The following is a 56,727-nucleotide window of genomic DNA, read 5'->3' as shown; positions in this document are numbered from 1 at the left end:
GCGAGCGCCGCGGCGGTGGAGAGAAGCGTTCTGCGATACATGGGATACCCCCCTTGGTGTTGCGTCCGTGCCGCCGGGGCGGCGGGTGCGGGCCTAGCCCGAGGCGTGGAAACTCCGGCCCAGCGCGGCGGGCGCGCCCTGAAGCCCGCGGGCCGAGATGATCACGAGCACCAGGATCGTTACCAGATAGGGCGCAGCCGACAAGAGCGCGACGGGCACCGCGGCGCCCGCGGCCTGCAGGTTGAGCTGCAGCACGGTGACGCCGCCGAAAAGGTAGGCGCCCACCAGCACCCAGCCCGCGCGCCAGGAGGCGAAGACCACGATGGCGAGCGCGATCCAGCCCGCGCCGGCGGTCATGCCTTCGGTCCATTGCGGCACGCGCACGAGGCTGATGTAGGCGCCGCCGAGCCCCGCGAGCGCGCCGCCGAAGAGGATGGCGAGCACGCGCACCCGCACCACGTCGTAGCCGAGCGCATGGGCGGCTTCGGCGCTCTCGCCGACGGCGCGCAGGATCAGCCCCGCGCGGGTGAAACGCAGGACGGCCCAGACCGCCGCCACCAGCGCGAGGCTCGCGTAGACCATGACGTCGTGGGAAAAGAGCACCCGGCCGAGAAACGGGATCTCCGCGAGCGGGCCGAGGTCGAGCTTCGGCAGGGTGGGCGCCTTCATGCCCTCGTAGGGCTTGCCGACGAGCGCCGAGAGCCCGAGCCCCGCGAGCGTCAGCGCGAGGCCGGTGGCCACGTGGTTCGACAGGAGGAACTGCGTCAGCACCGCGAAGGCGAGCGAGAGCGCCGCGCCCGCCGCCGCCGCGCCGAGGAAGCCGAGGGCCGGGCTGCCCGAGTTGATCGCGACGGCGAAGCCCGACACCGCGCCGGTGATCATCATCCCCTCGACCCCGAGGTTCAGCACGCCGGCGCGCTCGACCACCATCTCGCCCAGCGCGGCGAGCAGGATCGGCGTCGAGGAGACCATGAGCGAGGCGATCAGGATCGCGGGCTGGATCGTGGCGAGGTCCATGTCAGGCGGCCTCCCGGCGCCGCGGCCTGAGGCGGTAGTTCACGAGCACGTCGGTGGCGAGCAGGAAGAAGAGGAGCATCCCCTGGAAGAGCTGGATCGCCGCCGCCGGCAGGCCGAGCGTCAGCTGCGCGAGCTCCCCGCCGATGTAGGTGAGCGCCATCAGCAGCCCGGCGAGCAGGATGCCCACCGGGTGCAGCCGGCCGAGGAAGGCGACGATGATCGCGGTGAAGCCGTAGAAGGAGCCGAAGTCGATGCTGATCTGCCCGGCCGGCCCGGCGACCTCGAAGAAGCCCGCCATGCCGGCGAGCGCGCCGGAGATCGCGAAGCAGGTGAGCGCCACGCGCCCCGGCGTGACGCCTGCGAAGCGCGCCGCGCGCGGCGCCGCGCCCGAGAGGCGCAGCTGGAAGCCGAGGATGTGCCGGCTCATCAGGATGTAGGCGGCGATCACCGCGACGAAGGCGGCGCCGACGCCCCAGTGCATGCCCGTGCCCGCGACGAGCTCGCGGTTGGCGACCGCGTCCCACTGGGCGAGGTTGCGCGAGCCCGGAAAGCCCATGCCGTCGGGGTTCTGGAGGAGGCCGGAACTGACCGAGGCGAGGACGGATTCGGCGACGTAGACCAGCATCAGCGAGACGAGGATCTCGTTGGTGCCGAAGCGCACCTTCAGGAGCGCGGGGATCATCGCCCAGGCGAGGCCCCCCGCCGCGCCGGCCAGCACGGCGAGCGGGAAGATCGCGCGCGTCTCGGCCGGGTAGAAGGCGAGCGCGGCGGCGGCGCCGCAGATCGCGCCCATGATGTACTGCCCCTCGGCGCCGATGTTCCAGACGCCTGAGCGGAAGCCGATGGCGAGGCCCACCGCGATCAGGATGAGCGGCCCGGCCTTCACCAGAAGCTGCGGGCGCGCGTAGGCGGCGAAGCTCGGGTCGAAGAGCGGATCCCAGAAGATCACGCGGATCGCGGCGACCGGATCGGCGCCGAGCGCGGCGAACATCGCGCCGCCGGCGAGCATCGTGAGCGCGACGGCGACGAGCGGCGTCGCCGCGCGCCAGAGGCGCGAGGGCTCGGGGCGTTTCTCGAGCGCGATCATGCGCGGCCCCCCGCGTCGCGCGGCGCGCTCATCGGTCCCGCATGGTCCCTCTTCGCGCGGCACCCGGACCCCGACCGGGCCGCCTGCGCCGCCGTCGTGGCCGAGCCGTCAGCCCACATGCGCCACCTCCATGTCGTGCGCGCCGCCCATCATCAGGCCGATGCGTTCGAGGCTCAGGTCGTGCATCGGGCGGATCTCGCTCAGCCGCCCGCCGACGAGCGCGCCGAAGCGGTCGGCCACCTCGAAGAGCTCGTCGAGATCCTGGCTGATGACGAGGATCGCCGTCCCGGCCGCGGCCATGTCGAGGAGCGCCTGCCGGATCGCCGCGGCCGCCGCCGCGTCCACGCCCCAGGTCGGCTGGTTGACGACGAGGACGCGCGGCGCCTGCGCGATCTCGCGGCCGATCACGAACTTCTGCAGGTTGCCGCCCGAGAGCGCGCGCGCCGCCGCCTCGGGCCCCGGCGTGCGCACGTCGAAGCGGTCGATCACCGCCTCGGCGAAGCGGCGCGCGGCGGCCCAGTCGATGAAGCCCTGCCGGAGGAGGCCCTTGCGGCGCGCGGCCGTCAGGAGCGCGTTCTCGGTCAGGCTCATCTCGGGCGCGGCGGCGTGGCCGAGGCGCTCCTCCGGCGCGGTGGCGAGCCCGCGCGCGCGCCGCGCCTGCGGGCCGAGCCGGCCGACGTCGGCGCCGTCGAGAAAGAGCATGCCGCGGGGCAGGGCGCGTTCGCCGGCGAGCACGGCGAGCAATTCGTCCTGCCCGTTGCCGGCCACCCCGCCGAGGCCGAGCACCTCGCCCGCGCGCAGCGTGAACGACAGGTCATGCAGCGGCGTGCCGAAGGCGCCGGGCGCCGGCGCGGCGAGGCCCCGCGCCTCGAGCGCGACGCCGCCCGTCTCGCGTGCGGCCGCGGCGACGGGCGCGAAGCTCGCGCCCACCATGAGCTCCGCCATCTCGCGCGCGGTGGTCTCGGCCGGGGTGCAGGTGCCCACCACCTCGCCCCGGCGCAGGATCGTCGCCGTGTCGCAGAGCGCGCGGATCTCCTCGAGCTTGTGGGAGATGTAGAGGATCGCCGTGCCCTCCGCGGCGAGCTTCCTCAGCGTCTCGAAGAGGATCTCCGCCTCCTGCGGGGTGAGCACGCTCGTCGGCTCGTCCATGATGAGCACGCGCGGCCCCTGAAGCAGGCAGCGCACGATCTCGACGCGCTGCCGCTCACCGGCCGAGAGGGTGCCCACGGTGCGCCGCGGGTCGAGCGGCAGGCCGTAGAGCTCCGAGACCTCGCGGATGCGCGCGGCGAGGCGGCGGGGCGGCGGCGCGTCCTCCATGCCGAGCGCGATGTTCTCGGCCACGGTGAGCGCGTCGAAGAGCGAGAAGTGCTGAAAGACCATCGCCACGCCCGCGCGGCGCGCGGCGTTCGGGTCTGGCGGCGCGAAGGGCTGCCCGTCGAGTCGCATCTCGCCCGCGTCCGGGGTGACGAGGCCGTAGATCATCTTGACCAGCGTGGACTTGCCCGCGCCGTTCTCGCCGAGAAGCGCGTGGATCTCGCCGCGCCGCATGTCGAGGGAAATGGCGTCGCAGGCGCGCACGCCGGGATAGGACTTGCCGAGCCCCTCGAGGCTCAGAACCGTCTCGCCGCCTCGCTGCATTGCGTCATGGCCCCCCGTCGCGCCCGTCTCGCCTTAGCCGAAAGGGACGGCGGGGCGCAATCTCCGCCGTGGACGGGGGCCGCGCGCGCGGCGCGGGTGCCTCATCGGCAGGCAGCCGCGGGCGCGACCCGGCGTCGGCGATTGCCGGGCCGGGGCGGGGCGGATAGGGTTCGCGCATGTCCGATCCGCGCTTCGTCCACCTCCGCCTGCACACCGAATACTCGCTCCTGAAGGGGGCCGTCCGCCTCAAGAAGCTCCCCGGGCTCTGCCGGCAGGCGGGCATGCCGGCGGTGGCCGTGACCGACACGGCCAACATGTTCTGCGCGCTCGAGTTTTCCGTCGCGGCGATGGGCGCGGGGGTGCAGCCGATCGTGGGCTGCGAGGTGCCCGTGGCGCTGCCGCGCGCCGAGCGCCCGGGCCAGCGCCAGCGCCTCGAGCGGCCGGGCGCGGTCGTCCTGCTCGCGCAGTCCGAGGCGGGCTACATGAACCTGATGAAGCTCAACTCCTGCCTTTACCTGCGCGGCGACGGCGAGGAGCCGCACGTCACCCCCGAGGAGCTGGAGCGCCACGCCGAGGGGCTGATCTGCCTGACCGGTGGGCCGGACGGGCCGGCGGGGCGGCTCCTGCAGGAGGGCAAGCGCGGCGAGGCCGAGGCGCTGATCCGCCGCCTCGCCGCCGCCTATCCGACGCGTCTTTACGTCGAGTTGCAGCGCCATCCGGTCGAGGGCGGCCTCTGGGCGCCGGAACAGGCGACCGAGCGCGGCTTCGTCGAGATGGCCTATGCCATGGACCTGCCGCTGGTGGCGACGAACGACGTGCATTTCGTCGAGGAAGAGCACTACGAGGCGCACGACGCGCTCCTCTGCATCGCCGAGGGGGCCTACGTCGATCAGGCCGCGCCGCGCCCGCAGCTCACGCCGCAGCACCGGTTCAAGACGCCGCAGGAGATGGCGGCGCTCTTCGCCGATCTGCCCGAGGCGATCGAGAACACGGTCGAGATCGCGCGCCGCTGCGCCTACGCCGCCGAGAAGCGCGACCCGATCCTGCCGCGCTTCGCCGAGGACGAGGTGGAAGAACTCCGCCGGCAGGCGAAGGAGGGGCTTCAGGCCCGCCTCGCCGTGATTCCGCACGCCGCGCCGGTGGAGGAGTACGAGAGGCGCCTCGACTACGAGCTCGGCATCATCGAGGGGATGGGCTTTCCGGGGTATTTCCTGATCGTCGCCGACTTCATCAAGTGGGCCAAGGAAAAGGACATCCCCGTCGGCCCCGGCCGCGGCTCCGGCGCGGGCTCGCTCGTGGCCTACGCGCTGACGATCACCGACCTCGACCCGCTGCGCTATTCGCTGCTCTTCGAGCGGTTCCTGAACCCCGAGCGGGTCTCGATGCCGGACTTCGACATCGACTTCTGCATGGACCGCCGCGAGGAGGTGATCGACTACGTTCAGGAGACATACGGCCGCGACAAGGTCGCGCAGATCATCACCTTCGGCGCGCTCCTGTCGAAGGCCGCGGTGCGCGACGTGGGCCGCGTGCTGCAGATGCCCTACGGGCAGGTGGACAAGCTCTCGAAGCTGGTGCCGGTGGAGGGGGTGAAACCCGTCTCGATCGAGCAGGCGCTCCGCGACGAGCCGCGGCTCGCCGAGGCGGCGAAGGCCGAGGAGGTCGTGGACCGCCTCCTGAAATACGGCATGCAGCTCGAGGGGCTCCTGCGCAACGCCTCCACCCACGCCGCGGGCGTGGTGATCGGGGACAGGCCGCTCGACGAGCTGGTGCCGCTCTACCAGGACCCGCGCTCCGAGATGCCGGCGACGCAGTTCAACATGAAGTGGGTCGAGGCGGCGGGGCTGGTGAAGTTCGACTTCCTCGGCCTCAAGACGCTGACGGTGGTGCAGAACGCCGTCGATCTCATCCATGCGGCGGGACGCGACCTGCACGTGGCCGCCGACGGCACGACGATCTACGAGCCCTTCGAGGGGGCGGAGAACGACATCGGGCAGATCCCGCTCGACGACGAAAAGACCTACGAGCTCTACGCCGCCGCGCGCACGGTCGCCGTGTTCCAGGTGGAAAGCTCAGGGATGATGGATGCGCTCAAGCGCATGAAGCCCACCTGCATCGAGGACATCGTGGCCCTCGTGGCGCTCTACCGCCCCGGCCCGATGGAGAACATCCCCAAGTACTGCGAGGTCAAGAACGGGCTCAGGGAGCGCGAGTCGATCCACCCTTCCATCGACCACATCCTCGACGAGACGCAGGGCATCATCGTCTATCAGGAACAGGTGATGCAGATCGCGCAGGAGATGGCCGGCTACTCGCTCGGCGAAGCCGACCTCCTGCGTCGCGCCATGGGCAAGAAGATCCAGGCCGAGATGGACAAGCAGCGCCCGCTCTTCCTCGAGGGCGCGAAGAAGAACGGCGTGGACGAGGACAAGGCGGTCGAAGTCTGGAACCTGCTCGACAAGTTCGCCAACTACGGCTTCAACAAGTCCCACGCCGCCGCCTACGCCGTCGTCAGCTACCAGACCGCCTGGCTCAAGGCGAACCACCCGGTGGAGTTCATGGCCGGCGTCATGAACTGCGACATCCACCTGACCGACAAGCTCGCCGTCTACTTCGAGGAGGTGCGCAAGGGCCTCAAGCTGCCGTGGGACCCGCCCTGCGTGAACCGCTCCGAGGCGAGCTTCACCGTGCGCGAGGGGCGGCTGGTCTATGCGCTGGGCGCGCTCAAGAACGTCGGGCTCGACGCCATGCGCCTGATCGTGGAGGGGCGGGGCGGGACGCCCTTCGCTTCGCTCTTCGATGTCGCGCGGCGGGTGGAGCTCAAGCGCATCGGCAAGCGCCCGCTGGAGATGCTGGCGCGCGCCGGGGCCTTCGACGCGCTCGACCCGAACCGCCGCCGCGTGCTCGAAAGCCTCGACGCGCTCATGGCCTATTCCGCCGCGGTGATCGAGCAGCGCGAGTCGGCGCAGGTCTCGCTCTTCGGCGAGGCGGGCGACGACCTGCCGGAGCCGCGGCTGGCGAACGTGCCCGACTGGCTGCCCGCCGAGCGGCTCGCGGAGGAGTTCGCGGCGGTGGGCTTCTACCTGTCGGGGCACCCGCTCGACGACGACATGTTGGCGCTGCGCCGGCGCGACGTGCTGACCCTCGAGGAGGTTCACGAGCGCGTGCGGCGCGGGCCGGCGGTGGTCAAGATGGCCGGCGTCGTCGCCGGCCGGCAGGAGCGCAAGTCGGCGCGCGGCAACCGCTTCGCCTTCGCGCAGCTCTCCGATCCGACCGGCGCCTACGAGGTCACGCTCTTCTCCGAGGCGCTGGAGGCCTCGCGCGAGCTGCTGGAGGCGGGCACGAAGGTCGTCGTGCGCGTCGAGGCGACGCTCGAGGCCGATCAGCTGAAGCTTCTCGGCCGCTCCGTCGCCCCCGCCGAGGGCGAGGTGGCGCAGGCCGGCGCCACGGGCCTGCGCATCTTCGTCGAGGCGCCGGAGGCGATCACCGCCGTCGCGGGCCTCGTCGAGGAGCCGGTCGCGCGCCGCACGGGCCACCGGCCGGGGCCGCTCCGGCTGTGCCTGATGGACGACGGCCTGCCGGGCGAGGTGGAGGTCGACATCGGCGCCGAGGTGCCCGCCACCGCCGAAATGCGCCGCGCGCTCAAGAGCTTGCCGGGCGTTCTCGACGTGCAGGAGTTGTGATCCCGCGCTCCGGCTGTCCGCGGGGTCGGCGAAACGCTTCCCGGTCAGGGGCTTACAGGGTGCTCTTGAATTGTGCGCGGTCTTGCGGTCAGGCGCGGCGGCTGTTCATGCCGTGCCTCGAGTTCCGCGGAAACTCCCTCCCCATCAGGGGCTTGACGGGCGCTCTTGATGTTCGCGGTGTGCCCACGCGGCGCGGCCCGGGTGCGCCGGATGCCGTCCGCCCGCGCCGCCCATCCGTGCGCGGGAGCGGCGGCGCCCGCGCGCGGCTCCGGGCCTACCAGTGCGGCGGGCGGCGGTCCGCGAAGACGGCGGCGCCGCCGTCGGCCTCCCGCTCCGCCTCGCGCTCCATCAGGAACGCGACCCGCTTGCCCAGCCGGTCGAGCGTCGCCTCCTGCCGCGCGACGGTTTCGGAGAGATCCTCCACCATGCGGGCGAGTTCGGCCAGGTGGCTTTCGATGCGCTCCTGCCGTGCGTCGTCATCCATCGGGTCGCCTCCGGTAGTGGTCGAGCACGAAGACCCGGATCGCCGAGGCGAGCCCCGCGTCGGTACCCCGCGCCGTGTCGATCTCGGCGGCGAGGGCGTTGATCGTCAGCCCCCGCTCGGCCGCGATCTCGCGGAAGGCCTGCCAGAACGGCTCCTCCAGCGAGACCGAGGTGCGGTGGCCCCGCAGCGTCAGCGAGCGCTTGACCGGCCGCGCGCTCATTCCTCGCGCTTCAGCCCCTCGATCGCGCGGGCGATGCGGTCGGCCTCGGCGCGCGCCTGCGCCGTCTCGGCCTTGCTGCGGCCGAAGCGTACCGCGTTCGCGTCGGCCGCGCGTTTCGCCTGGATCCGCGCGCGGGCCTTGCGCGCGCGGTTCAGGTTGACGGGCTGATCGGCCATGCGGCGCCTCCCTCTCAGGCGGGCTTCGGCCCGATCATCGTCTCGGGCCGGACCACGCGCTCGAAGGTCTCCTCGTCCACGAAGCCGAGGCGCACGGCCTCTTCCTTCAGCGTGGTGCCGTTCTTGTGCGCCGTCTTGGCTACCGTCGTCGCGTTGTCGTAGCCGATCTCGGGGGCGAGCGCGGTGACCAGCATCAGGCTCTCGCGCATGAGTTTCTCGATGCGCTCCTCGTCGGCGCGCAGCCCGGCCACGAGATTGTCGGTGAAGGCCGAACAGGCGTCGCCGATCAACTGCATGGACTGCAGCACGTTGTAGGCCATCATCGGTTTCATGACGTTCAGTTCGAAATGCCCCTGGCTGCCGGCGAAGCCGACGGCGGCGTCGTTGCCCATGACATGCGCGCAGACCTGCGTCAGCGCCTCGCACTGCGTGGGGTTCACCTTGCCCGGCATGATCGAGCTGCCCGGCTCGTTTTCCGGCAGGATGAGCTCGCCCAGCCCGCAGCGCGGGCCGCTGCCGAGGAAGCGGATGTCGTTGGCGATCTTGTAGAGGCTCGCCGCGGCGGTCTTGAGCGCGCCCGACATCTGCACCATCGCGTCGTGCGCCGCGAGCGCCTCGAACTTGTTGGGCGCGGTCACGAGGGGCAGGCCGGTGATCCCGGCCATGTTCGCCGCGGCTTCCTCGGCCCAGCCTTCGGTCGTGTTCAGCCCCGTGCCCACGGCGGTGCCGCCCTGCGCGAGCTCGTGGACGTGGCAGAGCGCGCCCTCCACCCGCTGGATCGCCATCGCCACCTGGTGCGCGTAGCCGGAGAACTCCTGTCCCAGCGTGAGCGGCGTCGCGTCCTGCGTGTGCGTGCGCCCGATCTTGATGACGTGCTCGAAGGCCGCGATCTTCTCCTCGAGCGCGGCGTGGAGCTTCCTGAGCCCCGGCAGCGTCACGTCGCGCGCGGTCATCGCCGTGGCGATGTGCATCGCGGTGGGGAAGGTGTCGTTCGACGACTGCCCCATGTTGCAGTGGTCGTTGGGGTGGACCGGATCCTTCGAGCCCATCTCGCCGCCGAGGATCTCGATCGCGCGGTTCGCGATCACCTCGTTGGCGTTCATGTTCGACTGCGTGCCGGACCCCGTCTGCCAGACCACCAGCGGGAAGTGGTCGTCGAGCTTGCCGTCCACGACCTCCTGCGCGGCCTGCTGGATCGCCTCGCCCAGCTTCGGGTCGAGCTTGCCCATGCGCGTGTTGGCCATCGCGCAGGCCTTCTTGATCGCGCCGAGCGCGCGGATCACGGCGACGGGCTGCCGCTCCCAGCCGATGGGGAAGTTCAGGATCGAGCGCTGCGTCTGCGCGCCCCAGTAGCGATCCGCCGGCACCTCGAGCGGGCCGAAGCTGTCGGTTTCCGTCCGGGTTCCGGTCATGCGCTCCTCCTTCGCGTATGCAGCCGCATGCGGTCTAGCGCGCGGCCCGCGCGAGGGCAACGCTCACTTACGGAAGCGGTCGAGGCTGACGACGTCGGCGTCCTTGCGCGGGGGCTCCGCGTCGTCGCCCTCCGGCGCGGCCTCGGCGGCGGCGTCCTCCGCGGGCTCCGGCGCCTCCGCCGCGTCGTCCGCGGCCTCCGGGCTCTCGAAGCGCAGGCCGAACTCCACCGAAGGATCGACGAAGGTGCGCAGCGCGTCGAAGGGCACCACGAGGCGCTCCGGCTGATTGCCGAAGCTGAGCGTGACGGCGAAGCCCTCGTCGTCCACCTCGAGCGCGTCGAACCAGTGCTGCATGACGATGGTCATCTCGTCCGGGTAGCGCTCGCGCAGCCAGGGCGCGATGTCGACGCCGGGGTGCTGCGTGTCGAAGGTGATGAAGAAGTGATGCTCGCCCGGCAGCCCCTCCTCCGCGACGTCGGACAGCACGTCGCGGATGAGCCCGCGCATCGCGCCGTGCATGAGCCTGCCGTAGTCGATGCCGTCCGCCATGATCGCTCCGCGTGGTTCGGGGCAAGAATAGGGGATTCGGGCCGGGATGAAAGGGGGCGCGTCGCCGCCGGGCACATCGGAGCGAGGGGGGGGGAAGTGCAGGCTTCTGTTGCCAGGTGCCTGCGAACCCCGCCTGACCTTGCTAGAGGTCAGGGCTTCGAGATTTCGGTCTCGTTACCGCTTACGCGGCAACGGCGACCGGAGCATGATTGTCGTTGGCAATTATGCTTTGACGGACCGATAACGGTGGTACCTCACCGGAACAAAGCCACACCTTTACACGTTCGTCGATCCTGTTTCGGCCCCATGGTCCCGCCAACGCCGGGATATTGGTGGAGCCGCCGGGTACCGCCCCCGGGTCCGATCCGCTTATTACGTGCGCGTTTATGCCCATAGCCCCTTACGGGACACCGGGAATATCGGTCAGCCGCGCCCGGATTTCAAGGGGCCGGGCGGTGGACAAGGGCGGCGAAGACCGCGACAGTCCGCGCGGAGGAGGCGCCCGGGGGCTGCGCATCGCCGGCGAGGGAACGCCACCCGCGCGGGTGACGTATAGGCGGGCTGGCCCCATCGGCGCGCCGCCGGGCGGCCCGCAGGCCCCGGCGACAACGGCGACATTCCGGGCGCGCCGCGCGCCCGCGACGGAGCGAGAGGAGAGACGATGTTCAACGCGCTGGTGGTCGAGAAGGACGCGGAAAGCGGCAGGACGCACGCCGCCGTGCAACAGATCGGCGAAGCGGACCTGCCCGAGGCGGAGGTCACGGTCGCCGTCGAGTACTCGACGCTCAACTACAAGGACGGTCTCTGCATCGGGCCGGGCGGCGGGCTCGTGCGGCACTACCCGCATGTGCCGGGCATCGATTTCGCGGGCACGGTCGAGGCCTCGGATGACGACCGCTGGACGCCGGGCGACAAGGTGATCCTCACCGGCTGGCGCGTCGGCGAGGCGCATTGGGGCGGCCACGCGCAGAAGGCGCGCGTCAAGCCCGAGTGGCTCGTGCCGCTGCCCGAGGGCATGACGACGCGCCAGGCGATGGCGGTGGGCACCGCCGGCCTGACCGCGATGCTGGCGGTGCAGGCGCTGGAGGATCAGGGGCTTTCCGAGCATCACGGCCCCGTCCTCGTCACCGGCGCCGCGGGCGGCGTCGGCTCGGTGGCCACGGCGCTTCTCGCGCAGGCCGGCCGCGAGGTGGCCGCGGTGACTGGGCGGCCGGAGCAGGCCGACTACCTGAAGGGCCTCGGCGCGACGGAGATCGTGCCGCGCGACGAGCTCGCGGAGGTGACGAAGAAGCCGCTCGAGTCCGAGCGCTGGGCGGGCTGCGTGGACGCGGTGGCGGGCGCGATGCTCGGCCGCGTGCTCAAGCAGATGAAATACGGCGCCTCGGTCGCGGCCGTGGGCCTCGCCGGGGGCGCGGCGATCGAGGGGGCGCTGATCACGCCCTTCATCTTGCGCGGCGTGAACCTCCTCGGCATCGATTCGGTGATGCAGCCCTACGCGGCCCGCGTCCGCGCCTGGGAGCGCATCGCGCGCGACCTGCCGATGGAGACGCTCGAGGCGATGGTCGAACCCGCGACGCTCTCGGACCTGCCGCGCCTCGGGGCCGATATCCTGAAGGGGCAGGTGCGCGGGCGCGTGGTGGTGGACGTGAACGCCTGAGCCGGAGGGCCCCCGGCTGCGCGCGCACTGCCCGAGCGGGTAGGTGCGATCACTTTCGTTGCATCGCGCCGGGAGATAGGGCTAACATCGCCCGACAACCGAGGCGCCGCGGCCCGCGCGGCGCGTCCCGGTTCGGTCCCACGGGTCCGTTCGCGCGGCGTGCCGCCGGAGGCCCCGAGCGGCGCCGCGAGACAGGAGGGACGTGCGTGTTCAAGAAAATCATGACGCCGGTGGATCTGGCCCACGTGGAGACGCTGCAGAAGACCCTGCAGTGCGCGGCCGATCTGTCGGGCCACTACGGGGCGCCGGTGGTCTACGTCGCCGTGACGGCGCCGCAGCCGAGCAAGATCGCCCATACGCCGCAGGAGTTCGCGCAGAAGCTCGAGGCCTTCGCGAAGGAGCAGGGTGACAAGCACGGCATCGCGGCCGAATCGCACGCGATCACGAGCCGTGATCCCACCATCGACCTCGACGACCGGCTGATGAAGGCCGTCGAGGAGACGGGCTCCGACCTCGTGGTCATGGCGACGCATCCGCCCAACTTCAGCGACTACATCTGGCCGTCGAACGGCGGCTACCTGGCGGAGCACTCGAAGGCCTCCGTCTTCCTCGTCCGCTAGAGGCGCCACGGCCGCCCGCGCGGCCGCGAGAGATCAAGACGAAACCAAACCAGGGAGGCCGCATATGGCCGACGAGACAAGCCCGGGTATCCCCGCCCCCGAGGGGGACGCGGATATCATCGAGACCGATTACGAGATCGGTCAGGACAACATCGAGGGGCGCGTGGGGCCCTTCGGCTTCGACATTCACAACCCGGTCTTCGTGATCTCGGGGCTGGCGGCGGTGGCCTTCGTGGCCTACGCGCTGACGGCGCCGCAGCAGGCGAGCGACTTCTTCGGCTGGCTGCGCCCGACGCTGACCTCGAGCTTCGACTGGTTCTTCCTCCTGTCGGCGAACGTCTTCGTGCTGTTCTGCCTGCTGCTGATCGTGCTGCCGGTGGGGTCGGTCCGCCTCGGCGGCGCGGAGGCGACGCCGGATTACGGCTACGCCGGCTGGTTCGCCATGCTCTTCGCCGCCGGCATGGGCATCGGGCTGATGTTCTTCGGGGTGCTGGAGCCGGCCTATTACTTCGCCACGCCGTGGGGCGACGCGCCGCTCGGCACCGTGCGGCCCTTCACCGAGGAGGGCGCGCTGATCGAGGGCAACGTCGAGGAGGCGCGGCGCATGGCGCTCGCGGCGACCTCCTATCACTGGGCGCTGCACCCCTGGGCGATCTACTCGGTCGTCGCGCTGGCGCTCGCGCTCTTCAGCTACAACAAGGGCCTGCCGCTCTCGATCCGCTCGGCCTTCTACCCGCTCCTGGGCGAGCGCGTCTGGGGCTGGTGGGGCCACGTGATCGACACGGTCGCCGTCTTCGCCACGCTCTTCGGCCTCGCGACCTCGCTCGGCTTCGGCGCGCAGCAGGCCAACGCGGGGATGAACTACGTCTACGGCATCCCGAACAACGTCACGGTGCAGGTGATCCTGATCATCGGCATCACGGCGATCGCGCTCGTGTCGGTGCTGCGCGGTCTCGACGGCGGCGTGAAGGTGCTGTCCGAGATCAACATGACGCTGGCCTTCGCGCTCATGCTCTTCGTGCTGCTCACCGCCGGGGCCGTCGGCATCCTGAGCGAGTTCGGCAACGGGCTCGTCGCCTACGCCCGCGAGGTGGTGCCGCTCTCGAACCCCTTCGGGCGCGAGGACACGGGCTACATGCAGGGCTGGACGGCCTTCTACTGGGCCTGGTGGATCAGCTGGTCGCCCTTCGTCGGCATGTTCATCGCGCGCGTCTCGCGCGGGCGCACCGTGCGCGAGTTCGTGACCTGCGTGCTGATCATCCCGTCGCTCGTCTGCATCCTCTGGATGGCGATCTTCGGCGGCTCGGCGATCAACGACATGATCGCGAACCCCGAGACTTCGGCGGTGAAGGCGAACGTGATCGACAATTACGCGCCGGAGCTGTCGCTCTTCGCGATGCTCGAGAGCCTGCCGCTCGCGGCGATCACCTCGACGCTGGGCGTGATCCTCGTGATCGTCTTCTTCGTCACCTCGTCCGACTCCGGCTCGCTCGTGATCGACACGATCACCGCCGGCGGCAAGGTGGACGCGCCGGTCACGCAGCGCGTCTTCTGGTGCACCTTCGAGGGGCTGGTGGCGATCGCGCTGCTGATCGGCGGCGGCCTCGGGGCGCTGCAGGCGATGGTGATCTCGACCGGTCTGCCCTTCACGGTGATCCTGCTGATCATCTGCTGGGCGATCTACAAGGGTCTGAGCGACGAACGGCGCAAGACCTGACGCCCCGCGCCGCGGGGAAGCCCCGCGGAACTGGGTGACGTCGCGGCGCGGGCCCATCGGTCCGCGCCGTCGCGTTTGACGGGGCGGCTTTCGTGCTATGTCACTTCGCGACGCGTGCCCCAGCCCCGGTATCCCGTGACACAGACCGCTCCGATCCTTCTCTGGTTCCGCCGCGACCTGCGGCTCTCGGACCATCCCGCGCTCTCGGCCGCCGCGGAGAGCGGGCGCCCGGTGATCCCGGTCTTTCTGCGCGACCCGCTCGTGGGCGCCCTCGGCGCGGCGCCGCGGTTCCGGCTCGGGCTGGGGCTCGAGCAGTTCGCGGCGTCGCTGGCCGGGGCGAACAGCCGCCTGACCCTGCGCTCGGGCCCGGCGCTCGAGACCCTGCGCGCGCTGGTGCGCGAGACCGGGGCCGGCGCGGTCTGGTGGACGCGGGCCTACGACCCCGAGAGCGTCGCGCGCGACACCGAGGTGAAGGCGGCGCTCAAGGCCGACGGCCTCGACGCGCGGAGCTTCGGCGGGCACCTGATGTTCGAGCCCTGGACCGTCGAGACGAAGGACGGCGGCTTCTACAAGGTCTACACGCCCTTCTGGCGCGCCGTGCGCGGGCGCGCGGTGGAGGCGCCGCGCCCGGCGCCCGGCCGGCTGCCCGCCCCCGACGCCTGGCCCGGGAGCGAGCGCCTCGCGGACTGGCGCCTCGGCGCGGCGATGGACCGCGGCGCGGAGATCGTGGCGCGCTACGCGCAGGTCGGCGAGCGCGCGGCGCAGGGGCGGCTCGGGCATTTCATGGCGCATGTCGTGGCCGGCTACGGCGAGAGCCGCGACCGCCTGGCCGAGGACGGCACCTCCTGTCTCAGCGAGAACCTGAGCCTCGGCGAGATCAGCCCGCACCAGTGCTGGCACGCCGGCCTCCGCGCGATGGAGGAGGGCAAGGCGGGGGCCGAGACCTTCCTGCAGGAGCTCGTCTGGCGCGAGTTCGCCTATCACCTGATGCACCACACGCCGCGGCTGACCTCGGGCAACTGGCGGCCGGAGTGGGACGCCTTCCCGTGGTCCGAGGACGCGGGCGCCGCGAAGGTCCGGGCCTGGCAGCAGGGGCGAACCGGCATCGAGATGGTCGATGCCGGGATGCGCGAGATGTATGTCACCGGGCGGATGCACAACCGCGCGCGGATGATCGTGGCGAGCTACCTCACCAAGCACCTGATGACGCACTGGAAGATCGGGCTGAAATGGTTCGAGGACCACCTGATCGACTGGGACCCGGCCTCCAACGCGCTCGGCTGGCAGTGGTCGGCGGGCTCCGGCCCGGACGCGACGCCCTATTTCCGTGTGTTCAACCCGGTTACGCAGGCCAAACGCTTCGACCCGGACGCCGCCTACCGCCGCCGCTGGATCGCGGAGGGGCAGCGCACCCCGCCCGAGCCCGCGCGCGCCTGCTTCGAGGCGATCCCGCGGCGCTGGGGCCTCGCGCCGGGGGACGCGTATCCCGCGCCGGTCGTCGAGCCGGCCGAGGGGCGGAAGATCGCGCTCGAGGCCTACGAGAACAGGGACTTCTGAGGGGCAACCGGGCCGCGGTCTTGCCGCCGGCGCCGCTTTCGGCGTAGCTAACGTGAAAGAGACGATGGAAAGACCCGCATGATCCTGACCACGACGCACGGCCAGTCCGGTCTGCCGCGCTATTTCGCGCGCATCTTCGACATGGCCTCGCGCATGCAGGCGGGGCGCGTGGATTTCGTGCTCGACGACGGCCGACGCTTCCGCGCCGAGGGCGCCGCGCCGGGCCCGGTGGCCGAGATGCACATCCACGACGGTGACGTTTTCGCGCGCCTCCTGCGCGACGGCGACGTTGGCTTCGCCGAGGCCTACATGGACGGCGACTGGAGCACGCCGGACCTGCAGGCCTTCATGGACCTTCTGCACGCGGGCAACGACGAGATCTACGAGGGCTTTCCCGGCATCTCGGTGGTGCGCGCGCTCGAGCGGGTGCGTTTCTGGCTGCAGTCGAACACGAAGCGGCAGGCGAAGCGGAACATCGCCGCGCATTACGACCTCGGCAACGATTTCTATCGCCTCTGGCTCGACGACACGATGACCTATTCCTCGGCGCTCTTCGAAACCGGGCAGGAGAGCACCGAGAAGGCGCAGGAGGCGAAATACGCCGCGCTGGCCGACAAGCTCGATGTGAAGCCGGGCGACCACGTCCTCGAGATCGGCTGCGGCTGGGGCGGCTTCGCCGAATACGCCGCGCGCGAGCGGGGGCTGCGGGTCACCGGCCTGACGATCAGCCGGGCGCAATACGACTACGCGCAGGCGCGCATCGCGGAGGCCGGCCTGTCCGACCGGGTGGATTTCAAGCTGCAGGACTACCGCGACGAGCGGGGGCAATACGACGCGGTCGCCTCCATCGAGATGTTCGAGGCGGTGGGCGAGCGCTACTGGCCGGTGTTCTTCGGCGCGCTGCGCGACCGGCTCAAGCCCGGCGCCCGCGCCGCGCTTCAGGTCATCACCGTCGAGGACAAGCGGTGGGAGAGCTACCGCCGCAACGTCGATTTCATCCAGAAATACATCTTCCCCGGCGGCATGCTGCCGAGCCCCTCGGTCCTTCGCCGCGAGAGCGAGCGCGCGGGCCTTTCCGTCGCAGGCAGCCACGAGTTCGGCGAAAGCTACAGCCAGACGCTGCGGCGCTGGCACGTGAGCTTCGCGGAGGCCTGGCCCAAGGCCGAGGCGATGGGTTTCGACGACCGCTTCCGCCGGATGTGGGACTATTACCTGACGTCCTGCGCCTCGCTCTTTCAGAGCGGCATGTGCGACGTGACGCAGATCACCGTGCGCCGGCCCGCCTGATGCCGACGGCGGCTCACCTCGTGGCCGCGCTGATCCTCGCGGCGGTCGGGTGGTTCGCCTCCGAACTCGTCAAGCCGGTGATCGAGGCCGCGACCGGCCGGAGCGCGTTTCCGCGCCTCGCGATCGTCAACCTCGTGATCGGCGCGCTCGCGGGCTGGGTCGTGATCGGCAAGCGCGCGGGGCGCGGGGTCTCGGCCGCGATCGGCAATGGCATCACGGGCGTCGCCACGCTCGTCTTCTGGGCGCTCTTCGTGCAGGCGGCGGCGGAGATGGTGAACCGCGCGCTCGCGCGGCGCTACGACGGGCCGATGGAGGCGATCGCGGGGGTCTTCGAGCTTTTCGTGGACTATGCCGCCTTCCTCGGCGACGGGCAGGTGCTGACCGCGCTCGCCGCCGGCGCGCTGGTCGCCGGGCTCGGCGCGGAATTCGCCGCGCGCCGCTGGCGCTGAGGGGCGGGCATGGCGCAGGTTTTTCTCTATGGCACGCTGCGGCACGCGCCGCTTCTGGAGCGGGTCCTGGGCGCGCGCCCCGCTGCGGTGCGGCCCGCCCGCCTCGACGGGCACGCGGTGCGCGCCGTGGCCGATGGCGCCTATCCCGCGCTCGTGGCGGAGGCCGGCGGGGTGGCCGAGGGAGAGGTGATCGCCCTCGACGACCCGGCCGGCTGGGAGCGGCTCTGTCATTACGAGGCGGTCTTCGGCTACGCGCCGCAGCCCTGCACCGTCGAGACGCCCGAGGGCGCGGTCGCGGCGCAGGTCTTCCGCCCCGACACGCCCCCTGCGACGGAGGGCGCCTGGTCGCTCGACGCCTGGGCCGGGCGATGGGCCGCGCAGAGCCTCGAGGCGGCGGCGGAGGTGATGGGGCAGATGGGGCGGATGAGCCCCCGCGCGCTCGCCGCGATCCATCCGATGATCCGCGCGCGGGCGCATTCCCGCGTGCTCGCCGCCGCGCCGCGGCCGCGGGCGCCGGTGCTCGCCCCGATGAGCCGGGACGACGTGGAGCTTCGCGCCCATCGCCGCCCCTATGCGGACTATTATTCCTACGACGAGCAGGACCTGCGCTTTCCGCGCTTCGGCGGCGGGCTGAGCGAGCCCGTCACGCGCGCCGCGCTGGTGGCGACCGACGCGGCGCTGGTGCTGCCCTACGACCCGCGGCGCGACGAGGTGCTTCTGCTGGAGCAGTTCCGCCCCGGCCCCTACATGCGCGGCGACCTGCGGCCCTGGTGCCTGGAGCCCGTGGCGGGGCGCGTCGATCCCGGCGAGGACCCGGAGGCCACCGCGCGCCGCGAAACCGAGGAGGAGGCGGGCCTCACGCTCGAGCGCCTCGAGTTGATCTCGCGGAGCTACCCCTCGCCGGGGTGCCTGACGGAGTTCTTCCACATTTACCTCGGGCGCGTGGACCTCGCACGCCGGCCGGCGGAGACCGGCGGCCTCGAGGCGGAGGCGGAGGACATCCGGCGCCACGTCCTGCCCTTCGACACGGTGCTGGGCTGGGCCGACGCGGGGCAGATCGACGTCTCGCCGCTCGCGCTCGCGGTCTACTGGCTCGCGCGGCACCGCTCACGCCTGCGCGACGCGGGTTGAAGCGCGCCGGGCCGATCCATAGACAGGACGGACATCGACGAAAGAGGCCCCCCATGCGCGTCGCCAAGGACCTTGCCGAGGCGGTCGGCAACACCCCCCTCATCCGGCTCCACGGCCCGAGCGAGGCCACCGGATGCGAGATCTGGGGCAAGGCCGAGTTCATGAACCCCGGCCAGTCCGTGAAGGACCGCGCCGCGCTCTGGATCATCCGCGACGCGGTGGCGCGCGGCGCGCTCGGCCCCGGCGGCACCATCGTCGAGGGCACCGCCGGCAACACCGGCATCGGGCTCGCGCTCGTCGGCGCGTCGATGGGCTTCCGCACGGTGATCGTGATCCCCGAGACGCAGAGCCTGGAAAAGAAGGACATGATCCGCCTCGCGGGCGCCGAGCTCGTGGAGGTGCCCGCGGCGCCCTACCGCAACCCCAACAACTACGTCCGCTACTCCGGCCGCCTCGCCGAGCGGCTCGCGCAGTCGGAGCCGCAGGGCGCGATCTGGGCCAACCAGTTCGACAACGTCGCCAACCGGCAGGCCCATGTCGAGAGCACCGGGCCGGAGGTCTGGGCGCAGACCGAGGGCAGGGTCGACGGCTTCATCTGCGCCGTGGGCTCGGGCGGCACGCTCGCCGGCGTGGCCGAGGCGCTGCAGCCGAAAGGCGTGAAGATGGGCCTCGCCGATCCGATGGGCGCGGCGCTCTACAGCTACTACACCACCGGCGAGTTCAAATCCGAGGGAAGCTCGATCACCGAGGGCATCGGGCAGGGGCGGATCACCGCCAACCTCGAGGGCTTCACGCCCGACTTCTGCTGTCAGGTCCCCGACGAGGAGGCGCTGCCGGTGACCTTCGACCTGCTTGAGCGCGAGGGGCTCTGCCTCGGCGGCTCCTCCGGCGTGAACGTCGCGGGCGCCATGCGCATGGCGCGCGAGATGGGGCCGGGGCACACCATCGTCACCATCCTCTGCGACTACGGCACGCGCTATCAGTCCAAGCTCTACAACCCCGCCTTCCTGCGCGAGAAGGGCCTGCCCGTGCCCCGCTGGATGGAGCGGGACGCGGTGGACATGCCGGACGTCACGGTGGCCCCGGAATGAGCGGGCTGCGTCGCGCGCTCACCGTCGCATCCGCGCTTCTTCTCGGTCTCTGGCTCGCGCTCGGCACCGCCGCGGCGCAGGAGGCGCCGGACTACGCCGCCTGGGACCGCCTCGCGCAGCGGGCCGAGACGGTCGTGGACCGCGGGCAGGCCTCGGACGCGGCGCTCGAGAGCCTGCGCGCCGAGATCGCGGGCTGGCGCGACCGCTTCCTCGCAACGCAGGACATCAACGCCCCCCGGATCGAGACGCTGCGCTCGCAGCTCGATGCGCTGGGGCCCCCGCCGGAGGCGGGCGCGAGCGAGGCCGACGACGTCGCCGCGCGGCGCGCCGAGTTGCGCGCCCGCCTGACCGAGGCCCGCGCGCCCTTGGTCCGCGCGGACGAGGCCTTCACCCGCGCCAACGGGCTCATCGCCGAGATCGACGCGCTGATCCGCGCGCGCCAGCTCGACGACCTGCGCGCGCTCGGGCCGACGCCGCTCAACCCGGCGCACTGGCCCGCCGCGCTGGCCGATCTGCGCGAGGCTGTCCTCGCGCTTCAGCGCGAGACCGCGCGCGCGCTCACCTCCGAGACGCAGCTCGCGGAGGCGCGCAACCGGCTGCCGGCGACGGGCTTGCTGCTCGCCGTGGGGCTCCTGCTGCTCGCGCGGGGGCACCGCTGGGTCGAGCGGCTCGGCGAGCGGATGCGCGGCGTCTCGCGGCGCGGGACCGGGGTCTGGTCGCTCCTGATCTCGATCGGCCACATCGTCCTGCCGTTTCTCGGGTTCTGGGCGATCGTGCAGGGGGTCCTGCTGACGGGGCTCGCCGGGCAGGATCTGACGCAGCTTCTGGAGTTCCTGCCCTGGGCGGTGGCGCTGCTGCTCGCCTTCCGCTGGCTCGGCCGGCGCCTCTTCGACGCGCGCGACGCGGATGCCATCGTGCTCCTGGAAAGCGGCTGGCGCGCCGAGGCGCGGTGGTACGCGACGCTGCTGGCCTTCCTCGTCGTGCTTCAGATCGTCGCCGCGCAGGTCGTCACGCTGGAGGAGCTTCCGCCCGCGACCGAGGCGGTGCTGCAGTTCCCGCTCATCGTGGCGATCGGGCTGGTGCTCCTGCGCCTCGGGCAGATCCTGGCGAGCTACCGGCGCGGGTCCGAGCCGGAGGCGGGCATCGGCTTCGAGTTACGCGCGATCCGGGTGCTCGGCGCGCTCTCCGTGGCGGTGGGCGCGCTCGCGCCGCTGCTCGCCGCCGTGGGCTACCTGAACGCCGCGCTCCTGGTGCAGCCCTGGGTCGCCTCGCTCGCGCTCGGCGGGCTCGTGCTGATCCTGCAGCGCTTCGTGCAGGACCTCGACCATCTGGTGACCGGGCGCGACACGGCGAGCGAGGGGCTCTTCCCGGTGCTCGCGGGGATGGCGCTGACCATCGCGACGCTGCCGGTGCTCGCGCTCCTCTGGGGCGCGCGCACCTCCGAGCTCACCGACCTCTGGACGCGGCTGCGCGACGGGTTCCAGCTCGGCGAGACGCGCGTCTCGCTCATGGACTTCATCGCCCTCGTGGTGGTCTTCGCTCTCGGCTACCTCGCCACGCGCGCGCTGCAGGGCGGGCTCCGGAACTCGATCCTGCCGCGCACGCGCCTCGACAAGGGGGCGCAGACGGCGCTCGTCTCGGGGACGGGCTACATCGGCATCGTGCTCGCCGCGCTCATCGCGGTCTCGGCCACCGGCCTCGACCTCTCTTCGCTCGCCATCGTCGCCGGTGCGCTCTCGGTCGGCATCGGCTTCGGTCTGCAGAACATCGTGTCGAACTTCGTCTCCGGCATCATCCTGCTGATCGAGCGCCCGGTCTCGGAGGGCGACTGGATCGAGGTCGGCGGCAACATGGGCTACGTGCGCAAGATCTCGGTCCGGTCCACGCGGATCGAGACCTTCGACCGCACCGACGTGGTGATCCCGAACGCCGATCTCGTCTCGGGCGTGGTCACCAACTGGACCCGCGGCAACACCATCGGCCGGGTGATCGTACCGGTGGGCGTGGCCTACGGCACCGACACGCGCAAGGTCGAGCGCATCCTGCAGGAGGTGGCCGAGGATCACCCGATGGTGCTGCTCGATCCGGCGCCCTATGTCCTCTTCCGGGGCTTCGGGGCGGATTCGCTCGACTTCGAGATTCGCGCGATCCTGCGCGACGTGAACTGGGTGATGAACGCGCATTCCGACATGAACCACGCCATCGCGCGCCGCTTCGCCGAGGAGGGGATCGAGGTGCCCTTCGCGCAGCGCGACGTCTGGCTGCGCAATCCCGAGGCGCTGAGCGGCGGCGCGCGCCCTGCGCCGCGGGCCGAGGGCGCGGCGCCGGCGCAGCGCCCCGCCGGCGTGCCGGAAACCGGCGAGGGGGAGGGCGACGGACAATGACCACGCCGCTCTACCGCGAGGACGCCTACGCCCGCACCGCGCCGGGCCGCGTCGTGCGCCTGACGCCCGAGGGCGGCGTCGTGCTGGAGGCGAGCCTCTTCTACCCCAACGGCGGCGGTCAGCCCGGCGATACCGGGCATCTCGCCTGGCCGGGCGGGCGCATGGCGGTGGCGACCACCGTGAAGGGCGAGGCGGGCGAGATCGTGCTCGTCCCCGCCGAGGGCGAGACGCCGCCGCCCGCGGGGGCGGAGGTGACGCAGACGCTCGACTGGGATCGGCGCTTCGCCCACATGCGGGTGCACACGGCGCTGCATCTCCTTTCCGTGGTGCTGCCGCGGCCGGTCACCGGCGGCGCCATCGGGACGGAGAAGGGCCGCCTCGACTTCGACATGCCGAAGGCGCCGGAGGACAAGGCCGCGCTCGAGGCCGAGCTGAACGCGCTCGTCGTCCGCGACCTGCCCGTGACCGAGGACTGGATCACCGACGCCGAGCTCGCCGCCGACCTCGGCCTCGTCAAGACGATGTCCGTCGCGCCGCCCACCGGCGCGGGGCACGTCCGCCTGATCCGGATCGGGGAGGGCGGCGACCAGGTCGATCTTCAGCCCTGCGGCGGCACGCATGTCCGCCGCACCGGAGAAATCGGGCGCCTGCGCCTCGGCAAGATCGAGAAGAAGGGCCGCCAGAACCGCCGCGTGAGCCTGCACCTGGAGGACTGAGCGCCAGCGGGGCGGGGGCTTGCCCGTTCGGATCGCGCGGCCGCCTGCCGCCCGCACTCCGGCCGCGACGCAGCGTCGGCGCGACGCCCAACCCGGGCCGGCGCGCCCGTCGCCTCAGTGGTGCAGCACCAGCATCTGGAAGGCCATCATCACCGCGAAGGCGAGCGCCACGCCGGTCGCGGCGGATTCGCTCGACATCTTCTCCTGCGCGTCTGGGAAAAGCTCGGCGAAGACCATCCAGATCATCGCCCCCGCCGCGAGGCCGAGGCCCACGGGCAGGAAGGGCCGGAAGGTCTCGACGAAGAGATAGGCGGGCGCGGCCATGAGGGGCTGCGGCAGGCTCGTGAAGATCGCCCAGAGCGCGGCCTTCCAGACGGCGGTGCCGCGTGGGATCAGCACCAGCGCGATGGCGAGCCCCTCGGGGACGTTGTGAAAGGCGATCGCGGTGGTGATGAAGGCGCCGAGCCCCTCGGAGCCCGCGAAGGAAACGCCGACGCCCACCCCTTCGGCGAAGGAATGCGCCGTCATGATCCCGAGGATCAAGAGCGCCTTGGCCGCGTTGGCGCCGGTCAGGTCAGCCACGTCCACGTCGCCCGCGCCGGTGAGCGCGCGGTTGGCGAGCACGATCGCCCCGAGCCCGGCGAGCACGCCGACGAGGGTGAGCGAAACGTCGAGGGTCACGCCCTCGGCGATCAGGCTGTGGCTCGCCGCGAGCATCAGCCCCGCGGCGACCGCGTTCGAGAGGCCCATCGTCCGGTCGCCGAGGCGGCGGACGACGAGAAAGGGCAGGGCGCCCACGCCGGTCATGATCGCGGTGACGAAGGCCGCCGCGACGACGATCCACAAGGCTGTCTCCACGTGTCCCTCCTGCGGCGCGACGCTCAGTCGGCCGCGGCGTCGCCCGTGCTGTCCGTCTCCGACGCGGCCCAGGCGTCTGATACGGCGTCCCACGCGTCGGCGAAACCGGATTTCAGCTCGCCCCAGGCGCTGCGGGTGCCGGCTTCGAGCGCGCCGTAGCGCTCGCCGAGCCGGTTGCGCGCCGCGCGCAGGTCGGCGAGCCGCTCGCGCGCCGTGTCCCGCGCGGCGTCCGACATATCGGCCCAACTCTCGCGCATCGCCTGCTCGCGCCGCGCGATCGCGGCGTCGAGCCGGTCGAGGCCTTCGCGCGCGCGCTCGAGCGCGGCGTCGCGCTCCTCGGCCGAGTAGTCCGCGACGGCGTCCATCGCCTCCGCGATCTCCGCGCGGACCTCGGCGGCGGGGGGCGCCTGCTCACCCGTGTCCTGCGCCGGCGCCGGGGCGCCGGACAGGACGAGCGCCCCGAGCGCCACACCGAGCGCGGGGCCTGCGGCGCGGCGGCTCATTTGAACCGCGCCCGCGCGGTGTCGAAGGCGCTGGCGATCTGGTCCCAGGCGCGGTCGAAGCCGGCCTTCATGTCGTCCCAGGCCGCGTCGCTCGCCTCGCGCATCTTGTCGAGCTGCTTCTGCGCGGCGTCGCGCTGGGCGCGCAGCTCCTCGAGCTGGTTTTGATAGTCCTTCCGCGCCTCGGCCTCGGCGCTCTGCATCTTCTGCTGAAGCTCCTCGATCTGCGCGTTCCAGCGGTCGAGCTGCGCCTTGGCCTCTTCCACGTATTTGTCCCGATTCGACATTTCTGCACTCCCTTTTTCACTGCGACGCGGCACGCGCCCGTTCCGCGGCGCGCGCCGCGAGATGCGCCGCCCCCGCCGCGGAGATGGTTGTCCGGCGCGGCGGTGCGGCGCTATGATCTCTGACAACGCGACGGGCCGGCCGGAGGATCCCGATGAACAGAAGCTTTCTTTTCGGCGCCGCGGCGGCGGCGGGCGCGCTGATGCTGGTGCCGGGGGTGGCCGGCGCGCTGGGCCGGGCCGGGCGGCCGATCGTGCGCGCAGGGATGCGCACCGGGGCCACCGCCTACGACGAGTTCCGCAAGGCTGGCGCCGAGGCCTATGAGCACATGGAGGACATCGTCGCCGAGGTGCGCGAGGAGATGGCCGCCGACGGCGATGACGCCGACGCGGAGACCGAGGCGCCCGACGACGGCGGCGCGGGGCTCGAGGACGATGTCCGCCCCGGCTGAGGCGGTTCCCGTCCACTGCGCGCAGGTGCTCGCCCGCCGCGCGCGGCTGCGGCCCGTGCAGGCGCTGGAGCGCGCGGCGCTGGTGGAGCTCGCCGACCGGCTCTCGGCCGTGGCGGGCGTCGACCGGGTGCTCGCCCGGCCGGCGACCGGCAGCCTCATCGTCGAGACGCACCACGACGCGGGCGAGGTGCTCGACGCGATGGAAGAGGCGGCGCTGATCGTCACGCGCCGCACGCCCAAGCCCCCGCCCGTGGGGCAGATGGTGAAGCTCGGGCTGTTTCAGGCCGACATGGGCGTGAAATCGCGCACTGAGGGCGCGCTCGACCTGCGCACGGGGCTCGCGCTGCTGCTGATCGCCGGCGCGCTGGTGCAACTCGCCCGCGGCCGCGTGGCGGGGCCGGCCACGACGCTCGCCATGGCGGCTTTCTCGCTCATCGACCGGGACGGCGCTTCGGGCTGAGGCCGGCCGGTCCGGTGTGGATCGGTCCACGGTTCGGGGGACCAGCGGCGGGCGCGCCGGGGTCGCGCAGGGGCTTGCTGCGGGAAAGGCGGCACGCACGCCCGGACCGGCAAGCCGCCCTCCGGACGATCCGCCGGAGGCACGGGCGCGACGGCGTGCGCCGCGCCGGGGCTCCCGGACCGCGCGTCGCCCCTCGGAGCGCCGCCGCTGCCGCGCGCGGGTCTGCGTCACGCGCGGCAGCCTCCCAGAACTCTGTCACGCGCGCCGGACTCCCGGCCCCGCGGTCACGTCCGGCGCCGGACCGCGCGTCACGCGAGCCGCGCGGCGAGGTCCCCGACGTCCTCCCACGGCGGGGCGAGGTCGTCGCGGCCCATGTGCCCGTAGCGCGCGAGGTCGCGGTAGAAGCGCCCGCCGCGCGCGCCCGGCAGGGCCCAGAGCCCCATCCGCTCGGCGATGGCGCCCACGCGGAAGTCGCAGACCTCGCGTAGCCGGCGCGACAGCGTCTCGTCCCCGGCGCGCCCGCTGCCGTAGGTGTCCACCTCGACCGTCGCCGGGGCCTCGTCGCCCACGATGTAGGACAGCTGCGCCTCGCATTCCTCGGCGAGGCCTGCGGCGATCACCGCGCGCGCCGCCTGCCGCGCGGCGTAGGCGGCGATCCGGTCGATGCGCGAGGGGTCCTTGCCGCTGAGCGCCGGGCCGCTGCGGCGGATGAAGGCGCCGTAGGCGTCGTCGGCCGACTTCCGGCCCGTGAGCCCCGAATGCGCCTGCGGCCCCGCGCGACCGTGGGCGGGAAAGAGGATCACCCGCGTCGCGGCGTCGGGCTCTACCGCGAGCCCGGCGAGCGCGGGGCGCACGGCTTCGCGCATCAGCTCGGCGCGCGCGGCCTCCTCGCCGGGCATGTCCTCGTGCCCGAAGCTCAGCGCCACGGCGCCGAGCGCCACGGCCCGGCGCTCGCGGAAGGTGACGGCGACCTGCGCCTGCGCGTCGGGCGCGAGCCAGGGCAGCCGCCCCGCGCGCCGCGCCGCGTCGAGCGCGGCGGCGATCCGGTGCGCGGCCTCGATGGGGTAGGGCATCGCGGTGGGGCTTCCGGCGCAGGCGTAGCCGAAGGCGCTGACCATGTGCCGGGCGTGCGCGCGGGCGCGCGCGGCGGTCCCGAGCTCTGGCGCGCGCGCGAGGTCGAGCATCACCGTCGGCGCGTCGCCGGTCCCGGACGGGTAGCCCGCCTCGGCCATCACCCGGCGCGTCAGCGCGGCGAGGTCCACCGGCGCCTCCGCGCCCGCGCGCACCGAGAGGAAGGTGACGCCCGTGGCGATGGCGCATTCCGCGTTCACGCCCGCCTGCACGCCCGTGGCGAGATAGGCGTCCACCACCGCGTCGCTGATCTGGTCGCAGAGCTTGTCCGGGTGGCCCTCGGTCACCGATTCGGACGTCATCACGAAGTTTCGCATGGCCGCACCTCCACCGTCTCGGGCCGGAGCGTCACCCCCCGCCGCGCGAGCACGATCCCCGCCGGCGCCGCCGCCCCGGCGAGCCCCACCGTCATCGCGCCGGCGTCGAGCGGCGCGATCTTCAGAAGCCGGCGCAGCGCCGGCACGAAATAGGGCAGCACGGCGAGCCCGCCCGAGGCGATCAGCGCGCCGTTCAGGTTCGGGTTGTCCAGAAGGCGCCGCACCCGCAGGTGCGCCGGGTCGCTCCTCTGACAGGTCAGCGCATAGGCGAGCTGACCCAGCGAGAGCGAGAGGAAGGTCATCCCCCGCGTCTCGGGCCCCGGCCCGAAGCGGGCGAGCCCCACGAAATGCGACACCAGCGAGGCGGCGGCGATGGTGCCCGCGTCGATCGACATGCGCCGGAAGTGCTCCGGCGGGATCACCGCCTCGTCGGCCGCGCGCGGCGGGCGGGTCATCGCGTCGGGGTCCGGATCGGCGAGCGCGAGGCCGAGGCCCGGCGCCACGTCGCTCACGAGGTTGATCCAGAGAAGCTCCATCGGTGATTCGAGTTCCCCGGGCCCGTGCGCCGCCTCCACGAGGCCCACGAGGATCTCCGAGAGGTTCGTGGCGATCAGGAATTCCAGCGCGCGGCGGATGTTGCGATAGACCGCGCGGCCCTGCGCCACGGCCTCCACCAGCGTCTCCAGTTCATCGTCGCGGATCACCACGTTGGCCACGTCGCGGGCGAGATCGGTGCCCGAGGCGCCCATGGCGATGCCGACGTCGGCGGCCTTGAGCGCGGGGCCGTCGTTCACCCCGTCGCCGGTCATGCCGACCACTGCGCCCGAGCGTTGCAGCGCCTGCACCACGGCGAGCTTCTGCGTCGCGCTCACCCGCGAAAAGACATGCGCCCGCGCCGCCACGCCGCCCAGGAGCTCGGGGTCCATCGACGCGATCTCGGGCGAATCGACGATCCGCAGCGGCCCGCCCTGCGCGAGATCGAGATCGCGGGCGATCGCCTCGGCGGTCGCGGACTGATCGCCGGTGATCATGATGGTGCGCACCCCCGCCCGGTGCATCGCGCGGATGAAATCGCGCGCGCCGGGGCGGATCGGATCGACCATCGCCATCAGCCCGAGCCAGCGCATGTCGCGCGGCACGCCGTCCTCGGGCGCCGTGTCGCCGGCGGCGAAGGCGAGCACGCGCGCCGGCCGCGCCGCGAGCCGGTCGTTCGCCGCGAGGATGCGCGCGCGCAGCTCCGCGTCGAGCGGCGTGCCGTCCCAGAGCGCCGCGCACTGCTCGAGCACCGTCTCGGGCGCGCCCTTGACCACGACGCGCGGGCCCTCGCCCTCGTGCAGCGTGACCATGTAGGGCCGCTCGGGCCGGCGCTCGTGCATATCCTCCATCGGCCGCGCGGCGCGGAGATCGGCCACCTCCACGCCCTCCGCGCGCGCCCGCTCGAGGAGCGCGCGCTCGGTCGCCGAGGAGCCCTCCGCGCCTGCCTCGCCCGGCTCGGCGGCGTTGTTGAGCGCCGCCGCCTCCATCAGCATGGCGCGCGCGCCGGCTACCTCGGGGTCGTCGGGGTGGGGGCCCGCCACCGTCTCCACCACCTCGAGGCGGTTGCGCGTGAGCGTGCCGGTCTTGTCGAGGCAGAGGATCTGCAGCGCGCCGAGGCTTTCGACGGTGTCCACCCGGCGCACGAGGACGCCGCGGCGCTCCATCCGGCGCAGGCCGAGCGACATCGTCGTCGTCGCCACCACCGGCAGCCCCTCGGGCACCGCCGCGACGGCGAGCGCGAGCGCGTCCTTCAGCATCGCGGCGAGCGACATGCCGCGCATCCAGCCGACCCCGATGAAGACCCCGCAGGCGCCGAAGGCGAGCTTGGCGAGCAGGCCGCCCATGCGGTCGAGCTCCGCCTCGACGGGCGCGCGCGGGCGCACCGCGCTCTCCGATACCTGCGCGATCCGGGCCGCGACGGTCTCCGCCCCCGTCGCCACGACCACCGCGCGCCCCTCGCCCTCGGCCACCAGCGTGCCGGAGTGCAGCATCGTCGGCCGCCCGCCGAGCGGGGCGTCGGGCGCGACCGCGGCCCCGGCGCGCTTCTCGACCGGCTGCGTTTCGCCGGTGAGCGCCGATTCGTCCACGCGCAGGCGGTCCTCGGCGAGGACGCGCGCGTCGGCCGCCATGACCCGGCCCGCGCGCACCGTGATCAGGTCGCCGGGCACCAGCTCCCGCGCGGCGATCTCGCGCGGGGTGCCGTCGCGCACCACCGTCACCGCCTCGTTCGAGCTGTCCATCAGCTTGCCGATGGAGGCCTCGGCCTGCCCCTCGGTGACGTAGCCGAGCGCGGCGTTGACGAGCACCACGGCGATCGTCGCCGCCGCGTCGGCCACGCCGCCCGTCGCCACCGAGACCGCCGCGGAGCCGAGCAGCATCGCCACCGGCAGGCTCTTGAACTGCTCGGCCACGAGCGCCCCCTGCGAGCGCTGCGCCGCCGTGGGCAGCCGGTTCGCGCCGTGCCGCGCGCGGCGGGTGGCGGCCTCTTCGTCCGAGAGCCCCTCCGTGGCGTCGCCCGCCACGCGGGCGAGCGTCTCGCCGACGGCGAACGCGTGCCACGCCGGCCCCGCCTCCGGGGCGCGCGTCGCGGCGGTGCGCGTCTCGGGCGGGGCGGCGAGGGCGGCCTCGACGGCATCCACCACCTCGGCGTCGGAGAGGCCTCCGCCACGCGCCCGGGCGTCGAGATGCAGGATTACGCTGCCGCTCGCCGCGCGCGCCGTGGCCGCCCGCACGCCCGGCGCGTCCGACAGGCGCGCCTCGACCGTCGCGGCGCGCTCGGGCCGGCCGCGCAGCGCCGGCACGCGCAGGCGGACACGCCCGCCCGGCGTCCGGTGGACGAGCGTGACGGAGGCGGCGGTCTGCGGCACGGCGTGGGCTCCGGTCCGGGGCGTCGCGCTCACCGTGCCATCTCGCCCGGCGGCGTCAACGCGGCGCGGGGGCTTGGCCTTCCCGCCCGGCTCTGCCATCCCGCTCCGCATGATCCGCCCCGCCATCCTCCGCCGCCCCCGCGCGGCCCGCCGCGCATGACGCCGGCCGCCCGCGTGCAGGCGGCCGCGGAGCTTCTCGACGCGATCCGCGCGGGCCAGCGCGCCGAGGCCGCGCTCACCGCCTGGGGCCGGCGCGCGCGCTACGCGGGCTCGGGCGACCGCGCCGCCGTGCGCGATCTCGTCTACGACGCGCTCCGCCGGCGCCGCAGCTACGCCGCCCGGGGCGGGGGTGAGAGCGGCCGGGCGCTGATGCTGGGCCGCCTGCGCGCGCGCGGCGAGGCGCCGGAGGCCGTCTTTACCGGCGCGCGCCACGCGCCCGCGGCCCTCACCGAGGCCGAGCGCGCCGCCGGCCGCGCGCCCGCGGGGGCGGAGGCGCTCGACCTGCCCGACTGGCTGGCGGCGGCCTTCCGCGAGAGCTTCGGGCCGGAGGAGGCCGAGGCCGCCGCGCTGGCGCTGCGCGACCGCGCGCCCGTCCACCTGCGCGCGAATCTGCTCAGGACCGACCGCGCGGGCGCGGCCGAGGCGCTCGCCGCCGAGGGGATCGCCACGCGCCCCGTCGCCACCGCCGCGACCGCGCTCGAGGTGACCGAGGGCGCACGCCGCGTCGCGCGCAGCCGCGCCTTCGCCGAGGGGTTGGTCGAGCTTCAGGACGCCGCGAGCCAGGCGGTCGTCGCCGCGCTGCCCCTCGCGCCGGGCGCGCGCGTGCTGGATTTCTGTGCCGGGGGCGGGGGCAAGACGCTGGCGCTCGCCGCGCGGCTCGGGCGGCCGGTCGCCGCGCATGACGCGCTGCCCCGGCGCCTCGCCGATCTGCCCGCCCGCGCAGCACGCGCGGGGGCGGAGGTCGAGATCCTCCCGGAGCCCGAGGCCGCCGCGCCCTTCGACCTCGTGCTCTGCGACGCGCCCTGTTCGGGGAGCGGATCGTGGCGGCGCGACCCCGAGGCGAAGTGGCGGCTGAGCCCCGCGCGCCTCGACGAGCTCGCCGCGACGCAGGACGCCATCCTCGACCGCGCCGCCGCCCTCGTCGCGCCGGGCGGGCATCTCGCCTATGCGACCTGCTCGCTGCTCGGCCCCGAGAACGACGCGCGGATCGCGGCCTTCCGCGCGCGCGGGCCGGGGTGGCGCGTGGTGGAGACCCGCCGCTGGCGGCCGGGTCCGGAGGGGGATGGATTCTATCTCTGCGTGCTGAAAGGCGCTTTAAGGGCGATTAAAGCAACCCAGGGTTGTTTTTCAGCTTAAGGGCCGCTTAAACTTCGTCAGGTCTACTGCCGCTCGTGCGAATCGAACGAGGGGGGCGCCCGTGTCTTTCATGGCCCTGACGCCGGAACACGACTCGCGGGTCCCGTGGTCGGCGGCAGCCCGGCGGCGGGCGGTCGCCGCGCTCGGCGTCGGGCTCCTCGCGCTCGGGGCGCTGGCGCCCTCCGGCGCGGCCGCCGCCGGGGCGCTCGCGGGCGGCGGTACCATGCTCGCCGTCGCGCTGCTGCTCTGGGCGGGCGATGCCCTCGCCGCGTGGCGTCGCGCGCGGCACCTCGCCGCCATCGGCGATTTCGTGGCCGGGGACGCCGTGCCCTGCCTCGTGACCGATCCCGCCGGCGCGCTCGTGCGGCGTAATGCGGCGGCCGAGCGGCTCTTCGGCATCGGCGCCGAGGAGACGCTGGCCGCGCAGCTGCGCAGCACGCTCGCGGAGCCGACCGCCGTCGTCGCCCGCCTGCGCGAGCGCGCGCTCGCCGGCGGGTCCGCGCGCGAGGATATCGTGACCCGGCGCGGCCACCTCCGGATGACGGCGCGCGCGATCGGCGGCGGCGCGCTGCTCTGGCGGATCGAGCCCTTCTCGGACCGTGACGCCGCGCCCGGCGGCGAAAGCCACGGCGTGCCGCGTCTGACCGCGGGCCGCGGGGGCGCGATCCTGTTCATGAACGACGCCGCGCGCCGGCTCGTGGGCGGGCGGGCGCGCCGGCTCGACGCGATCTTCCCCGCGCCGCCTGTCTCCGGCGCGCTGACCACGGTGAGCGGGGCGGACGGGCCGCTCGAATGCCTCGTCGCGCGCGTCCCGGGCGGCGCGGGCCGGGACGAGATCTATCTCTTCCCGGGCGAGGCCGGGGCGGCGCCCCCGAAGGACGAGGTCGAGCGCCTGCCGGTGGCGCTCGTCAAGCTCGCCGCCGACGGGCGGCTCATCATGGCCAACGCCTGCGCGCGCCGCCTCCTGCATCTCGAACACGGCGAGCGGGCGACGCTCGGCGACCTCACGGAGGGGCTGGGCCGGCCCATCGGCGGATGGCTGGAGGAGGCGCTGCGCGGCGAGGGCGGCGGGCGGTCCGAGTTCCTGCGCCTGCGCCGGCGCGAGGAGGACGTCTTCGTCCAGGTCACGCTATCGCGCGTCGAGGAGGCGGGGGATCGGGCGCTGCTCGCCGTGCTCAACGACGCGACCGAGCTCAAGACGCTCGAGGGGCAGTTCGCGCAGAGCCAGAAGATGCAGGCCATCGGTCAGCTCGCCGGCGGAATCGCGCATGATTTCAACAACCTGCTGACGGCGATCTCGGGGCACTGCGACCTGCTTCTGCAGCGCCGGGACGAGGGCGATCCCGATTACGCCGACCTGATCCAGATCAGCCAGAACACCGACAGGGCGGGGGCGCTCGTGTCGCAGCTTCTGGCCTTTTCGCGCAAGCAGACGCTCCGGCTGGAACGCCTCGACCTGCGCGACACGCTGTCCGACATCACGCATCTTCTCAATCGCCTCGTCGGCGAGCGGGTGACGCTGCGGTTCAGCCATGACCCGGATCTTCCCGGCCTGCGCCTCGATCGCCGCCAGCTCGAGCAGGTGATGGTGAACCTCGTCGTCAATGCGCGCGACGCGATGCCCGACGGCGGCGAGATCCGCATCGAGACCGAGCACCTCACGCTCGGCGAGCCTCTGGTGCGCGGCCGGGCCCGGGTGCCGCCCGGCGACTACGCCCGCATCCGCGTGCACGACGAGGGCCCGGGCATCCCCCCCGAGACCGCCGAAAAGGTCTTCGAGCCCTTCTTCACCACCAAGCCCGTGGGCGAGGGCACGGGGCTCGGGCTCTCCACGGTGTACGGCATCGTCAAGCAGTTCGGCGGCTTCGTTTTCGTCGACAGCGCGCCCGGGGCCGGGACGAGCTTCTCCATCTACCTGCCGATTCCCGCCGACGAAGCGGCAGCCGCACCGACACCGCCCGCCGCCCCGCCCGCGCCCGAGGGCGCCCGGCGCGACGGGATCGTCCTGCTCGTGGAGGACGAGACGCCGGTGCGCGCCTTCGCCGCGCGCGCGCTGCGCCTCTCCGGCCACACCGTTCTCGAAGCGCGCAACGCCGAAGAGGCGCTCGCACTCCTTCGGGAAAACGAGCGGTCCGTCGATGTCTTCGTCACGGACGTCGTCATGCCCGGGATGGACGGGCCGAGCTGGGTCCGCGAGGCGCTGGCGGCGCAGCCCGACGCGCGGGTGGTCTTCGTCTCCGGTTACCCGAGGGCCAGCTTCGAGCCGGACGAGATCGAGGTGCCGAATGCGGCGTTCCTGTCCAAGCCCTTCTCGCTCGAGGATCTGACGCGCACCGTGCAGCGTCAGCTGCTGCATTGACCGACCCTTGCCTCAGCGTGCCGCGTTCTCCCAGAGCGCGAAATCCGCGGCGCAGCGCTCCCGCAGCGTCGCCTCGGTGTCCGACGTCAGCTCGAGCGGCGCCTCCGGCGAGACGTTGGCGCGCTCCGGCACGACCTCCACCCCGAGCCGCGCGTGCAGAAACGCCCGGAGCGCCTCGGGCGCCTCATAACGGAACAGCCGGTCTACCCGCGCGCCGTTCGGCCGCGGCGCGAGGAAAGCCGCCTGGCTGCCGACCTGCGCCCAGGGCGGCGGCGACTCCTCGAGATATCCGCGTACGAAGGTGTCGAAATCCAGACCCTGCGTGGAGGTCGGCCGGCCGGCGAGGAAGGGCCGCTTGCGGTAGCGGAACCAGCTGCCGAGCCAGCTCACCGGCTCGCGCACGAACGCCACGATCTCGATGGGGCCGTCGCAGAACTTCTCGAACATCGGCCGGAAGAAGCGATTGTAGCGGTAGAGCGGCGCGTGCTTCAGCTCGGGCGGATCGCGCACGACGAGGCTCGCCCGGTCGCCGAGCGCGGCCTGCCAAGCCGTCGTGCCCGTCTTGGGCACCGACAGCAGAACGAGCCTCTCCCGCGCGAAAAACAGCATTCCGCCTCCCTGCCACCTTCCCTGTAAACTACCCGTTAACCCTGCCGGGCGAAACTGACCGCGACGCGAGACTTGAAATGTTCACGGTTTTCCCTCATCACTGGGCGTGAACACTTCGCGAACATATGCGTTGCCGCGGCGCGCGCGGTATGGGATAAGGGCGGAAAGTCACATGGGCACGGCAGATCTTCTCTCAATGGACAGCAGCAAGAAAAGCGCGGACAAGCAGAAAGCCCTCGACAGCGCGCTGGCGCAGATCGAGCGGCAGTTCGGCAAGGGCTCCATCATGAAGCTCGGCGGCGACAATCCGGTCAAGGATATCGCCGCCACCTCCACCGGCTCGCTCGGCCTCGACATCGCGCTCGGGATCGGCGGCGTGCCGAAGGGCCGCATCATCGAGATCTATGGCCCCGAAAGCTCGGGCAAGACCACGCTGACGCTGCACTGCGTCGCGGAGGAGCAGAAACAGGGCGGCGTCTGCGCCTTCGTCGACGCCGAGCATGCGCTCGATCCGCAATACGCGAAGAAGCTCGGCGTCGATCTCGACGAGCTTCTGATCAGCCAGCCGGACGCGGGCGAGCAGGCGCTCGAGATCACGGACACGCTGGTGCGCTCCGGCGCGGTGAGCATGGTCGTGGTCGATTCGGTCGCCGCGCTCACGCCCAAGAGCGAGCTCGAGGGCGACATGGGCGATTCGAGCGTCGGCGTGCAGGCCCGGCTGATGAGCCAGGCGATGCGCAAGCTCACGGGCTCGATCTCGCGCTCGAACTGCACGGTGATCTTCATCAACCAGATCCGCATGAAGATCGGCGTCATGTTCGGCTCGCCCGAGACGACGACGGGCGGCAACGCGCTGAAGTTCTATTCCTCCGTCCGCCTCGACATCCGCCGCATCGGCGCCGTCAAGGACCGCGACGAGGTGGTGGGCAACGCCACCCGCGTGAAGGTCGTCAAGAACAAGGTCGCGCCGCCCTTCAAGGAGGTCGAGTTCGACATCATGTACGGCGAGGGCATCTCCAAGACGGGCGAGCTCATCGATCTCGGCGTCAAGGCCGGCGTGGTCGAGAAATCCGGCAGCTGGTACAGCTACGGCGACGAGCGTATCGGGCAGGGGCGCGAGAACGCCAAGACCTTCCTGAAGGAGAACCCCGCCGTCGCGCAGGAGATCGAGACCCGGGTGCGCGCGTCGCACGGGCTCACGACCGAGGGCTCGGAGGACGACGCCGGCGTCGTGGAGGGCTGAGCGCCGCGGCAGGGCGGCGGCGCGGGCGCGGCCACGGCGACGACGGCGTCGCGACCGTCTGACCGCGACCCGGGCGACCGCGCGGGCATGGACACCGCACCCCCGCGCGGCTAAAGCTGCGCCACCCGGCCGGGCCCCGGCCGGGGCACGCCCATCCACGCCTGCCGCGAAAGACAGACCGCCCGATGACGAGCCTCGCCGACATCCGCAAGACGTTCCTCGATTTCTTCGCGCGCAACGGCCACGAGGTCGTGCCGTCGAGCCCGCTCGTGCCGCGCAACGACCCCACCCTGATGTTCGCCAACTCGGGGATGGTCCAGTTCAAGAACCTCTTCACCGGGGTCGAGCATCGCGACTACACGCGCGCGGCCACCGCGCAGAAATGCGTGCGCGCCGGCGGCAAGCACAACGACCTCGATAACGTCGGCTACACCGCCCGGCATCACACCTTCTTCGAGATGCTCGGCAACTTCAGCTTCGGCGACTACTTCAAGGAAACGGCGATCCCGCTCGCATGGGAGCTCATCACCAAGGAGCTCGACATCCCGAAGGACCGCCTCCTGGTCACCGTCTACCACACGGACGACGCGGCGGCCGATCTCTGGAAGAAGGTCGCGGGCCTTCCCGACGACCGCATCCTGCGCATCGCGACGGACGACAACTTCTGGATGATGGGGCCGACCGGGCCCTGCGGCCCCTGTTCGGAGATCTTCTTCGACCACGGCGAGGAGTACTGGGGCGGCCCGCCGGGCACCCCGGAGGAGGACGGCGACCGCTTCGTCGAGATCTGGAACCTCGTCTTCATGCAGTACGAGCAGTTCGAGGACGGCACGCGGCGCGAGCTCGACGCGCAGTCCATCGACACCGGCATGGGGATCGAGCGGGTCGCGGCGCTCCTGCAGGGGACGAACGACAACTACGCGACCGACCTGATGCGCCGGCTGATCGAGGCCTCGGCGCAGGCCTCCGGCAGCGATCCCGACGGGCCGGGACGGACGCATCACCGCGTCATCGCCGATCACCTGCGCTCCACGAGCTTCCTGATCGCGGACGGGGTGATGCCCTCGAACGACGGGCGCGGCTACGTGCTGCGCCGGATCATGCGCCGCGCGATGCGCCATGCGCACAAGCTCGGCGTGGACGCGCCGCTCATGCACCGCCTCGTCGGCGCGCTCGTCGCCGAGATGGGCGCGGCCTACCCGGAGCTTCCGCGCGCGCAGGCGCTCATCGAAGAGACGCTCAAGCTCGAGGAGACGCGCTTCCGCCAGACGCTCGACCGCGGGCTGCGCCTTCTCGACGAGGAGCTGCGCGAGCTGCCCGAGGCGGCGCCGCTGCCGGGCCGCGCGGCCTTCAAGCTCTACGACACCTACGGTTTCCCGCTCGACCTGACGCAGGACGCGCTACGCGAGGCCGGGCGCGACGTCGATCTCGAGGGCTTCGAGGCCGCGATGGCCGAGCAGAAGGCGCAGGCGCGCGCAGCCTGGTCCGGCTCGGGCGAAGCGGCGGACGCCGCGATCTGGTTCGACCTCGCCGAGACGCACGGCGCGACCGATTTCCTCGGCTACGACACCGAGACGGCGGAGGGGCAGATCCTCGCCCTCGTGCAGGACGGCGGCGCGGTGGCGCAGGTCCACCCGGGCCAGACCGCGCAGGTCGTCCTCAACCAGACGCCCTTCTACGCCGAGGCGGGCGGGCAGGTGGGCGACACCGGCACCATCCGCACCGAGGCGGCGACCGCGCGCGTCACCGACACGCAGAAGGTCGCCGGCGTGACGATCCATTTCGTCGAGGTGGAGGAGGGCGTGCTCGCCCCCGACGCGCCGGCGCGGCTCGAGGTCGATCACGCCCGCCGCACCGCGATCCGCGCCAACCACTCGGCCACGCACCTCCTGCACGAGGCGCTGCGCGAGGCGCTCGGCCCCCATGTCGCGCAGCGCGGCAGCCTCAACGCCCCCGACCGCCTGCGCTTCGATTTCAGCCACGCCAAGCCGCTTTCGCCGGAGGAGAGCGAGCGCGTCGAGGCCGAGGTGAACGCCTACATCCGCGCCAACGCGCCCGTCGAGACGCGCATCATGACCCCGGACGAGGCGCGCGAACTCGGCGCGCAGGCGCTCTTCGGCGAGAAATACGGCGACGAGGTGCGCGTCGTCTCCATGGGCCGGCAACCGGGCTCGGGCCGCGGGCCGGAGGGCGACACCTATTCGATCGAGCTCTGCGGCGGCACCCATGTCGCGCGCACCGGCGAGATCGGGGAATTCGTGCTGCTGAGCGACAGCGCCTCCTCGGCGGGCGTCCGCCGGATCGAGGCGCTCACCGGGGAGGCCGCGCGCGCCCATGTGGCGCGCCTGCGCCGGCTCGTCGCCGACGCGGCGGCCGAGGCGCGCGTGCAACCCGACGACCTGCCGGCGCGCCTGCGCGCCGATCAGGCGCGGCTCCGCGAGCTCGAGGGCGAGGTGGCGCGCCTCCGGCGCGAGCTCGCCATGGCCGGCGGCGGCGGGACCGAGGGCGCGCCCGCCCCGCGCGACGTGGGCGGCACGCCCTTCGTGGCGCAGGTCATCTCGGGCGTGACGGGCAAGGACCTGCCGCCGCTCCTCGACGAGATGAAGGCGCGCCTCGGCTCCGGTGCGGCGCTCCTGATCGCCGACGCGGACGGCAAGGCCGCGGTCGCCGCGGGGGTGACCGACGACCTGACCGCGCGCCTCTCGGCGGTGGACATCGTGAAGGCCGCCGTGCACGAGCTCGGCGGCAAGGGCGGCGGCGGCCGCGCCGACATGGCGCAGGGCGGCGGCAAGGCGCCCGAGAACGCCGAGGCCGCGATCCGCGCGGCCGAGGCCGTGATCGCCGCCACGGCGGCCGACGCAAGCTGAGGGAGGCGGCGATGCCGGCACTCTGGATCGCGCATGTCACGGTGACCGACGCGGAGGCCTACGGGCGATACGCCGAGCGCGCGGGCCCCGCCATCGCCCGCCACGGCGGCCATTTCATCGCGCGCGCCGGCCGTTACGTGCAGCTCGAGGGCACGGACCGGCCGCGCAACGTGGTCGCGAAGTTCCCCTCGGTCGAGGCGGCGGAGGCCTGTTACCACTCGCCGGAATACCAGGAGGCGCTCGCGCACGCGCGCGGCGCCGCCGAGCGCGAGCTCGTGATCGTCGAGACGACGGAGTAGGGCGTGTCGTCCGGGTCGGTTTGCGCCGTGAGCGCACGGGCGGGGCGCGTCCCGCGATTCTTCGGACCCTGAGAAGGTGGTCACCGCCCCTTGGCAGCAGACGCATTGGGGGTCAGCGACGCTCCGCAACCGGCCAAGCCATCACCCCGCACGCGCGACCGCCCCTGCCGTCGCCCCGTGGGGTCAGGCCCCGCCGCCTCTGCCCCAAGGCGACGGCCCGGCCGCTCAGACCGCCGCCTTCGCCGCGCGCTTGCGCTCGTGCGGGTCGAGGTGGCGCTTCCGGAGCCGCAGGGCGTTCGGCGTCACCTCCACCAGTTCGTCGTCGTCGACGTAGGCGATCGCGTCCTCGAGGCTCAGCCGCGAGGGCGGGGTCAGCCGCACCGCGTCGTCCGAGCCGGAGGCGCGCACGTTCGTCAGCTTCTTGCCCTTGAGCGGATTGACCTCGAGATCGTTCTCCCGGGAGTGCTCGCCGATGATCATGCCCTGATAGACGCGCTCCTGCGCGCCGATGAAGAGGCGCCCGCGCTCCTCGAGGTTCCAGAGCGCGAAGGCCACCGCCTCGCCGTCCTCCATGGAGATCAGCACGCCCGCGCGGCGCCCGGCGATCGGCCCCCTGTGCTCGGTCCAGCCGTGAAAGACGCGGTGCATCACGCCGCTGCCGCGCGTGTCGGTCAGGAACTCGCCGTGATAGCCGATGAGCCCGCGTGCCGGCACATGCGCGACGATCCGCGTCTTGCCCGCGTCGGCGGGCCGCATCTCGACGAGCTCGCCCTTGCGCGGGCCGGTGAGCTTCTCGATCACCGCGCCGGCGTGGTCGTCGTCCACGTCGATGGTGACCTCCTCGACCGGCTCGAGGGTGCGGCCCTCCTCCTCGCGCAAAAGCACCCGCGGCCGCGCGATCGAAAGCTCGAAGCCCTCGCGGCGCATGTTCTCGATCAGAACGCCCATCTGCAGCTCGCCGCGGCCGGCGACGTCGAAGGCTTCGCCGCCCGGCGTGTCGGTCACGCGGATGGCGACGTTGGCCTCGGCCTCCTTCATCAGGCGCTCGCGGATCACGCGGCTCTGCACCTTCTTGCCGTCGCGGCCCGCGAGCGGGCTGTCGTTGATCCCGAAGGTGACGGAGATGGTCGGCGGATCGATCGGCTGCGCGGGCAGCGGCGTGTCCACGGCCTGTGCGCAGATCGTGTCCGAGACGGTGGCACGGCTCATCCCGGCGAGGGTGACGATGTCGCCGGCCGCCGCCTCCTCGATCTCGGTGTGCGCGAGCCCGCGGAAGGCCATGATCTTGGAGACGCGGAACTGCTCGACCTTCTCGCCGGTGCGCGACAGCGCCTGCACCGTCGCGCCCGCCCTGAGCCGGCCCGATTCGACGCGGCCGGTGAGAATGCGCCCGAGGAACGGGTCCGCCGAGAGCGTGGTGGCCAGCATGCGGAAGTCCTCGTCGGCCCGGTCCTGCTGACGCGGCGCGGGGACATGGTCGAGCACGAGGCGGAAGAGCGCCTCCAGGTCGCTGCGCGGCCCGTCGAGCGCCGCGTCGGCCCAGCCCGCCCGGCCGGAGGCGTAGAGATGCGGGAAATCGAGCTGATCCTCGTCCGCGCCGAGCGCCGCGAACAGATCGAAGACCTCGTCGAGCGCGCGGTCGGGCTCCGCGTCGGGCTTGTCCACCTTGTTCAGCACGACGATCGGCCGCAGCCCCAGCGCCAGCGCCTTGGAGGTGACGAACTTCGTCTGCGGCATCGGCCCCTCGGCCGCGTCCACCAGCAGCACGACCCCGTCGACCATGCTGAGAATGCGCTCGACCTCGGCGCCGAAATCCGCGTGCCCCGGCGTGTCGACGATGTTGATGCGCGTGCCCTGCCACTCGACGCTCGTCGCCTTGGCGAGGATCGTGATCCCGCGCTCGCGCTCCAGATCATTCGAGTCGAGCGCGCGCTCGGCCACCGCCTGGTTCTCGCGGAAGGCGCCGGATTGGCGCAGAAGCGCATCGACCAGGGTCGTCTTGCCATGATCGACATGCGCGATGATCGCGATGTTGCGAATATCCATGTAGGGAAAGCTCTCGTGTGTGTCCGCGCCCACATAGGCGCCCGCGCCGCGAATGACCACCCCTGGCGCAGCGGCGCGGCCATGCGGCCGCACGCCTTTGCCTGAGTGGCGAGGGGCGCTGCCCCTCGCGCTCCCCGGAGTATTTCCGCCAAGATGATGGGCGCGGCCACATCCGGCCTCATCATCTTGGTCCAAATACTCCGGGGGTGAATTGGCCGAAGGCCAAGAGGGGGCAGCGCCCCCTGTCTGCTCGCGCTCAGAGCGTGCCCTTGGTCGAGGGCACCTCCCCCCCGCCGCGCGGGTCGGGCTCGACGGCGGCGCGCAGCGCGCGCGCCACGGCCTTGAAGGCAGCCTCGGCGATGTGGTGGCTGTTGGCGCCCGCCTCCCGCGTGACGTGGAGCGTGACACCGCCGTGGCTCGCCACCGCCTGAAAGAACTCGCGCACGAGCTCGTTGTCGAAGGCGCCGATCTTCTCGGTCGGGAAGTCCACGTCCCAGACGAGGAAGGGCCGCCCCGAGAGGTCGAGCGCGGCGGAGACGCGCGCCTCGTCCATGACCAGCGTGAAGGCGCCGTAGCGGCGGATGCCGCGCTTGTCGCCGAGCGCCTCGGCGAGCGCCCGGCCGAGCGCGATGCCGCAGTCCTCGACGGTGTGGTGGTCGTCGATGTGGCGGTCGCCTGTCGCCTTCAGCGTGATGTCGATCAGCGCGTGGCGCGCGAGTTGCTCGAGCATGTGGTCGAAGAAGCCCACGCCGGTCGCGATTTCGCGCGCGCCGCTGCCGTCGAGGGCGAGCTCGAGCGAGATCGTGGTCTCGGCGGTGCTGCGGTCGATGCGGGCGCGGCGCATGGGCGGCCTCCTCTGGCGGTGCGCGGGTTGTAGCGGGCGCTCCGGCGGTCGCCAACCCCTGCGCCGTTGCGCCGGGTCGCGGGCTGTGCGAGCGTCGCACCCGATCAACCGTGAGGGGCGCGTCGATGTCCACGCTCGTTTTCGTCCAGCTCCGCTGCACGCCCGGGACCACCTACCGTGTCGCCGAGGAGATCGTCCTGCGCGAGATCCACTCCGAGCTCTACTCGACGAGCGGCGAGTGGGACCTGCTGATGAAGCTCTACATCCCCGAGGGCGAGGACGTCGGCAAATACATCAACGAGCGCCTGCTCGACATTCCCGGCATCGAGCGCAGCCTGACGACGCTCACGTTCCGCGTCTTCTGACCCGGCAGCGCCCTTGACCTTCCAGTGACTGGAGGCCCCACGTCGGGGGAGACTCGGGAATCGGAGGTCTCACCATGAGCGATGCGCATCGCATCACATTCGCGCTCGACGGGCTGAACTGCGCGGGCTGCGTGCGCCGGGCCGCCGCGGCGCTGGAGGCGGTCGAGGGCGTCGCGGACGTCCATGTGAACCTCGCCGGCGAAACCGCGACCGTCACGCTGGACGGCCCCGCGCGCGGGGCGGAGGCGGCCGCGGCGCTGGAGCGGGCGGGCTACCCCGCGCGGACGGAGACGGTGACGCTCGCCGTGTCGGGGATGAACTGCGCCTCCTGCGTGGGCCGCGTGGGGCAGGCGCTCGAGGCGGTGCCGGGGGTGATCTCGGCCGAGGTGAACCTCGCCGCCGAGGAGGCGCGCGTCACGGTGCTCGAGGGGGCCGCGAGCGCGCGCGCGCTCGCCGATGCGGCGACCGGTGCGGGCTATCCGGCCCGGCCCGCCGAAGCCGGGGCCGCCACCGATCGCGGCGCGCGCAAGGCCGAGGAGGCGCGGGCCGCCGCGCGCAAGACCGCGCTCGCCGCGGCGCTGGCGGCGCCCGTTTTCCTGCTCGAGATGGGCGGGCACATGATCCCGGGGGTTCATGCCCTGATCGGCGAGACCATCGGCCACCAGGCGAGCTGGCTCGTCCAGTTCGCGCTGACCACGCTGATCCTGATCGGGCCGGGGCGGGAGTTCTTCCTGCGCGGGGTGCCGGCGCTCCTGAAGGGCGCGCCGGACATGAACAGCCTCGTCGCCGTGGGCACCGCCGCGGCCTGGGGCTATTCGACTGTCGCCACCTTCGCGCCCGGTGTCCTGCCCGCCGACGTGCGCGCCGTCTATTTCGAGGCGGCGGCGGTGATCGTGACGCTGATCCTGCTCGGCCGCACGCTCGAGGCGCGCGCGAAGGGGCGCACCGGCGCCGCGATCGAGCGCCTGATGGGCCTGCGCGCGCGCACCGCCCGCGTGGAGCGCGACGGCGAAGCCGTCGAGGTGCCGGTGGACGAGGTGCAGCTCGGCGACGTGCTCGTGGTGCGCCCGGGCGAGCGGCTGCCCACCGACGGCGAGGTGATCGAGGGCGCGGCGCATGTCGACGAGAGCATGATCACCGGCGAGCCGCTGCCCGTCGAGAAGACCGAGGGCGACCGGGTGACCGGCGGCACTGTGAACGGGGCGGGCAGCTTCCGCTTCCGCGCGACGGCGGTGGGCGCCGACACGGTGCTCGCGCAGATCACGCGCATGGTCGAGGAGGCGCAGGGCGCGCGCCTGCCGATCCAGTCGCTCGTGGACCGGGTGACGCTCTGGTTCGTGCCGGTGGTGATGGCGGTGGCGGCGGCGACGGTGCTCGTCTGGCTCCTCGTCGGACCGACGGCGACCATGGCGCTGGTCGCCGGGGTCTCGGTGCTCATCATCGCCTGCCCCTGCGCCATGGGGCTCGCCACGCCGACCTCGATCATGGTGGGCACCGGGCGCGCGGCCGAGCTCGGCGTGCTCTTCCGCAAGGGCGAGGCGCTGCAGGCGCTCGCCGGCGTGGACGTCGTCGCGCTCGACAAGACGGGCACGGTGACCGAGGGGCGCCCCGAGATGGCCGCGCTGGTGCCGGCCGAGGGGGCCGAGCGGGCCGAGGCGCTGCGCCTCGCCGCCGCGGCGGAGGCCGTCTCGGAGCATCCGATCGCCGAGGCCGTCGTGCGCGCCGCCCGCGCCGAGGGCGCGCGCCTGCCGGAGGCCGAGAGCTTCGAGACCGAGACGGGCCGCGGCGTGCGCGCCCGCGTCGAGGGCCGCGCGGTCGCCGTGGGCTCGGCCCGCTTCATGGACGAGATGGGCCTCGACCTTTCGGCCTTCGGGGCGGAGGACGCGCGCCGCTCGGGCCGGGGCGAGAGCGTGCTTTACGCGGCGATCGACGGCCGGCTGGCGGCGCTGATCGCCGTGGCCGACCCGGTGAAGGAGACGAGCCGCGCCGCCATCGCCCGGCTGCGCGACATGGGCCTCGAGGTGGCGATGATCACCGGCGACCGCGAGGAGACCGCGCAGGCCATCGCCCGCGACATCGGCATCGACCGCGTGGTGGCCGGCGTCCTGCCCGACGGCAAGGTGGCCGCCGTGGACGCTCTGCGCGCGAGCGGCGACGGCGGGCGCAAGGTCGCCTTCGTGGGCGACGGCATCAACGACGCCCCCGCGCTCGCCGAGGCGGATGTGGGCGTGGCGATCGGCACCGGGACGGACGTGGCGATGGAATCGGCCGACGTGGTGCTGATGTCGGGCGACCTCGCCGGCGTGGTGAACGCGGTGGAGGTCTCGCGGGCGACGCTGCGCAACATCCGGCAGAACCTCGTCTGGGCCTTCGGCTACAACACGGCGCTGATCCCGGTGGCCGCCGGGGTGCTTTATCCGGTGGCGGGGGTGCTCCTCTCGCCGATCCTCGCGGCCGGGGCGATGGCGCTTTCGTCGGTCTTCGTGCTGACGAACGCGCTGCGCCTGCGCCGCCTGCGCCCCGCCATGGCCGAGGCGGAGCGGCCCGCCGCCCCGAACCGCGCCGCGGCGCCCGCCCCCGCGGAATAGGGGCCGGGGCGGCGCGCTGCGGGCGGCTCATGTTCGGGCGAAGGGGCGGCGCGGCCCGTCTGCGCGGTCGACGCATTCGGAGGCGGGGGCGAAGCCCTGCGCCCTGATGTGGTTTCTCCCCGGGTGCGGGACGGTGTCGCCCATGTCCCGCCGGGCCGCTTCGACCTCTGCATGGTCGGGGCGGCGCGGCGTGCATGTTTGGCGCTTCAGGTCCCGCGGCCGTGCCGGTCCTCCCTTCCCGACTGGCGCCACGCGGGCTGTCGCTCCCGCGCCGCGGCGAGCGCGTCGGGGGCGGTCGGAGCGCCCGGCGTGCGATCCCGCAGCGGGCGCACACATCGCCCCGATCTCGCCCGGCGCCGCTGCGCAGTCGTCCGGCCCGCGCCCAGTCTTCCCCGGGGGACGCCCGACCGGCGCTTGACATCGGCCCCGGCGCGCCTTGTTCTAGGCGGCGTAACCGGGGCCGGCGCGCTCGCCGCCGGCCCGATCTGAGGGAGGATCTCATGAAGAACCTGTGTCTCGCCGCGGCGGCCGCCACGGCGCTCGCGGCGCCTGTATCCGCGCAGGACCTGTCGATCGCCACGGGCGGCACCGGCGGCACCTATTACCCCTACGGCGGCGGCCTCGCCGAGCTGATCGGCAACCACGTCGACGGCGCCTCTGCCACGGCCGAGGTCACCGGCGCCTCGGTCGAGAACATGGCGCTCATCTCGCGCGGGGACAGCGACCTCGCCATCGCGCTCGCCGACACGGTGGTGGACGCCTACGAGGGCAACGGCCAGTTCGAGGGCCGCGCGGTGAACGCCCGCGCGCTCGGCTCGATCTACCCGAACGCGATCCAGATCGTGACGCTCGCCGACAGCGAGATCGAGAGCCTCTCGGATCTCGAGGGGATGCGCGTCTCGGTCGGCGCGCCGGGCTCGGGCACGGAGGTGAACGCCCGCCGCATCCTCGAGGCGAACGGCATCACCTACGACGACATCGAGGCCGAGCGGCTCAACTTCAACGAGACCGCCGACGCGCTGCGCGACGGCGACATCGACGCGGGCTTCTGGTCCGTGGGGCCGCCGACCTCGTCGATCATGAACCTCGCGGCGACGCGCGACATCCGCCTCGTGCCGCTGTCGGACGAAGAGGTGCAGGCCGGCATCGACCAGCATGGCACCTTCGCGCCCTACACCCTGCGCGAAGGGATCTACGAGGGCGTCGCGGCGCCGGTGCCGACGATCGCGGTGCCCAACGTCCTCGTGGTGCACGCCGACATGGACGCGGATCTCGCCTACGAGATCACGATGAACATGTTCGAGCGGGTCGACGAGCTGATCGCGGTGCATCCGGCGGCGAACGACACCACCGTCGAGTTCTCGCTCGGCGCGACGCCGATCCCGATGCACCCCGGCGCGCTGCGCTACTACGAGGAAACCGGGGCCGAGATCCCCGACCGCCTCAGCGAGTGATACGGCGACGGGCAGGGCGGCCGGTCGCGGCCGCCCTTCTCCTCTGGGCGCAGGCCGCGGGGGCGGGCACGCTCACGGTCGAGACGGCGGAGGGTGCGGTGCTGGTGACCGCGCGCGCGCCGGAGGGGGCGGAGTGGTGCCTGACGTGGAACCATTCCGTGACCGGCGGGCATGTCGCCGACTGTTTCGTGAACCGCGAAGGCCGGATGATCCTCGCGCGGTCCTACCTGCACGACTTTTCCGCCGGGCTGGGCGAGGTCGAGGGCCGTGGCGGAAGGCTGGTCAGCGCGCCCGGCGGCGGCTACTGGCTGGAAGACATAGACGACGCGATCGAGGGGAACGCACTGCCCGTGCGGATCGGCCGGCCATCCACGGATCACCGCCTGAGCGTCGGCGGCCGGCAGCACCGGCTGTCGCCCCGCGCGGTGGGGCAGCGCGTCCATCTCGTCCTGACACCGGAGTGAGCCGATGACAGAGAGCGCACCGGCAGGCGCGCCCCCGGGCGCGCAGGGTGGGGCAGGCGCGCCCCCGGGCGCGCAGGACGGCCCGCTGATCCCGCCCGTGGGGCGGCAACCGAGGACCGTGGCGATCGCGGTCTTTCTCGTCGGGATCGGCCTCTCGCTCTTTCAGCTCTACGGGGCGGGGATCGAGCCGCTGGGGCTCTTCTACCAGCGCACGATCCACCTGAGCTTCATCCTCGTGCTCGCCTTCCTGATCTTCCCCGTCACCGGGGGCGAGCGCCCGCGCGGGCCGCTCGGCTGGGCGGTGGACGCGGTGTTCCTCGCCGCGGGCGCGGCGAGCGGGGGCTACATCGCCTGGAACCTCGACGCGATCATCAACCGCGCGGGCTTCTGGAGCCAGACCGACATCTGGATGGGCATTCTCGCCACGGTCACCGTGCTGGAGGCCTGCCGCCGCGCGGTCGGCCTCGGCATGACGGTGATCGGCCTCGTCGCGATCCTCTACGCGCTCGCCGGCTCGCGCGGCGAGTTGCCGTGGCTCGGCGAGTGGCTGCCGGGCATCATGGAGCACCGGGGCGCCTCGCTCGAGCGGCTGGTGGGCCAGCTCTACCTCGGGCAGGAGGGCATCTTCGGCCTGCCGCTGGGGGTGGCCGCGACCTATGTCTTCATCTTCGTCCTCTTCGGCGCGTTTCTGGAAGTGACCGGCGCGGGCAAGTTCTTCATCGATCTCGCCTATGCGGCGACCGGCAAGCGGCCGGGCGGGCCGGCGAAGGCGGCTGTGCTCGCCTCCGCCGGCATGGGCTCGATCTCGGGCTCGGCGATCGCCAACGTGGTGACCACCGGCGCCTTCACGATCCCGCTGATGAAGCGGCTCGGCTACCGCCGCGCGCAGGCCGGCGGGATCGAGGCCGCGGCCTCCACCGGCGGGCAGATCACGCCGCCCCTGATGGGGGCAGGGGCCTTCCTCATCTCGGAATACACGCGCATTCCCTACATCGACATCGTCGTGCTCGCGATCTTCCCGGCGGTGCTCTACCTCGGGACCGTCTACCTCTTCGTGCACATCGTCGCGATGAAGCGCGGGATGGAGGGCGTGCCGCAGGACGAGCTGCCGCGGGTCGCCCGGGTGATGGCCGACGGCTGGCAATTCGTGATCCCGCTCGTCCTGCTGGTCTGGCTTCTGGTCAACAACCTCTCGCCCATGCGGGTGGGCTTCTGGGCGATCCTGACGGTGATCGGCGTGGCCGGCCTGCGCGCCTGTCTCGACATTTTCGTCTTCGAGCCGCGCGCGGGGCGGCCCGCCTCGCTCGAGCGGGTGAAAGAGGCGCTCACGGGCGGCGTGCGCATGATCCTCGGCGCGCTGGCGCTGGGGGCGCGCAACGCCGTCGCGGTGAGCATGGCCTGCGCGGTGGCGGGCATCATCGTGGGCGTCGTGGGGCTGACCGGGCTGGGGCTCAAGTTCTCGTCGATGATGGTGGCCTTCTCGGGCGGCAACATGCTGCTCGCGCTGATCCTCGTGCTGATCGCGAGCCTCGTGCTCGGCATGGGGCTGCCGGTGACGGCGGCTTACATCGTGCTCATCGTGCTCGTCGGCCCCGCGCTGACCGAGGAGTTCGGCGTTCCGCTCCTGATCGCGCATCTGGTGGTGTTCTGGTATTCGCAGGACAGCAACGTCACCCCGCCCATCGCGCTCGCGGGGTTCGCGGGGGCGGCGATCGCGGGGGCGAAGCCGCTGGACACCTCCGTGCAGGCGTGGAAGTTCGCCAAGGGTCTCTACCTGATCCCGCTCTTCATGGTCTACAATCCCGAGATCATCCAGGGCGGGCCGGTGCCCCTCGTGCTCTGGACGGGGCTGACCGCGGTGCTCGCGCTCATCGCCTTCGCCGCGGCGATCGAGGGGTGGCTCTTCGCGCCGATGGACCCTGTCTCGCGCCTCGTCGCGGTGCCGGCGACCGTGGGGCTCTTCTATCCCGACATCCGGATGGAGATCGCGGGCGCCGCGGCGCTGGCGGTGATCCTCGGCTGGAACTGGTGGCAGGGCCGGCGCGGCGCGGGGCAGGTGCGGCCCTCGGGGGCCTGACCGCGCGGGGATTGACTCGCCTGAGTGAAACGGTCAGGCTTTGGGGCGCATCGCCGGGAGACAAGGCATGACGTCCCACACCCCGCGCCCCGAGCAGCCGGCCGAGCGGCGGGCTGCGCCCCGCGACACCGCCCCGCCGCCCGACTGGGGCCAGATCCTCGGGCAGGCGCTCGACGGGGCGCTTTCCGACGCGCCGCCGCTCGAGCGGCTGCTCGACGACCGGAGCCGCCCGCGCGGCTGAGCGGGCGCGCCCGCGTCGGCGGGGGCCGGGGGCGCGGCCGCCCCACCCGCTTTTTCAGCACACCGCCCGCCCCGGCGCCCGAATTTCGCCGCGGGGGCTTGGGGTTGCGCGCGCAGGGATTATGCTGTCGCGCGGGTTCGAGGGACGGCACCGCAGATGGCATCGAGTTTCGACGCGCGCCTTCACGATCTGATCGCGGCGATCTATCCGCAGGCCGACCGCGCCGAACTGGCCGCGCGCATCGTCGCGGCCTTCTGGCCCGAGGACCGCCCGCGCCGGCGCCACGCGCGCCGGCCCTCCAACGACTTCTGGGCCGAGCGCGACGCGCTGCTGATCACCTACGGCAACTCGATCGTGGACGGGGTGCACAAGCCGCTCGACCTGCTGCGCGATTTCCTGCACCGCAACCTGCGCGGCACGGTGGACGGGGTGCACATCCTGCCCTTCTTCCCCTTCACCTCCGACGACGGCTTCGCGGTGACGGATTACCGCGCCGTGAACCCGAGCATCGGCGACTGGTCCGACATCCGCCGCATCGGCGCTGAGTTCAAGCTGATGTCGGACCTCGTGCTCAACCACGTCTCGAGCCAGGGCCCGTGGTTCACCGCCTACCTGCAGGGCCACGCGCCCTTCGATCGTTTCTTCATGGAGGCCGACCCGGACGACGACCTGAGCGGCGTGGTGCGCCCGCGCACGCATCCTCTCCTGCGGCGGGTCGAGACGGCCGAGGGGTCGGCGCACGTCTGGTGCACCTTCAGCCACGATCAGGTGGACCTCGACTTCCGCAATCCGGAGGTGCTGCTCGAGTTCCTCGCGATCATGCGGCTGCACATCGACAACGGGGTGCGCATCCTGCGCCTCGACGCGGTGGCCTTCCTCTGGAAGGTGATCGGCACGCCCTGCATCCATCTGCCCGAGACGCACGCCATCGTGCGGCTGATGCGGCTTCTCTGCGACTATGCGGTGGAGCCGGTGATCCTCGTGACCGAGACGAACGTGCCCAAGGCCGAGAACCTGAGCTACTTCGGCAACGGCAACGAGGCGCATGTCGTCTACAACTTCTCGCTGCCCCCGCTCCTGTTGCACGCGCTGCAATCAGGGACGGCGCGGTATCTCATCCGCTGGCAGCAGGGGATGCCGCCGGCGCAGATGGGCTGCGCCTACCTCAACTTCTCGGCGAGCCACGACGGCATCGGCATGCGGCCCGCCGAGGGCATCCTGCCGCCCGAGGAGGCCGCGCGCATGATCGACTGCGTGCGCGGGCAGGGCGGGCTTGTGTCCATGCGCACCGCGCCGGACGGCAGCGAAACGCCCTACGAGCTCAACGTGACGTGGTTCGACGCGCTGGGCGCCACCTGCGACGGGCGCACCGATCATCACATGGCGCGGTTTCTCTGCTCGCAGACGATCGTCATGGCGCTGGAGGGCATCCCGGCCTTCTACATCCACGCGCTGCTGGCGACGGGGAACGACCACGCCGGCGTGGAAAAGACCGGCGTCGCGCGGGCGATCAATCGCCACCGCTGGGATTATCCCGCGCTTCAGGCGCGGCTCGACGATCCCGCCTCGACGCAGGCGCGCGCGCTCGCCGGGATCCACGCCCGCATGGCCGTGCGCGGGCGCCAGCCGGCCTTTCACCCGAACGCCACGCAATTCACGCTGCAGCTCGACGACCGGGTCTTCGGCCTATGGCGGCAGAGCCTCGACCGGGCGCAGTCGATCTTCGCGCTGCACAACGTGAGCCACGAGCCGGTGGAGATCGCGCCCTCGGCGATCAACCTGATCGACGGGGAGGACTGGCGCGATCTGCTCTCGGGCGAGGCGATCGCGCCCGCAGGCGCGCCGATCCGCCTCGCCCCCTATCAGTGCCGCTGGATCGCCAACGGCGACGGGGCGGCGCGCGCGTGACCTGGCCGGGCGCGTGCGGCCCGGCCCCGGCGCGTCACTCCGCGAGCGCGGCGGCGGTCTCGAAGTAGGTCGCGGCGAGGCTGCGCACCTCGGCCGCGTCGTGATCCTCGGAGGCGAGGTGCAGCGCCTCGAGCGTCTCGGGCAGGGCGCCCATTTCCTCGTTGATCTTCGCGAGCGCCGCCTCGATCGTGTAGGTGTATTCGTGGATTTCCTCCATGTCGGCGACGGAGAGATCCTCGCGCGCGAGCACGTCGCGCACCTTGGCGTTGTAGTCCACGAAATTGGTCAGCGCCGCCTCGAGCGTCTCGGACTCGACCACGTTGTAATGCTGCATCTCGCCGTCCTCGCTGGCGGCGAGGGCGGTCGCGGCGAGGCCGAGCGCGGCGGCGGCGGCGAAGCTCTTGAGGGTCTGCATGCTCTGTCTCCTCTGCGGGGCGGTCCCGGTGGGCGTGCGGTCGGGTGCGTCAGCGCATTCCCGACCGTATTTGTCGGGTACATGCGCCCGGCGCGGCCCGTCAAGCGGAATCAGAGCAATTTGGTCAGGATTGACTGCGACAGGACGTCACCCGCGCCTCGGCGAGGTCGGCCTCCACCGCCGCCACCATGTCGCCCAGAAGCTCCGGGTCGGCGGCGTTCACGCGGCTCCATGTGGGGATGAAGGGCGTCTCGAAGGGGTTGTCGAGAAAGGCCTGTCCCGCGCGCATGATGTTCTCGGCGAAGAGCTCGACCGACTGCTCCTCCTTGTGACGGTCCATGGTCAGCCCGTTCATCGCCGCGTCGTTGTAGTAGCTTTCCAGCATGTCGAGCGCCGTGCGGTAGTAGACCGCCTTCAGCGTGCGGAAGGTGTTCTGCGTGAAGACGGTGCCGTCGGCGGCGAGCTTGCGGAAAATCGCCTTGCAGATGTCGGTGGACATGCGGTTGAGGCCGGTCGCCGCGTCCTCGGGCGAGAGCGCCTGGTGCTTGTGGTCGTAGGCGTCGGAGATCTCCACCTGACAGATGGATTTCGGTGCGAGGTTGCGCCAGGCCTCGCTCAGCACGCCGATCTCGAGGCCCCAGTCCGAGGGGATGCGCAGGTCGGGCAGCGTCGCGGTCCGCAGCGCCACCTCCCCCGAGAGCGGATAGCGGAAGCTGCGCAGGAAATCGACGAAGTCGCGGTCGCCCACCACCACCCGCAGCGCCACCAGCAGCGGCGAGACCAGGAGCCGCGTGACCCGCCCATTCATCTTCCCGTCGCCGAGCCGGGGGTAGAAGCCCTTGGAGACCTGATAGGAGAAATTAGGGTTCACCACCGGATAGATCAGCCGCGTCAGCATGTGGCGCGAATAGGTGAGGATGTCGCAATCGTGGATCGCCGCGACCCAGGTGTCGCGCCGCGCCAGCATGTAGCCCATGCAGGTCCAGACGTTCTTCCCCTTGCCGGGCTCCGACGGATAGAGGCCGTGCGCCTTCAGCCGGTCGCCGAGCGCGCGCTGGCGCGGGCTGTCGTTCCAGATGACGACGTGCTCCTGCGGGAGGCGCTCGAAGAAGCGCACCGCCTCGGCGTATTGCGCGGCGTCGGCCTGATCGAGGCCGATCACCACGCGCCTGAGGTACGGCACCTGCGCGATCTCGTCGAGGATGCGCGGCAGCGCCTCGCCCTCGAGCTCCGAGTAGAGCGAGGGCAGGATCAGCGTCACCGGCCGGTCGCGCACGAAGGTCGCCACCGCGTGGGTCAGCGTCTCGGGCGAGACCGAGCGCAGGTCGTGCAGCGTCGCCACCTGTCCGTTCTGATGAAAATCCGCCACGGTGCCGCTCCTTCGGTCTCCGGCGTCAGAGCGCGACGCCCGCCTCGCAGAGTATCCGCTCCACGGCGCAGGACCAGCCTTCGGGGCCGGGGGCGCGGGTGCGCAGGATGCGCCCCGCCGCCTCGTCCTCGAGCGGGGGCAGGGGGGCGCGGTGCGGGTTGGCGACGATCGCGGCGCGGTCGGCGACCTCGAGCATCTCGACGTCGTTCGGCGCGTCGCCGAGCGCGAGGAGATGCGTCGCCCCGAGCGACGCGGCCACCTCGCGCATGCGGTCGGCTTTCGTCGCCCCAAAGCCGAGGGTCAGGAAGCGCCCGCCCTCGCGGCCGGCGACGCCCGCGGCGCCGAGCGCGCGGGCGAAGGCGGCGCGCGCCGCCTTCGCGCCGGTCCAGACGCCGGGCTCGGTGAAGGCCCGGTCGCGGGCGCGCGCGGCCTCCCGCTCGGGCAGGCCGGTGAGCGCGGCGACCTCGGCGACCGACATCTCGGAAAAGCCGCGGAAGGGCGCGCGCAGCTCCGCGGGCAGCCCGGCGAGCGCCGCCATCACCCGCGCGTGCTCCGCGCGGTCGGGCGTCGCCCCGGCGCCGGGGGGCACGATCCCGCCGCCGTTCTCGCAGATCGCGGGCACGCCGGAGAGCCCGAGCGTGTCGCGCAGGGGCCCGATTTCGGCGGCGGTCTTGGAGCTTGCGAGGATCACCGGAACCCCGGCCGCGCGCAGCCGCGCGAGCGTCGGCGCCGCCGGCGTCCAGTCGTAGGTCGCGTGATCCAGCAGCGTGCCGTCGAGGTCGGTGACGATCGCCCAGCGGTGCATCGGGGCCCCTTCCTCGCGTCGGTGTGCCGTGGTGCGCGACACTGGCGTTGACTTTTCCGAGCGATCTACTCAGATTTCAAGGGCGGGCAGGAAAACGACTCGCCCGAGTCAGTCCTGCCCCGCTCCGGCGCGGCGCGCCTTGCGCGAGGTCAAGGACGGCGCACCGCCCGGACGACCAGAGGACGACGCGGGGCGGCCGGCCCCGCCGGGAGGACGCCATGATCGTGTGTCACTGCATGAACATCTCGCGCGACGACATCCGCCGCGCCGTCGACTGGATGCGCGCCTCGGACCCCGACACGCTCATCACCCCCGGCAAGGTCTACCGCGCCCTCGGCAAGAAGGCCGACTGCGGCGGCTGCCTGCCGCTATTCATCGACAGCATGCGGGCCTGCGACAGCCTGCAGGTGCCCGCCGAACTGCGCCGCCTGCGCGAAGCGCCGCGGCAGGGCGAGACGGGCTGACGCGCCCCGGGCGCGCCGCGGGCCGCGCGGCGCGGCTGCGCGGTCATGACTGGTTGCGGCGCCCGGGCAAATTGCGCACTCTACGAAAGATATTTCGCAGAGGAGATCGCGATGAAGGGTGACGACAAGGTCATCGAGTACCTGAACAAGGCGCTGCGCAGCGAGCTGACGGCGATCAACCAGTACTGGCTGCACTACCGCCTTCAGGACGACTGGGGCTTCGGCAAGGTCGCCAACAAGTCGCGCGAGGAGAGCATCGAGGAGATGCACCACGCCGACAAGCTGGTCGAGCGGATCATCTTCCTCGAGGGGCATCCGAACCTGCAGAAGCTCGACTCGCTGCGCATCGGGCAGACCCTCAAGGAGACGATGGAGTGCGACCTCGCCGCCGAGCACGAGGCGCGCACGCTCTACATCGAGGCGCGCAACCACTGCGACAGCGTGGGCGACTACGTCACGAAGAACCTCTTCGAGGAGCTGATCGCCGACGAGGAGGGCCACATCGATTTCCTCGAGACGCAGCTCGACCTGATCGAGAAGCTCGGGATCGAGAAATACGGCCTTCTCAACGCCTCCACCGCCGACGAAGGCGAGGAGTGAGGCCCGGCGCCGCGGCCCCCGGGCCGCGGCGCGCGCGTTTCGGAACCCCGTGCGGCGTGACCGTGTTGGCCTCTCGTGCGCGGACGGGGCGCGGCGCACGGGCGGAGGGAGCGCATGGCATCTGATCCCGAAACGGGCGCGGCCGGGGACCGGCCGGACGCTCTGACCTTCGAGGGCGACCCGGGCGCGGGCCGGTCCAAGTGGCTCGCGCTCGCCGCGATCGTCGCGCTAGCCGCCTGGCTCGGCAGCGGCTACGTCCTGCCCACGGGCGACACCACGACCGCCACCGCCGAGGGCGAGGGGCCCGCGCCGGTGCAGGTCGCCGTGCGCGAGTCCGCCGCCGAGCCCGTGATGCGCGTCTTCGTCGCCGAGGGCGAGACCGAGCCCGAGCGCGACACGCAGGTACGCGCCGAGGCGACCGGCAGCGTCGCCGAGGTGGCCGTGGCCAAGGGCGCGGCGGTCGAGGCCGGTCAGCTCATCGCGCGCGTCGCGCAGGACCGCGCCCGCGCGCAACTCGAACAGGCGCAGGAAGAGGTCGACCGCGCCCGCCGCGATTTCGAGAACGCGCAGACGCTTCTCGATCGCGGCGCGGGCACGGTGGACCGCGTGGCGCGCACCCGCGCCGCCCTCGCCGCCGCCGAGGCGCAGCTCACTCAGGCGCGCGAGGCGCTGAAGGATACCGAGATCCGCGCGCCCTTCGCCGGCCGGCTCGAATCGCTCGACATCGAGGCGGGGGAGTTCGTCTCCGCCGGCACGCCGGTCGCGCGGGTGGTGGACCTGACGCCGCTCACCGTCTCGGTCAGCGTGCCCCAGCGCGAGATCGCCGCGCTGTCGGAGGGCCAGCGCGCCGAGGTGGAGGTCGTCACCGGCGAACGCCGCGAGGGGCGCGTCGCCTTCCTCGGCGCGGCGGCCGATCCGCAGACCCGCACCTTCGCCGCCGAGGTGGAGATCGCCAACGCCGACGGCGCGATCCCCGCGGGCGTCAGCGCGCAGGTCCGCCTGCCCAAGGGCGAGGTCGCGGCGCATTTCCTCTCGCCCGCGATCCTCTCGCTCGACCCGGCCGGGCGGCTCGGGATCAAGACCGTGACGGAGGAGGGCACCGTCGCCTTCCACCCGGTCGAGATCGTGCGCGCGGGCACCGAGGGCGTCTGGGTCACCGGCCTGCCCGATCCGGCGCGGATCATCACCGTGGGGCAGGGCTTCGTCTCGGAGGGCGAGTCCGTCGCGGCGCGCCCCGAGGAGGAGCTGGAGCTCGGGCGCATGCGCGACCGCCTGCTCGAGACCCGCGCGGCGCCCGAGGACGACGCGCCATGAGGGCCGTGATCGACGCGGCCTTCGCCCGCGCGCGCGTGGTCGTCATGCTGCTCGTCTTCGTTCTGACCTTCGGGGGCGTGGCCTACGTCCAGATCCCCAAGGAGGCGGCGCCGGAGGTGCCGATCCCGGTGATCTACGTGATCACCACGCTCGAGGGCATCGCGCCGGAGGACGCCGAGCGGCTGCTGATCGAGCCGCTCGAGACCGAGCTCGCCAGCGTCACCGGCGTGGACGAGATGCGCGCGACGGCGCGCGAGGGCTCGGCCTCCGTCACGCTGGAGTTCGACGCGGGCTTCGATTCGGACGAGGCGCTCGACAGCGTGCGCGAGGCGGTGGACCGCGCGCGCCCCGATCTGCCGGACGACGCGACCGAACCCTCGGTCAACGAGGTCAACACGGCGCTCTTCCCGGTGCTGACCGCGATCCTCTCCGGCCCCGTCCCCGAGCGCGCGCTCAACCAGATCGCCGACACGCTCCAGGACCGGCTGGAGGCGCAGCCCGGCGTGCTGGAGGTGGACATCGGCGGCGCGCGCGACGAGCTCGTCGAGGTGCTGATCGATCCCACGATCTTCGAGACCTACAACATCTCCTTCGACGAGCTGATCGGCCAGATCCAGCGCAACAACCGCCTGATCGCCGCCGGCGCCATCGAGACCGGCGCGGGGCGCATCGTGCTCAAGGTGCCGGGGCTGATCGAGGACATCGAGGACGTCATGGCGCTGCCGGTGAAGGTGCGCGGCGACACGGTCGTCACCTTCTCCGAGGTCGCCACCATCCGGCGCAGCTTCGAGGACCCGACGGGCTTCGCGCGCATCGACGGCCAGCCCGCGCTCGCGCTCGAGATCAAGAAGCGCGTCGGCGCCAACATCATCGAGACGGTCGAGACCGCCAAGCGCGTGATCGAGGAGACCTCCGCCGACTGGCCCGAGACGGTGCGCGTGGACTACATGCAGGACCAGTCCGAATACGTCCGCGACATCCTCAGCGATCTCGAGGCGAACGTGATCGCGGCGGTCCTTCTGGTGATGATCGTGGTGATCTGGGCGCTGGGCTGGCGGCCCTCGGTGCTCGTGGGGCTGGCCATTCCGGGCGCCTTCCTGAGCGGGGTGGGCGCGCTCTGGGCGATGGGCGAGACGATGAACATCGTCGTCCTCTTCTCGCTCATCATGGTGGTGGGGATGCTGGTGGACGGCGCGATCGTCACCACCGAGCTCGCCGACCGCAAGCTGCAGCAGGGCGCCGCGGCGCCCGCGGCCTACG

At 72.5% G+C, this 56,727-nt stretch carries 49 protein-coding genes and 1 other RNA gene (2 of these 50 only partly in view); 29 read left to right on the top strand and 21 right to left on the bottom strand.

Translation table 11 applies throughout. The annotated features are described in order from the left end of the window. The 4 genes from DRV84_RS02880 to DRV84_RS02865 all read right to left on the bottom strand — a co-directional run. Positions 1-41 carry the 5' portion of a BMP family ABC transporter substrate-binding protein gene (locus tag DRV84_RS02880; RefSeq protein WP_115978352.1) on the bottom strand. Its footprint begins 1,039 nt before the window's first position, so the window shows 41 of its 1,080 coding nt (coding positions 1-41); it begins with the start codon at positions 39-41; the stop codon falls past the left edge of the window. A 52-nt stretch (positions 42-93) separates the two neighbouring features. Continuing rightward, the gene (locus DRV84_RS02875; RefSeq protein WP_192881387.1) at positions 94-1,017 is read right to left on the bottom strand and encodes an ABC transporter permease; all 924 of its coding nucleotides are present in this window, start codon (positions 1,015-1,017) and stop codon (positions 94-96) included. Between the two features lies 1 nt (position 1,018). Then, entirely contained in the window at positions 1,019-2,104 is a 1,086-nt protein-coding gene (locus DRV84_RS02870; protein ID WP_115978351.1) for an ABC transporter permease, read from the bottom strand. Positions 2,105-2,212: 108 nt separating this feature from the next. Next, positions 2,213-3,742 carry an ABC transporter ATP-binding protein gene (locus tag DRV84_RS02865; protein WP_115978350.1) on the bottom strand — a complete coding sequence of 510 codons (1,530 nt, stop codon included), beginning with the start codon at positions 3,740-3,742 and terminating at the stop codon, positions 2,213-2,215. 176 nt (positions 3,743-3,918) lie between these two features. Between DRV84_RS02865 and dnaE the strand changes: the two genes are divergently transcribed. Next, a complete protein-coding gene (gene dnaE / locus DRV84_RS02860; RefSeq protein WP_115978349.1) occupies positions 3,919-7,425 on the top strand; it encodes a DNA polymerase III subunit alpha in 3,507 nt (1,168 codons plus the stop codon). 274 nt (positions 7,426-7,699) lie between these two features. Here the strand turns inward: dnaE and DRV84_RS02855 are convergent, their stop codons facing one another. The 6 genes from DRV84_RS02855 to ssrA all read right to left on the bottom strand — a co-directional run bounded on the left by DRV84_RS02855 (position 7,700) and on the right by ssrA (position 10,714). Then, on the bottom strand, positions 7,700-7,909 hold the full coding sequence (locus tag DRV84_RS02855) for a SlyX family protein (RefSeq protein ID WP_115978348.1): 210 nt from the start codon (positions 7,907-7,909) through the stop codon (positions 7,700-7,702). Then, on the bottom strand, positions 7,902-8,129 hold the full coding sequence (locus tag DRV84_RS02850) for a ribbon-helix-helix domain-containing protein (RefSeq protein ID WP_115978347.1): 228 nt from the start codon (positions 8,127-8,129) through the stop codon (positions 7,902-7,904). Before DRV84_RS02850 ends, DRV84_RS02855 begins: the two co-directional genes overlap by 8 nt. Further along, entirely contained in the window at positions 8,126-8,305 is a 180-nt protein-coding gene (locus DRV84_RS02845; RefSeq protein WP_115978346.1) for a DUF4169 family protein, read from the bottom strand. Before DRV84_RS02845 ends, DRV84_RS02850 begins: the two co-directional genes overlap by 4 nt. Positions 8,306-8,319: 14 nt before the next feature. Continuing rightward, on the bottom strand, positions 8,320-9,717 hold the full coding sequence (gene fumC, locus DRV84_RS02840; protein WP_115978345.1) for a class II fumarate hydratase: 1,398 nt from the start codon (positions 9,715-9,717) through the stop codon (positions 8,320-8,322). 63 nt (positions 9,718-9,780) lie between these two features. Then, positions 9,781-10,266, bottom strand: a complete 486-nt coding sequence (locus DRV84_RS02835; protein ID WP_115978344.1) for an SspB family protein — start codon at positions 10,264-10,266, stop codon at positions 9,781-9,783. 95 nt (positions 10,267-10,361) lie between these two features. Continuing rightward, positions 10,362-10,714, bottom strand: a transfer-messenger RNA (tmRNA) gene (ssrA, locus tag DRV84_RS02830). Between the two features lie 213 nt (positions 10,715-10,927). Here ssrA and DRV84_RS02825 point away from each other — a divergent pair. From DRV84_RS02825 to DRV84_RS02780, 10 genes are all read left to right on the top strand, one after another. Further along, positions 10,928-11,923: an MDR family oxidoreductase gene (locus DRV84_RS02825; protein ID WP_115978343.1), complete on the top strand. Its 996-nt coding sequence runs from the start codon at positions 10,928-10,930 to the stop codon at positions 11,921-11,923. 206 nt (positions 11,924-12,129) lie between these two features. Beyond that, positions 12,130-12,543 carry a universal stress protein gene (locus DRV84_RS02820; protein WP_115978342.1) on the top strand — a complete coding sequence of 138 codons (414 nt, stop codon included), beginning with the start codon at positions 12,130-12,132 and terminating at the stop codon, positions 12,541-12,543. 64 nt (positions 12,544-12,607) lie between these two features. Beyond that, positions 12,608-14,260, top strand: a complete 1,653-nt coding sequence (locus DRV84_RS02815) for a BCCT family transporter (RefSeq protein WP_115978341.1) — start codon at positions 12,608-12,610, stop codon at positions 14,258-14,260. A 135-nt stretch (positions 14,261-14,395) separates the two neighbouring features. Beyond that, positions 14,396-15,817 (top strand): cryptochrome/photolyase family protein, encoded by a 1,422-nt coding sequence (locus DRV84_RS02810; RefSeq protein WP_115978340.1) that lies wholly within the window; start codon positions 14,396-14,398, stop codon positions 15,815-15,817. 78 nt (positions 15,818-15,895) lie between these two features. Continuing rightward, entirely contained in the window at positions 15,896-17,104 is a 1,209-nt protein-coding gene (locus DRV84_RS02805; RefSeq protein ID WP_115978339.1) for an SAM-dependent methyltransferase, read from the top strand. Next, the gene (locus DRV84_RS02800) at positions 17,104-17,553 is read left to right on the top strand and encodes a TrgA family protein (RefSeq protein WP_115978338.1); all 450 of its coding nucleotides are present in this window, start codon (positions 17,104-17,106) and stop codon (positions 17,551-17,553) included. Before DRV84_RS02805 ends, DRV84_RS02800 begins: the two co-directional genes overlap by 1 nt. 9 nt (positions 17,554-17,562) lie before the next feature. Then, entirely contained in the window at positions 17,563-18,684 is a 1,122-nt protein-coding gene (locus DRV84_RS02795; RefSeq protein ID WP_115978337.1) for an NUDIX domain-containing protein, read from the top strand. Between the two features lie 53 nt (positions 18,685-18,737). Beyond that, on the top strand, positions 18,738-19,775 hold the full coding sequence (locus DRV84_RS02790) for a cysteine synthase A (protein WP_115978336.1): 1,038 nt from the start codon (positions 18,738-18,740) through the stop codon (positions 19,773-19,775). Continuing rightward, on the top strand, positions 19,772-22,159 hold the full coding sequence (locus tag DRV84_RS02785; protein WP_115978335.1) for a DUF3772 domain-containing protein: 2,388 nt from the start codon (positions 19,772-19,774) through the stop codon (positions 22,157-22,159). Before DRV84_RS02790 ends, DRV84_RS02785 begins: the two co-directional genes overlap by 4 nt. After that, entirely contained in the window at positions 22,156-22,875 is a 720-nt protein-coding gene (locus DRV84_RS02780; protein ID WP_115978334.1) for an alanyl-tRNA editing protein, read from the top strand. Before DRV84_RS02785 ends, DRV84_RS02780 begins: the two co-directional genes overlap by 4 nt. A gap of 114 nt (positions 22,876-22,989) precedes the next feature. Here DRV84_RS02780 and DRV84_RS02775 read toward each other — a convergent pair whose 3' ends face one another. Genes DRV84_RS02775 through DRV84_RS02765 form a run of 3 tightly spaced genes read right to left on the bottom strand, consistent with a single transcriptional unit; the run spans position 22,990 to position 24,520 of the window. Next, positions 22,990-23,733, bottom strand: coding sequence for a ZIP family metal transporter (locus DRV84_RS02775; RefSeq protein ID WP_205026716.1), 744 nt, complete (start codon positions 23,731-23,733; stop codon positions 22,990-22,992). Between the two features lie 23 nt (positions 23,734-23,756). Beyond that, positions 23,757-24,236 (bottom strand): sll1863 family stress response protein, encoded by a 480-nt coding sequence (locus DRV84_RS02770; protein WP_147298821.1) that lies wholly within the window; start codon positions 24,234-24,236, stop codon positions 23,757-23,759. After that, positions 24,233-24,520 carry a sll1863 family stress response protein gene (locus DRV84_RS02765; protein ID WP_115978332.1) on the bottom strand — a complete coding sequence of 96 codons (288 nt, stop codon included), beginning with the start codon at positions 24,518-24,520 and terminating at the stop codon, positions 24,233-24,235. The genes DRV84_RS02770 and DRV84_RS02765 overlap by 4 nt, the downstream gene beginning before the upstream one ends. Positions 24,521-24,672: 152 nt before the next feature. Between DRV84_RS02765 and DRV84_RS02760 the strand changes: the two genes are divergently transcribed. Together DRV84_RS02760 and DRV84_RS02755 are read left to right on the top strand one after the other, a co-directional pair. After that, the gene (locus tag DRV84_RS02760) at positions 24,673-24,969 is read left to right on the top strand and encodes a DUF5132 domain-containing protein (RefSeq protein WP_115978331.1); all 297 of its coding nucleotides are present in this window, start codon (positions 24,673-24,675) and stop codon (positions 24,967-24,969) included. Further along, positions 24,953-25,429: a hypothetical protein gene (locus DRV84_RS02755; protein WP_115978330.1), complete on the top strand. Its 477-nt coding sequence runs from the start codon at positions 24,953-24,955 to the stop codon at positions 25,427-25,429. Before DRV84_RS02760 ends, DRV84_RS02755 begins: the two co-directional genes overlap by 17 nt. A gap of 308 nt (positions 25,430-25,737) precedes the next feature. Here DRV84_RS02755 and DRV84_RS02750 read toward each other — a convergent pair whose 3' ends face one another. Then, entirely contained in the window at positions 25,738-26,877 is a 1,140-nt protein-coding gene (locus DRV84_RS02750; RefSeq protein ID WP_115978329.1) for a methionine adenosyltransferase domain-containing protein, read from the bottom strand. Beyond that, a complete protein-coding gene (locus tag DRV84_RS02745) occupies positions 26,862-29,780 on the bottom strand; it encodes a cation-translocating P-type ATPase (RefSeq protein ID WP_158547732.1) in 2,919 nt (972 codons plus the stop codon). The genes DRV84_RS02750 and DRV84_RS02745 overlap by 16 nt, the downstream gene beginning before the upstream one ends. Positions 29,781-29,936: 156 nt before the next feature. Between DRV84_RS02745 and DRV84_RS02740 the strand changes: the two genes are divergently transcribed. Further along, the gene (locus tag DRV84_RS02740) at positions 29,937-31,136 is read left to right on the top strand and encodes an RsmB/NOP family class I SAM-dependent RNA methyltransferase (RefSeq protein WP_115978327.1); all 1,200 of its coding nucleotides are present in this window, start codon (positions 29,937-29,939) and stop codon (positions 31,134-31,136) included. Positions 31,137-31,206: 70 nt separating this feature from the next. After that, on the top strand, positions 31,207-33,495 hold the full coding sequence (locus DRV84_RS02735; RefSeq protein ID WP_115978326.1) for a hybrid sensor histidine kinase/response regulator: 2,289 nt from the start codon (positions 31,207-31,209) through the stop codon (positions 33,493-33,495). 12 nt (positions 33,496-33,507) lie between these two features. On the opposite strand, the gene DRV84_RS02730 is transcribed toward DRV84_RS02735, so the two are convergent. Beyond that, positions 33,508-34,104, bottom strand: a complete 597-nt coding sequence (locus DRV84_RS02730) for a sulfotransferase family protein (protein ID WP_115978325.1) — start codon at positions 34,102-34,104, stop codon at positions 33,508-33,510. Positions 34,105-34,276: 172 nt separating this feature from the next. Between DRV84_RS02730 and recA the strand changes: the two genes are divergently transcribed. The 3 genes from recA (at position 34,277) to DRV84_RS02715 (ending at position 38,513) form a co-directional block, all read left to right on the top strand. Beyond that, complete coding sequence (gene recA, locus DRV84_RS02725) at positions 34,277-35,347, top strand: recombinase RecA (RefSeq protein ID WP_115978324.1); 1,071 nt, start codon at positions 34,277-34,279, stop codon at positions 35,345-35,347. Positions 35,348-35,532: 185 nt separating this feature from the next. Continuing rightward, positions 35,533-38,214, top strand: coding sequence for an alanine--tRNA ligase (gene alaS / locus DRV84_RS02720; RefSeq protein WP_115978323.1), 2,682 nt, complete (start codon positions 35,533-35,535; stop codon positions 38,212-38,214). Between the two features lie 11 nt (positions 38,215-38,225). Then, entirely contained in the window at positions 38,226-38,513 is a 288-nt protein-coding gene (locus tag DRV84_RS02715; protein ID WP_115978322.1) for a DUF1330 domain-containing protein, read from the top strand. A gap of 225 nt (positions 38,514-38,738) precedes the next feature. On the opposite strand, the gene typA is transcribed toward DRV84_RS02715, so the two are convergent. Both typA and hisB read right to left on the bottom strand, forming a co-directional pair. After that, positions 38,739-40,559 (bottom strand): translational GTPase TypA, encoded by a 1,821-nt coding sequence (typA, locus tag DRV84_RS02710; protein ID WP_115978477.1) that lies wholly within the window; start codon positions 40,557-40,559, stop codon positions 38,739-38,741. Positions 40,560-40,815: 256 nt separating this feature from the next. Continuing rightward, entirely contained in the window at positions 40,816-41,403 is a 588-nt protein-coding gene (hisB, locus tag DRV84_RS02705; RefSeq protein WP_115978321.1) for an imidazoleglycerol-phosphate dehydratase HisB, read from the bottom strand. A gap of 125 nt (positions 41,404-41,528) precedes the next feature. On the opposite strand from hisB, the gene DRV84_RS02700 reads away from it, so the two are divergent. The 7 genes from DRV84_RS02700 to DRV84_RS02675 all read left to right on the top strand — a co-directional run bounded on the left by DRV84_RS02700 (position 41,529) and on the right by DRV84_RS02675 (position 50,500). Further along, positions 41,529-41,768, top strand: a complete 240-nt coding sequence (locus DRV84_RS02700; RefSeq protein WP_115978320.1) for an Lrp/AsnC ligand binding domain-containing protein — start codon at positions 41,529-41,531, stop codon at positions 41,766-41,768. Positions 41,769-41,842: 74 nt separating this feature from the next. Continuing rightward, the gene (locus tag DRV84_RS02695; protein ID WP_115978319.1) at positions 41,843-44,356 is read left to right on the top strand and encodes a heavy metal translocating P-type ATPase; all 2,514 of its coding nucleotides are present in this window, start codon (positions 41,843-41,845) and stop codon (positions 44,354-44,356) included. 500 nt (positions 44,357-44,856) lie between these two features. Beyond that, positions 44,857-45,810, top strand: coding sequence for a TAXI family TRAP transporter solute-binding subunit (locus DRV84_RS02690; RefSeq protein ID WP_115978318.1), 954 nt, complete (start codon positions 44,857-44,859; stop codon positions 45,808-45,810). After that, positions 45,807-46,274: a DUF1850 domain-containing protein gene (locus DRV84_RS02685; RefSeq protein WP_115978317.1), complete on the top strand. Its 468-nt coding sequence runs from the start codon at positions 45,807-45,809 to the stop codon at positions 46,272-46,274. Before DRV84_RS02690 ends, DRV84_RS02685 begins: the two co-directional genes overlap by 4 nt. 4 nt (positions 46,275-46,278) lie before the next feature. After that, positions 46,279-48,351 (top strand): TRAP transporter permease, encoded by a 2,073-nt coding sequence (locus tag DRV84_RS02680; RefSeq protein ID WP_115978316.1) that lies wholly within the window; start codon positions 46,279-46,281, stop codon positions 48,349-48,351. Between the two features lie 67 nt (positions 48,352-48,418). After that, positions 48,419-48,592, top strand: a complete 174-nt coding sequence (locus tag DRV84_RS15550) for a hypothetical protein (RefSeq protein WP_158547730.1) — start codon at positions 48,419-48,421, stop codon at positions 48,590-48,592. A gap of 156 nt (positions 48,593-48,748) precedes the next feature. After that, the gene (locus DRV84_RS02675) at positions 48,749-50,500 is read left to right on the top strand and encodes a sugar phosphorylase (RefSeq protein WP_115978315.1); all 1,752 of its coding nucleotides are present in this window, start codon (positions 48,749-48,751) and stop codon (positions 50,498-50,500) included. Between the two features lie 34 nt (positions 50,501-50,534). On the opposite strand, the gene DRV84_RS02670 is transcribed toward DRV84_RS02675, so the two are convergent. The 3 genes from DRV84_RS02670 to DRV84_RS02660 form a co-directional block, all read right to left on the bottom strand. Continuing rightward, a complete protein-coding gene (locus DRV84_RS02670; RefSeq protein ID WP_115978314.1) occupies positions 50,535-50,915 on the bottom strand; it encodes a DUF6746 family protein in 381 nt (126 codons plus the stop codon). A gap of 124 nt (positions 50,916-51,039) precedes the next feature. Next, positions 51,040-52,284: a glycosyltransferase family protein gene (locus tag DRV84_RS02665; protein ID WP_115978313.1), complete on the bottom strand. Its 1,245-nt coding sequence runs from the start codon at positions 52,282-52,284 to the stop codon at positions 51,040-51,042. 25 nt (positions 52,285-52,309) lie between these two features. Continuing rightward, positions 52,310-53,089, bottom strand: coding sequence for an HAD-IIB family hydrolase (locus DRV84_RS02660; protein ID WP_115978312.1), 780 nt, complete (start codon positions 53,087-53,089; stop codon positions 52,310-52,312). 218 nt (positions 53,090-53,307) lie between these two features. On the opposite strand from DRV84_RS02660, the gene DRV84_RS02655 reads away from it, so the two are divergent. From DRV84_RS02655 to DRV84_RS02640, 4 genes are all read left to right on the top strand, one after another. Continuing rightward, entirely contained in the window at positions 53,308-53,553 is a 246-nt protein-coding gene (locus tag DRV84_RS02655; RefSeq protein ID WP_115978311.1) for a (2Fe-2S)-binding protein, read from the top strand. 111 nt (positions 53,554-53,664) lie between these two features. After that, positions 53,665-54,153 carry a bacterioferritin gene (bfr, locus tag DRV84_RS02650; RefSeq protein WP_115978310.1) on the top strand — a complete coding sequence of 163 codons (489 nt, stop codon included), beginning with the start codon at positions 53,665-53,667 and terminating at the stop codon, positions 54,151-54,153. Positions 54,154-54,267: 114 nt separating this feature from the next. Continuing rightward, a complete protein-coding gene (locus tag DRV84_RS02645) occupies positions 54,268-55,467 on the top strand; it encodes an efflux RND transporter periplasmic adaptor subunit (RefSeq protein WP_115978309.1) in 1,200 nt (399 codons plus the stop codon). Then, positions 55,464-56,727, top strand: the beginning of a protein-coding gene (locus tag DRV84_RS02640) for an efflux RND transporter permease subunit (protein WP_115978308.1). It continues 1,862 nt past the right edge of the window; only the first 1,264 of its 3,126 coding nucleotides appear in the window; the start codon lies at positions 55,464-55,466; its stop codon lies beyond the right edge, outside the window. Before DRV84_RS02645 ends, DRV84_RS02640 begins: the two co-directional genes overlap by 4 nt.

Source organism: Rhodosalinus sediminis (genome assembly GCF_003385555.1).
In the GTDB taxonomy this organism is placed as follows: domain Bacteria; phylum Pseudomonadota; class Alphaproteobacteria; order Rhodobacterales; family Rhodobacteraceae; genus Rhodosalinus; species Rhodosalinus sediminis.
Note: the sequence above shows the minus strand (reverse complement) of the source record. Positions and strands in the feature narration are given on the sequence as shown.

Excerpts from the sequence above, each read along its gene's own strand:
- DRV84_RS02875 (WP_192881387.1), bottom strand. The coding sequence starts at position 1,017 with ATGGACCTCGCCACGATCCAGCCCGCGATCCTGATCGCCTCGCTCATG.
- DRV84_RS02870 (WP_115978351.1), bottom strand. The coding sequence starts at position 2,104 with ATGATCGCGCTCGAGAAACGCCCCGAGCCCTCGCGCCTCTGGCGCGCG.
- DRV84_RS02865 (WP_115978350.1), bottom strand. The coding sequence starts at position 3,742 with ATGCAGCGAGGCGGCGAGACGGTTCTGAGCCTCGAGGGGCTCGGCAAG.
- dnaE (WP_115978349.1), top strand. The coding sequence starts at position 3,919 with ATGTCCGATCCGCGCTTCGTCCACCTCCGCCTGCACACCGAATACTCG.
- DRV84_RS02855 (WP_115978348.1), bottom strand. The coding sequence starts at position 7,909 with ATGGATGACGACGCACGGCAGGAGCGCATCGAAAGCCACCTGGCCGAA.
- DRV84_RS02850 (WP_115978347.1), bottom strand. The coding sequence starts at position 8,129 with ATGAGCGCGCGGCCGGTCAAGCGCTCGCTGACGCTGCGGGGCCACCGC.
- DRV84_RS02845 (WP_115978346.1), bottom strand. The coding sequence starts at position 8,305 with ATGGCCGATCAGCCCGTCAACCTGAACCGCGCGCGCAAGGCCCGCGCG.
- fumC (WP_115978345.1), bottom strand. The coding sequence starts at position 9,717 with ATGACCGGAACCCGGACGGAAACCGACAGCTTCGGCCCGCTCGAGGTG.
- DRV84_RS02835 (WP_115978344.1), bottom strand. The coding sequence starts at position 10,266 with ATGGCGGACGGCATCGACTACGGCAGGCTCATGCACGGCGCGATGCGC.
- DRV84_RS02825 (WP_115978343.1), top strand. The coding sequence starts at position 10,928 with ATGTTCAACGCGCTGGTGGTCGAGAAGGACGCGGAAAGCGGCAGGACG.
- DRV84_RS02815 (WP_115978341.1), top strand. The coding sequence starts at position 12,608 with ATGGCCGACGAGACAAGCCCGGGTATCCCCGCCCCCGAGGGGGACGCG.
- DRV84_RS02805 (WP_115978339.1), top strand. The coding sequence starts at position 15,896 with ATGATCCTGACCACGACGCACGGCCAGTCCGGTCTGCCGCGCTATTTC.
- DRV84_RS02800 (WP_115978338.1), top strand. The coding sequence starts at position 17,104 with ATGCCGACGGCGGCTCACCTCGTGGCCGCGCTGATCCTCGCGGCGGTC.
- DRV84_RS02795 (WP_115978337.1), top strand. The coding sequence starts at position 17,563 with ATGGCGCAGGTTTTTCTCTATGGCACGCTGCGGCACGCGCCGCTTCTG.
- DRV84_RS02790 (WP_115978336.1), top strand. The coding sequence starts at position 18,738 with ATGCGCGTCGCCAAGGACCTTGCCGAGGCGGTCGGCAACACCCCCCTC.
- DRV84_RS02785 (WP_115978335.1), top strand. The coding sequence starts at position 19,772 with ATGAGCGGGCTGCGTCGCGCGCTCACCGTCGCATCCGCGCTTCTTCTC.
- DRV84_RS02780 (WP_115978334.1), top strand. The coding sequence starts at position 22,156 with ATGACCACGCCGCTCTACCGCGAGGACGCCTACGCCCGCACCGCGCCG.
- DRV84_RS02770 (WP_147298821.1), bottom strand. The coding sequence starts at position 24,236 with ATGAGCCGCCGCGCCGCAGGCCCCGCGCTCGGTGTGGCGCTCGGGGCG.
- DRV84_RS02765 (WP_115978332.1), bottom strand. The coding sequence starts at position 24,520 with ATGTCGAATCGGGACAAATACGTGGAAGAGGCCAAGGCGCAGCTCGAC.
- DRV84_RS02760 (WP_115978331.1), top strand. The coding sequence starts at position 24,673 with ATGAACAGAAGCTTTCTTTTCGGCGCCGCGGCGGCGGCGGGCGCGCTG.
- DRV84_RS02755 (WP_115978330.1), top strand. The coding sequence starts at position 24,953 with ATGTCCGCCCCGGCTGAGGCGGTTCCCGTCCACTGCGCGCAGGTGCTC.
- DRV84_RS02750 (WP_115978329.1), bottom strand. The coding sequence starts at position 26,877 with ATGCGAAACTTCGTGATGACGTCCGAATCGGTGACCGAGGGCCACCCG.
- DRV84_RS02740 (WP_115978327.1), top strand. The coding sequence starts at position 29,937 with ATGACGCCGGCCGCCCGCGTGCAGGCGGCCGCGGAGCTTCTCGACGCG.
- DRV84_RS02735 (WP_115978326.1), top strand. The coding sequence starts at position 31,207 with ATGGCCCTGACGCCGGAACACGACTCGCGGGTCCCGTGGTCGGCGGCA.
- DRV84_RS02730 (WP_115978325.1), bottom strand. The coding sequence starts at position 34,104 with ATGCTGTTTTTCGCGCGGGAGAGGCTCGTTCTGCTGTCGGTGCCCAAG.
- recA (WP_115978324.1), top strand. The coding sequence starts at position 34,277 with ATGGGCACGGCAGATCTTCTCTCAATGGACAGCAGCAAGAAAAGCGCG.
- alaS (WP_115978323.1), top strand. The coding sequence starts at position 35,533 with ATGACGAGCCTCGCCGACATCCGCAAGACGTTCCTCGATTTCTTCGCG.
- DRV84_RS02715 (WP_115978322.1), top strand. The coding sequence starts at position 38,226 with ATGCCGGCACTCTGGATCGCGCATGTCACGGTGACCGACGCGGAGGCC.
- typA (WP_115978477.1), bottom strand. The coding sequence starts at position 40,559 with ATGGATATTCGCAACATCGCGATCATCGCGCATGTCGATCATGGCAAG.
- hisB (WP_115978321.1), bottom strand. The coding sequence starts at position 41,403 with ATGCGCCGCGCCCGCATCGACCGCAGCACCGCCGAGACCACGATCTCG.
- DRV84_RS02700 (WP_115978320.1), top strand. The coding sequence starts at position 41,529 with ATGTCCACGCTCGTTTTCGTCCAGCTCCGCTGCACGCCCGGGACCACC.
- DRV84_RS02695 (WP_115978319.1), top strand. The coding sequence starts at position 41,843 with ATGAGCGATGCGCATCGCATCACATTCGCGCTCGACGGGCTGAACTGC.
- DRV84_RS02690 (WP_115978318.1), top strand. The coding sequence starts at position 44,857 with ATGAAGAACCTGTGTCTCGCCGCGGCGGCCGCCACGGCGCTCGCGGCG.
- DRV84_RS02680 (WP_115978316.1), top strand. The coding sequence starts at position 46,279 with ATGACAGAGAGCGCACCGGCAGGCGCGCCCCCGGGCGCGCAGGGTGGG.
- DRV84_RS15550 (WP_158547730.1), top strand. The coding sequence starts at position 48,419 with ATGACGTCCCACACCCCGCGCCCCGAGCAGCCGGCCGAGCGGCGGGCT.
- DRV84_RS02675 (WP_115978315.1), top strand. The coding sequence starts at position 48,749 with ATGGCATCGAGTTTCGACGCGCGCCTTCACGATCTGATCGCGGCGATC.
- DRV84_RS02670 (WP_115978314.1), bottom strand. The coding sequence starts at position 50,915 with ATGCAGACCCTCAAGAGCTTCGCCGCCGCCGCCGCGCTCGGCCTCGCC.
- DRV84_RS02660 (WP_115978312.1), bottom strand. The coding sequence starts at position 53,089 with ATGCACCGCTGGGCGATCGTCACCGACCTCGACGGCACGCTGCTGGAT.
- DRV84_RS02655 (WP_115978311.1), top strand. The coding sequence starts at position 53,308 with ATGATCGTGTGTCACTGCATGAACATCTCGCGCGACGACATCCGCCGC.
- bfr (WP_115978310.1), top strand. The coding sequence starts at position 53,665 with ATGAAGGGTGACGACAAGGTCATCGAGTACCTGAACAAGGCGCTGCGC.
- DRV84_RS02645 (WP_115978309.1), top strand. The coding sequence starts at position 54,268 with ATGGCATCTGATCCCGAAACGGGCGCGGCCGGGGACCGGCCGGACGCT.